Source organism: Niveispirillum lacus (assembly GCF_002251795.1).
Classification (GTDB): domain Bacteria; phylum Pseudomonadota; class Alphaproteobacteria; order Azospirillales; family Azospirillaceae; genus Niveispirillum; species Niveispirillum lacus.
On sequence record NZ_NOXU01000029.1, the window covers coordinates 57,672 to 113,010 of the forward strand.

The 55,339-nt window shown below is 62.4% G+C and carries 56 protein-coding genes, 1 tRNA gene and 1 other RNA gene (2 of these 58 only partly in view); 25 read left to right on the plus strand and 33 right to left on the minus strand.

What is annotated here, in order from left to right; all coding sequences use genetic code 11:
• The 5 genes from CHU95_RS11765 to CHU95_RS11785 form a co-directional block, all read right to left on the minus strand.
• On the minus strand, positions 1-573 hold the beginning of the coding sequence (locus tag CHU95_RS11765; RefSeq protein ID WP_165772132.1) for a heavy metal translocating P-type ATPase. The gene continues 1,803 nt to the left of window position 1, outside the view; 573 of the gene's 2,376 nt are visible here — the first part of the coding sequence; the start codon lies at positions 571-573; the stop codon falls past the left edge of the window.
• A 187-nt stretch (positions 574-760) separates the two neighbouring features.
• Positions 761-1,387, minus strand: coding sequence for an MOSC domain-containing protein (locus CHU95_RS11770; protein WP_165772133.1), 627 nt, complete (start codon positions 1,385-1,387; stop codon positions 761-763).
• A gap of 69 nt (positions 1,388-1,456) precedes the next feature.
• Positions 1,457-2,101, minus strand: a complete 645-nt coding sequence (locus CHU95_RS11775) for an ATP-dependent Clp protease proteolytic subunit (RefSeq protein WP_094456545.1) — start codon at positions 2,099-2,101, stop codon at positions 1,457-1,459.
• Positions 2,102-2,274: 173 nt separating this feature from the next.
• Positions 2,275-3,771 carry an aldehyde dehydrogenase gene (locus CHU95_RS11780; protein WP_094456546.1) on the minus strand — a complete coding sequence of 499 codons (1,497 nt, stop codon included), beginning with the start codon at positions 3,769-3,771 and terminating at the stop codon, positions 2,275-2,277.
• 97 nt (positions 3,772-3,868) lie between these two features.
• Positions 3,869-4,297 (minus strand): DUF1801 domain-containing protein, encoded by a 429-nt coding sequence (locus CHU95_RS11785; protein ID WP_094456547.1) that lies wholly within the window; start codon positions 4,295-4,297, stop codon positions 3,869-3,871.
• A gap of 152 nt (positions 4,298-4,449) precedes the next feature.
• On the opposite strand from CHU95_RS11785, the gene CHU95_RS11790 reads away from it, so the two are divergent.
• Complete coding sequence (locus tag CHU95_RS11790; RefSeq protein WP_094456548.1) at positions 4,450-5,325, plus strand: EamA family transporter; 876 nt, start codon at positions 4,450-4,452, stop codon at positions 5,323-5,325.
• Here the strand turns inward: CHU95_RS11790 and CHU95_RS11795 are convergent, their stop codons facing one another.
• The 5 genes from CHU95_RS11795 to CHU95_RS11815 form a co-directional block, all read right to left on the minus strand.
• Positions 5,326-5,667 carry a cupredoxin domain-containing protein gene (locus CHU95_RS11795; protein ID WP_094456549.1) on the minus strand — a complete coding sequence of 114 codons (342 nt, stop codon included), beginning with the start codon at positions 5,665-5,667 and terminating at the stop codon, positions 5,326-5,328.
• Positions 5,668-5,687: 20 nt separating this feature from the next.
• Entirely contained in the window at positions 5,688-6,473 is a 786-nt protein-coding gene (locus tag CHU95_RS11800; RefSeq protein ID WP_165772134.1) for a DUF4394 domain-containing protein, read from the minus strand.
• A 95-nt stretch (positions 6,474-6,568) separates the two neighbouring features.
• Entirely contained in the window at positions 6,569-6,976 is a 408-nt protein-coding gene (locus tag CHU95_RS11805; protein WP_094456551.1) for a response regulator, read from the minus strand.
• A 12-nt stretch (positions 6,977-6,988) separates the two neighbouring features.
• Positions 6,989-7,381, minus strand: coding sequence for a response regulator (locus tag CHU95_RS11810; protein WP_094456552.1), 393 nt, complete (start codon positions 7,379-7,381; stop codon positions 6,989-6,991).
• Positions 7,378-9,750 (minus strand): ATP-binding protein, encoded by a 2,373-nt coding sequence (locus tag CHU95_RS11815; protein ID WP_094456553.1) that lies wholly within the window; start codon positions 9,748-9,750, stop codon positions 7,378-7,380. Before CHU95_RS11815 ends, CHU95_RS11810 begins: the two co-directional genes overlap by 4 nt.
• Before the next feature lie 189 nt (positions 9,751-9,939).
• Between CHU95_RS11815 and CHU95_RS11820 the strand changes: the two genes are divergently transcribed.
• A complete protein-coding gene (locus CHU95_RS11820) occupies positions 9,940-11,310 on the plus strand; it encodes a glutamine synthetase family protein (protein ID WP_094456554.1) in 1,371 nt (456 codons plus the stop codon).
• A gap of 86 nt (positions 11,311-11,396) precedes the next feature.
• Here CHU95_RS11820 and spbR read toward each other — a convergent pair whose 3' ends face one another.
• The 8 genes from spbR to CHU95_RS11860 all read right to left on the minus strand — a co-directional run bounded on the left by spbR (position 11,397) and on the right by CHU95_RS11860 (position 18,998).
• Positions 11,397-12,503 (minus strand): SpbR family protein, encoded by a 1,107-nt coding sequence (gene spbR / locus CHU95_RS11825; RefSeq protein WP_094456555.1) that lies wholly within the window; start codon positions 12,501-12,503, stop codon positions 11,397-11,399.
• A 267-nt stretch (positions 12,504-12,770) separates the two neighbouring features.
• Entirely contained in the window at positions 12,771-13,754 is a 984-nt protein-coding gene (locus CHU95_RS11830) for a TAXI family TRAP transporter solute-binding subunit (protein WP_094456556.1), read from the minus strand.
• Between the two features lie 15 nt (positions 13,755-13,769).
• Complete coding sequence (locus CHU95_RS11835; RefSeq protein ID WP_094456557.1) at positions 13,770-14,462, minus strand: ABC-type transport auxiliary lipoprotein family protein; 693 nt, start codon at positions 14,460-14,462, stop codon at positions 13,770-13,772.
• Positions 14,459-15,397 carry an MlaD family protein gene (locus CHU95_RS11840; protein WP_094456558.1) on the minus strand — a complete coding sequence of 313 codons (939 nt, stop codon included), beginning with the start codon at positions 15,395-15,397 and terminating at the stop codon, positions 14,459-14,461. The genes CHU95_RS11835 and CHU95_RS11840 overlap by 4 nt, the downstream gene beginning before the upstream one ends.
• Before the next feature lie 3 nt (positions 15,398-15,400).
• Entirely contained in the window at positions 15,401-16,168 is a 768-nt protein-coding gene (locus CHU95_RS11845; protein ID WP_245838178.1) for an ABC transporter ATP-binding protein, read from the minus strand.
• 1 nt (position 16,169) lies between these two features.
• Positions 16,170-17,309 carry an ABC transporter permease gene (locus CHU95_RS11850; RefSeq protein ID WP_245838181.1) on the minus strand — a complete coding sequence of 380 codons (1,140 nt, stop codon included), beginning with the start codon at positions 17,307-17,309 and terminating at the stop codon, positions 16,170-16,172.
• Positions 17,310-17,463: 154 nt separating this feature from the next.
• On the minus strand, positions 17,464-18,243 hold the full coding sequence (locus CHU95_RS11855) for an ABC transporter permease (RefSeq protein WP_207762472.1): 780 nt from the start codon (positions 18,241-18,243) through the stop codon (positions 17,464-17,466).
• Positions 18,240-18,998 carry an ABC transporter ATP-binding protein gene (locus CHU95_RS11860; RefSeq protein WP_245838182.1) on the minus strand — a complete coding sequence of 253 codons (759 nt, stop codon included), beginning with the start codon at positions 18,996-18,998 and terminating at the stop codon, positions 18,240-18,242. Before CHU95_RS11860 ends, CHU95_RS11855 begins: the two co-directional genes overlap by 4 nt.
• Positions 18,999-19,107: 109 nt before the next feature.
• On the opposite strand from CHU95_RS11860, the gene CHU95_RS11865 reads away from it, so the two are divergent.
• From CHU95_RS11865 to lldD, 3 genes are all read left to right on the plus strand, one after another.
• Positions 19,108-19,464 carry a hypothetical protein gene (locus tag CHU95_RS11865; RefSeq protein WP_094456563.1) on the plus strand — a complete coding sequence of 119 codons (357 nt, stop codon included), beginning with the start codon at positions 19,108-19,110 and terminating at the stop codon, positions 19,462-19,464.
• A complete protein-coding gene (locus tag CHU95_RS11870; protein WP_094456564.1) occupies positions 19,464-20,222 on the plus strand; it encodes an SDR family oxidoreductase in 759 nt (252 codons plus the stop codon). Before CHU95_RS11865 ends, CHU95_RS11870 begins: the two co-directional genes overlap by 1 nt.
• A 95-nt stretch (positions 20,223-20,317) precedes the next feature.
• Positions 20,318-21,448: an FMN-dependent L-lactate dehydrogenase LldD gene (gene lldD, locus CHU95_RS11875; RefSeq protein ID WP_094456565.1), complete on the plus strand. Its 1,131-nt coding sequence runs from the start codon at positions 20,318-20,320 to the stop codon at positions 21,446-21,448.
• 34 nt (positions 21,449-21,482) lie between these two features.
• Here lldD and CHU95_RS11880 read toward each other — a convergent pair whose 3' ends face one another.
• Positions 21,483-23,387: a potassium transporter Kup gene (locus CHU95_RS11880; RefSeq protein WP_094456566.1), complete on the minus strand. Its 1,905-nt coding sequence runs from the start codon at positions 23,385-23,387 to the stop codon at positions 21,483-21,485.
• Between the two features lie 176 nt (positions 23,388-23,563).
• On the opposite strand from CHU95_RS11880, the gene CHU95_RS11885 reads away from it, so the two are divergent.
• Entirely contained in the window at positions 23,564-24,055 is a 492-nt protein-coding gene (locus tag CHU95_RS11885) for a lysozyme family protein (protein ID WP_165772135.1), read from the plus strand.
• Between the two features lie 14 nt (positions 24,056-24,069).
• Here CHU95_RS11885 and CHU95_RS11890 read toward each other — a convergent pair whose 3' ends face one another.
• On the minus strand, positions 24,070-24,663 hold the full coding sequence (locus CHU95_RS11890; protein WP_245838183.1) for an outer membrane protein assembly factor BamE: 594 nt from the start codon (positions 24,661-24,663) through the stop codon (positions 24,070-24,072).
• A 107-nt stretch (positions 24,664-24,770) separates the two neighbouring features.
• On the opposite strand from CHU95_RS11890, the gene CHU95_RS11895 reads away from it, so the two are divergent.
• The 7 genes from CHU95_RS11895 to CHU95_RS11925 all read left to right on the plus strand — a co-directional run bounded on the left by CHU95_RS11895 (position 24,771) and on the right by CHU95_RS11925 (position 29,312).
• The gene (locus CHU95_RS11895; protein ID WP_094456568.1) at positions 24,771-25,304 is read left to right on the plus strand and encodes a ubiquinol-cytochrome C chaperone family protein; all 534 of its coding nucleotides are present in this window, start codon (positions 24,771-24,773) and stop codon (positions 25,302-25,304) included.
• 60 nt (positions 25,305-25,364) lie between these two features.
• A complete protein-coding gene (locus tag CHU95_RS11900; RefSeq protein ID WP_094456569.1) occupies positions 25,365-25,949 on the plus strand; it encodes a YceD family protein in 585 nt (194 codons plus the stop codon).
• 98 nt (positions 25,950-26,047) lie between these two features.
• Positions 26,048-26,236: a 50S ribosomal protein L32 gene (rpmF, locus tag CHU95_RS11905; RefSeq protein WP_094456570.1), complete on the plus strand. Its 189-nt coding sequence runs from the start codon at positions 26,048-26,050 to the stop codon at positions 26,234-26,236.
• A gap of 86 nt (positions 26,237-26,322) precedes the next feature.
• Positions 26,323-27,372 carry a phosphate acyltransferase PlsX gene (plsX, locus tag CHU95_RS11910; RefSeq protein ID WP_094456747.1) on the plus strand — a complete coding sequence of 350 codons (1,050 nt, stop codon included), beginning with the start codon at positions 26,323-26,325 and terminating at the stop codon, positions 27,370-27,372.
• The gene (locus tag CHU95_RS11915; protein ID WP_094456571.1) at positions 27,372-28,346 is read left to right on the plus strand and encodes a beta-ketoacyl-ACP synthase III; all 975 of its coding nucleotides are present in this window, start codon (positions 27,372-27,374) and stop codon (positions 28,344-28,346) included. Before plsX ends, CHU95_RS11915 begins: the two co-directional genes overlap by 1 nt.
• A 118-nt stretch (positions 28,347-28,464) precedes the next feature.
• Positions 28,465-28,776 carry an integration host factor subunit alpha gene (locus CHU95_RS11920; RefSeq protein WP_094456572.1) on the plus strand — a complete coding sequence of 104 codons (312 nt, stop codon included), beginning with the start codon at positions 28,465-28,467 and terminating at the stop codon, positions 28,774-28,776.
• 8 nt (positions 28,777-28,784) lie between these two features.
• Positions 28,785-29,312, plus strand: coding sequence for a MerR family transcriptional regulator (locus CHU95_RS11925; protein WP_094456573.1), 528 nt, complete (start codon positions 28,785-28,787; stop codon positions 29,310-29,312).
• 69 nt (positions 29,313-29,381) lie between these two features.
• Here CHU95_RS11925 and msrQ read toward each other — a convergent pair whose 3' ends face one another.
• The 3 genes from msrQ to CHU95_RS11940 form a co-directional block, all read right to left on the minus strand.
• A complete protein-coding gene (gene msrQ / locus CHU95_RS11930) occupies positions 29,382-29,972 on the minus strand; it encodes a protein-methionine-sulfoxide reductase heme-binding subunit MsrQ (protein WP_094456574.1) in 591 nt (196 codons plus the stop codon).
• Positions 29,972-30,901: a protein-methionine-sulfoxide reductase catalytic subunit MsrP gene (msrP, locus tag CHU95_RS11935; RefSeq protein WP_094456575.1), complete on the minus strand. Its 930-nt coding sequence runs from the start codon at positions 30,899-30,901 to the stop codon at positions 29,972-29,974. Before msrP ends, msrQ begins: the two co-directional genes overlap by 1 nt.
• A 143-nt stretch (positions 30,902-31,044) precedes the next feature.
• Positions 31,045-31,890 carry an EamA family transporter gene (locus CHU95_RS11940; RefSeq protein WP_094456576.1) on the minus strand — a complete coding sequence of 282 codons (846 nt, stop codon included), beginning with the start codon at positions 31,888-31,890 and terminating at the stop codon, positions 31,045-31,047.
• Between the two features lie 149 nt (positions 31,891-32,039).
• Between CHU95_RS11940 and CHU95_RS11945 the strand changes: the two genes are divergently transcribed.
• Together CHU95_RS11945 and CHU95_RS11950 are read left to right on the plus strand one after the other, a co-directional pair.
• A tRNA-Thr gene (locus CHU95_RS11945) sits at positions 32,040-32,114 on the plus strand.
• 280 nt (positions 32,115-32,394) lie between these two features.
• Complete coding sequence (locus tag CHU95_RS11950; RefSeq protein ID WP_094456577.1) at positions 32,395-33,969, plus strand: aldehyde dehydrogenase (NADP(+)); 1,575 nt, start codon at positions 32,395-32,397, stop codon at positions 33,967-33,969.
• Positions 33,970-34,071: 102 nt separating this feature from the next.
• Here the strand turns inward: CHU95_RS11950 and CHU95_RS11955 are convergent, their stop codons facing one another.
• Together CHU95_RS11955 and CHU95_RS11960 are read right to left on the minus strand one after the other, a co-directional pair.
• The gene (locus CHU95_RS11955; RefSeq protein WP_094456578.1) at positions 34,072-34,374 is read right to left on the minus strand and encodes a hypothetical protein; all 303 of its coding nucleotides are present in this window, start codon (positions 34,372-34,374) and stop codon (positions 34,072-34,074) included.
• A 178-nt stretch (positions 34,375-34,552) separates the two neighbouring features.
• Entirely contained in the window at positions 34,553-35,749 is a 1,197-nt protein-coding gene (locus CHU95_RS11960) for a phosphoglycerate kinase (protein WP_094456579.1), read from the minus strand.
• A 220-nt stretch (positions 35,750-35,969) separates the two neighbouring features.
• Here CHU95_RS11960 and CHU95_RS11965 point away from each other — a divergent pair, with 220 nt between their 5' ends.
• Complete coding sequence (locus CHU95_RS11965; protein ID WP_094456580.1) at positions 35,970-37,547, plus strand: CYTH and CHAD domain-containing protein; 1,578 nt, start codon at positions 35,970-35,972, stop codon at positions 37,545-37,547.
• 27 nt (positions 37,548-37,574) lie between these two features.
• On the plus strand, positions 37,575-38,192 hold the full coding sequence (locus CHU95_RS11970) for a ParA family protein (RefSeq protein ID WP_094456581.1): 618 nt from the start codon (positions 37,575-37,577) through the stop codon (positions 38,190-38,192).
• On the opposite strand, the gene CHU95_RS11975 is transcribed toward CHU95_RS11970, so the two are convergent.
• The 4 genes from CHU95_RS11975 to CHU95_RS11990 form a co-directional block, all read right to left on the minus strand.
• The gene (locus CHU95_RS11975; RefSeq protein ID WP_094456582.1) at positions 38,193-39,737 is read right to left on the minus strand and encodes a malonate--CoA ligase; all 1,545 of its coding nucleotides are present in this window, start codon (positions 39,735-39,737) and stop codon (positions 38,193-38,195) included.
• Between the two features lies 1 nt (position 39,738).
• Positions 39,739-40,626 (minus strand): 3-hydroxyisobutyrate dehydrogenase, encoded by an 888-nt coding sequence (gene mmsB, locus CHU95_RS11980; protein ID WP_094456748.1) that lies wholly within the window; start codon positions 40,624-40,626, stop codon positions 39,739-39,741.
• 54 nt (positions 40,627-40,680) lie between these two features.
• Positions 40,681-42,024, minus strand: a complete 1,344-nt coding sequence (locus CHU95_RS11985; RefSeq protein ID WP_094456583.1) for an SEL1-like repeat protein — start codon at positions 42,022-42,024, stop codon at positions 40,681-40,683.
• 87 nt (positions 42,025-42,111) lie between these two features.
• Complete coding sequence (locus tag CHU95_RS11990; protein WP_094456584.1) at positions 42,112-43,161, minus strand: enoyl-CoA hydratase/isomerase family protein; 1,050 nt, start codon at positions 43,159-43,161, stop codon at positions 42,112-42,114.
• 163 nt (positions 43,162-43,324) lie between these two features.
• Here CHU95_RS11990 and CHU95_RS11995 point away from each other — a divergent pair, with 163 nt between their 5' ends.
• Complete coding sequence (locus CHU95_RS11995) at positions 43,325-44,224, plus strand: LysR family transcriptional regulator (protein ID WP_094456585.1); 900 nt, start codon at positions 43,325-43,327, stop codon at positions 44,222-44,224.
• A gap of 116 nt (positions 44,225-44,340) precedes the next feature.
• On the opposite strand, the gene CHU95_RS12000 is transcribed toward CHU95_RS11995, so the two are convergent.
• The 3 genes from CHU95_RS12000 to CHU95_RS12010 all read right to left on the minus strand — a co-directional run bounded on the left by CHU95_RS12000 (position 44,341) and on the right by CHU95_RS12010 (position 48,703).
• Positions 44,341-44,664, minus strand: coding sequence for a YbaB/EbfC family nucleoid-associated protein (locus CHU95_RS12000; protein WP_094456586.1), 324 nt, complete (start codon positions 44,662-44,664; stop codon positions 44,341-44,343).
• A gap of 3 nt (positions 44,665-44,667) precedes the next feature.
• Complete coding sequence (locus tag CHU95_RS12005; RefSeq protein ID WP_094456587.1) at positions 44,668-46,566, minus strand: DNA polymerase III subunit gamma/tau; 1,899 nt, start codon at positions 46,564-46,566, stop codon at positions 44,668-44,670.
• A 124-nt stretch (positions 46,567-46,690) separates the two neighbouring features.
• Positions 46,691-48,703: a tetratricopeptide repeat protein gene (locus tag CHU95_RS12010; protein WP_165772136.1), complete on the minus strand. Its 2,013-nt coding sequence runs from the start codon at positions 48,701-48,703 to the stop codon at positions 46,691-46,693.
• Positions 48,704-48,931: 228 nt separating this feature from the next.
• On the opposite strand from CHU95_RS12010, the gene CHU95_RS12015 reads away from it, so the two are divergent.
• Positions 48,932-49,360 carry a hypothetical protein gene (locus tag CHU95_RS12015; RefSeq protein WP_094456589.1) on the plus strand — a complete coding sequence of 143 codons (429 nt, stop codon included), beginning with the start codon at positions 48,932-48,934 and terminating at the stop codon, positions 49,358-49,360.
• 20 nt (positions 49,361-49,380) lie between these two features.
• Here CHU95_RS12015 and ffs read toward each other — a convergent pair.
• Positions 49,381-49,478: signal recognition particle sRNA small type (gene ffs / locus CHU95_RS12020), an RNA gene on the minus strand.
• A gap of 112 nt (positions 49,479-49,590) precedes the next feature.
• Here ffs and nudC point away from each other — a divergent pair.
• The 6 genes from nudC to CHU95_RS12050 form a co-directional block, all read left to right on the plus strand.
• Complete coding sequence (gene nudC, locus CHU95_RS12025) at positions 49,591-50,511, plus strand: NAD(+) diphosphatase (RefSeq protein WP_094456590.1); 921 nt, start codon at positions 49,591-49,593, stop codon at positions 50,509-50,511.
• 78 nt (positions 50,512-50,589) lie between these two features.
• Entirely contained in the window at positions 50,590-51,531 is a 942-nt protein-coding gene (prmB, locus tag CHU95_RS12030; RefSeq protein WP_094456591.1) for a 50S ribosomal protein L3 N(5)-glutamine methyltransferase, read from the plus strand.
• A 128-nt stretch (positions 51,532-51,659) separates the two neighbouring features.
• On the plus strand, positions 51,660-53,969 hold the full coding sequence (locus CHU95_RS12035) for a putative monovalent cation/H+ antiporter subunit A (protein ID WP_207762473.1): 2,310 nt from the start codon (positions 51,660-51,662) through the stop codon (positions 53,967-53,969).
• Positions 53,966-54,367, plus strand: a complete 402-nt coding sequence (locus CHU95_RS12040; RefSeq protein ID WP_245838184.1) for a Na+/H+ antiporter subunit B — start codon at positions 53,966-53,968, stop codon at positions 54,365-54,367. The genes CHU95_RS12035 and CHU95_RS12040 overlap by 4 nt, the downstream gene beginning before the upstream one ends.
• Positions 54,367-54,726: a Na+/H+ antiporter subunit C gene (locus tag CHU95_RS12045; RefSeq protein ID WP_094456592.1), complete on the plus strand. Its 360-nt coding sequence runs from the start codon at positions 54,367-54,369 to the stop codon at positions 54,724-54,726. The genes CHU95_RS12040 and CHU95_RS12045 overlap by 1 nt, the downstream gene beginning before the upstream one ends.
• Positions 54,723-55,339, plus strand: the 5' end (the start) of a protein-coding gene (locus CHU95_RS12050; RefSeq protein ID WP_094456593.1) for a proton-conducting transporter transmembrane domain-containing protein. Its footprint extends 940 nt past the window's final position; the window shows 617 of its 1,557 coding nt (coding positions 1-617); it begins with the start codon at positions 54,723-54,725; its stop codon lies beyond the right edge, outside the window. The genes CHU95_RS12045 and CHU95_RS12050 overlap by 4 nt, the downstream gene beginning before the upstream one ends.

Sequence of the window (55,339 nt, forward strand, 5' to 3'; positions counted from 1 at the left end):
CGCCCAGGCTGGAAGGGGCGGACCGCCCAGCATCGGCAGCACCAGCGGCATGGACAGGATCAGGGCAAGGGCCGCCCGTGTTCCTTCGCCCAGACCCGGTTCTGACCTGGCGGTAATGGCGGTCGGGATATCCGCAGAGGCTGTTGGCTCCGCCGCCGCCGCGACGCCATAGCCGGCATTATGCACAGCGGCGGTCAGGTCATCATCGCTGACCTCCGCCACATCAATCAGGGCGATACTGGTGGCCTGTGAGATTTTGACATCAATCACGCCGGGTACAGCCCGCAGCGCCTTTTCCGCCTTGCCGACACAGGCTGCACAACGCAGGCCGGTCAGCGTCAGGCGTTTGGCCTGCACCACTGGTTCAAACCCGGCATTGGTGATTGCAGTGACCACTGCCACCGGAAGTTTCGGGCCGGCAGCGTCGCCAGGCGTGACCAGAACGCGCTGCGACGACAAGTTGACACAGACCGACGCCACACCCGGCAGCGCGGCCACAGCCTTTTCAATCCGCCCCGCACAGGAGGCACAACGCATGCCCTGCACGGGCAAAGACAGGCTTGCAGACGACATTTCAAACCCCTTCCGGCTGCTGGCCGGTTACTGGAGGGCACGGTCAGCAAACAGGAAAATTCGGGTTCCGGGCATTGACCCACCGCAAACCCACCTGTTGCTTTCGTTCATGTCCACGCTGTGTGAACCTTCCCACAATGGGAAGGTCAAGGGGTATTTGTCCTGATCGGCTTGGCGCCACCGCCATTCAGGACGCCCGCAGTTCTTTTTTGAAGCGGTCCGCCAGGATTGGGTGGGCCAAGGCTGCGGCCACCACCGCCGGATCGGGATGTTTGTTGAGTAAAAGGGCATTCAGCCGCGCCACGGTCCAGGCTGCATCACCCCGTTGAACAAGGTCCACCGCATCCCCCGCCGCCACAATGCCTGCCCGCACCACCTGCATATACCAGCCAGGGGTGCCCGCCTTCATTGCCTGCGGGCCCAGCGCCTTGACCCCTGTCAAAACACCGGGCCAACCGCATCGGGGTACCGGTTGATTGACCATGACCAAAGCGGTCCCGATGGCCAGAACATCACCGATACGGGCATCGGCATCCCCATACCCGGCAAACAGCAGGTTCTCGCCAAAAGCCGGCCGTGGCAGGGCCTGGCCGAAGCGAGATTCCAGCGCAGCATAGGATTCCACGGCAAATCCGTGCAACGCTGTGTCGCCGATGTCACGGCTGCGGTAAGCGCTTTCATCCCCGTCCAGGCCGGCAGGGCCCACACCAACCGGCCCGGTCACTGGATGCTTGCCGATGCCGGTCGTCTCCTCCCGCCCTCGGGCGTTGGTGCGGGTTTGGACACGTCCGACATTCACCTGCAGAAGCCGCATCGCCCACCCGATAGGCAAAGGGCCGGTCACAATGGACCGGCCCTTACTGAACATCACACCGTGCGCCTGTTACTGGAACGCGTCGGCCGTTTCGATGATGTGGCTGACGATGCCATATTCCTTGGCCTCTTCCGCCGACATCCAGAAATTACGGTCGGTATCCACAGCGACGCGGTCATAGGGCTGGCCGGTTTCGCGGGCGATCTCTTCATTGATGCGTTTACGCATCTTGATGATTTCCTTCGCCTCAATGGCGATGTCAGTGGCCGGGCCGCCCACACCGCCCGCCGGCTGATGGATCATGAAACGGGTGTTGGGCAGGCAGAACCGGTCTTCCTTGGCAGCGCCCAGGAAGATATGGGCGCCGGCAGAGGCAACCCAGCCGGTCCCCAGCACCAGCACGCGCGGCTTTACGAAACGGATCATGTCGTGGATCGTGTCGCCGGATTCGACATGCCCGCCCGGCGAGTTGATGATCAGCTTGATCGGCTCATCATTCTCGGCGGCCAGACCCAGCAACTGTGCCGTCACGGCCTGGGCGACCTTCTGGTTGATCTCGCCGAACAGCAGGATGGTGCGGGCCTTGAACAGGTTCTGCGCGATGGAGGGCGGCGCCTTGGCCTTTTCCTCCTGGGCATCGGACTCCGGCTTTTCGTCCTCAAGACGGATCGGATTGACGAGCAAGGCGGCACTCCTGAATTTGGTATTCTGCATTCACTGACCTAGCGGGAAATGGGCTGCGGTTCAACCCATCATTGGATGGAGTTTCATACTTATGCCGACGGCCCAAAAATTTGACCGTCGGCACGGCGGCGACCGCCGACGCGCCGCCCATGCGGCGTAGCCAAGCCGCCGGAAGCAGCACCCGGCGATTGAGGGCACCGCTATTATGAGAGGTCGATCCAGACGCTTTTCAAGTCCGTGTATTTTTCAAGCGCATGCAGGCTCTTGTCGCGGCCGAACCCAGACTGTTTGAAGCCGCCGAACGGCGTGGTGATATCACCGGCATCGAAGCAGTTGATCCAGACCGACCCGGCTTTAATGGTCCGCGCCGCCTTCATCGCGGTGGAAATGTCGCGGGTCCAGATAGCCGAGGCCAGACCATAAATCGTGTCATTGGCGATCTTGAACGCCTCTTCCGTGGTCTTAAAGGTCAGGGTGGACAGGACGGGGCCAAAAATCTCCTCCCGTGCGATGGTCATGGAACTGTCGACACCATCGAACAGGGTCGGTTCGATGTAATAGCCACCGGTATCCGTGCGCGCCGCCGATCCGCCAAGCCGCAACGACGCCCCTTCTTCCTTGCCCTTGTCGATATAGGACAGGACACGTTCATGCTGTTTGGCATCGACCATGGCGCCCATGGTCGATGCCGGATCCAGCGGATCGCCGGGCGCCCAGCCCTTTGCATGGTGCATGACCCGCTCCAGGAACTCATCCTTGATGCTTTCATGCACCAGCAGGCGGGAGCCGGCGTTACAGACCTCCCCCTGATTGAAGAAGATGCCGCCGGCGGCATTGGCAGCGGCCTTATCCAGGTCGGCGGCGTCGGGCATAATGATGTGCGGGGTCTTGCCCCCACATTCCAGCGACACGCGCTTCAGGTTGCTTTCCCCTGAATAGCGCATGAAATATTTGCCAACCTCCGTGGAGCCGGTGAAGGCCAGCATGTCGACATCCATATGCCGACCAATGGCTTGGCCTGCCGTTTCCCCGAAACCAGGCACAACATTCAGCACGCCCGGCGGCACACCGGCTTCCACCGCCAGTTCACCCAGGCGGATTGCGGTCAGGGGCGATTGTTCTGCGGGTTTCAGCACCACGGAATTACCGGTGGCGAGCGCCGGCGCCACCTTCCACACCGCCATCATCAGCGGGAAGTTCCAGGGTACGACCACCCCGATGACACCCAGCGGTTCGCGCAGGATCAGCGACATGGCATCGGGGCCACTGGGTCCGACCTGATCATACAGCTTGTCGATGGCCTCCGCGTAATATTGGACGCAGCGCACCGACAGGGGGATGTCGATGGAGCGGCTGTCACGGATGGGCTTACCCATGTCCAGTGTTTCCAGCAGCGCCAATTCGTCGGCATGGTCCTCCATCAACCGCGCCAGCTTCAGCAGCACGGCCTTGCGCGCGCGGGGATGCTGATCACGCCACACACCGGATTCGAAGGTACGGCGCGCCGCAGCGACAGCCCTGTTCACATCCTCCGCGTCGCATTCAGCGACCTGGGTTAGCACCTTGCCGTCGCGCGGGCTGATATTGGCAAAGCTTTTGCCGCTGGCAGCCGGCACATAAGTACCGTCAATAAAGGCCTGGGTGCGGAATTGCAGCCGGGCGGCGCGGTCATGCCAGTTGGTGGCGGCGATGGCGTCCATTCTCGGTCTCTCTCCCGTTATGGCGGGCGTGCCCCGCCTGTCGGGTGAGAGAGTGCCCGCCCCCACGCGCGGCGGCAACCCCCGACATGGCAAAGACTTAAGGAACCCATCCCGGAAGGGCAGCCGCCTGACGTAGCCATTGCACCATGGTGGCCTCGTCCAGCCTATCATTTTCGTAGATGTCGATCCAACGTGCCTTCCCGCTGCGCGGGGTGCCACCCGGCGGCACAGGATCCAACGACAGACCATCAAAGAAAGTGACCTTCACGTACCGGGTGAGCACGTGGAAGGACAGGAACCAGCCTTTGCCTCCCATGCCATAGAACGGAGAGTTCCAGCGCACAGCCTTGCGCACGTCAGGCAGGGTAGCGACGATCAACGTGTCCAACTGGCGTCCCAGGCTGCTTTTCCAGCCCGGCATCGCGGCGATGTAGGCCTGAACGGGGGCATCGCAATCTGCCTTGGCGATCTGCGGATTGCCACCGGACAACAGCACGGTTCCCGTCTTCGGGTCCTTGGTCTGCATGGCTCTGTCCTTGTTTCCAGATCGGCACCAATGTAGCGGACAGACCCCCTCGCGGACAGGTCAATTGTCACGGGCACATCTTGGCAATTGCGTCAGCAATACTGACGTGTTCCGATGATGATCTCGATATCATCCGGCTGAATGTCCAATCAATGCGCCCCCTCCACATCGCCCTCGCCTTTCTGGTTGCCGTGATCTGGGGCGCCAATTTTGTCGTGATCAAGCTGGCGCTGACCGGCTTTCCGCCCATTCTGCTCACCGCGCTGCGCTTCACACTGGCCTGTCTGCCGGTCCTGTTCATTCCACGCCCGGCGGGGATCGGGTTCAAGCAACTGGTGCTTGTCTCCACCTTCCTGTTCACCGGGCATTACATCTTTCTGTTCGTGGGCATGGATCAGGGGATGGCGCCGGGGCTGGCTTCCATCGTGCTGCAATGTCAGGCTTTTTTGACCATGCTGTTTGCCGCTGGCATGCTGGGGGAGCGGCCCAAAGCACAGCAATTGGTGGGCGCCGGCGTGGCGGCATTGGGGCTGGTGGTGACAGGCAGCACGGTTGGTCTGGACGTAACCTGGATCGGCTTCATCCTGACACTGCTGGCGGCGGCCAGTTGGGCCATGGGTAATGTGCTGATGCGCCGGCTTCCACCCACGCCGACCCTGCCATTGATGGTCTGGCTGTCCACGGTGCCGCCCCTGCCCGTTCTTGCCCTGTCGCTGCTGGTGGAGGGGCCGGACAGGGTCTGGACGGCATTGACGGGCTTTGGCTGGACTGCCGGCCTGTCGCTGCTCTACATCGTCTGCCTGTCGACCCTGGTGGCGTTTGGCATCTGGGGCATGCTGCTGCGGGAGTATAAGGCCGGCGTGGTGGCGCCGTTTTCCCTGCTGGTGCCTGTGACCGGTACGCTTGCCGCCTACCTGGTTTTTGGTGAGACCTTCAGCCCTTTGCGCCTGCTGGGCATGGCACTGCTGTTCGCGGGCATCGTGATCACCATCCTGCCCCTGCGCAAGCGCCAGACGGTGACAGCCTGATCAGGGGACCACCGTCACCTTGGCGCGCATCTTTGGATGGATTCGGCACTGGATGGTGAATTCGCCGGGCACGGCAAATGTAACCGGCGTCTCCGTGCCGGGGTCCTGCAATCCGATATCAAAGATATTTTCCTGGGCCGGCGAATAGACATTGTGACCGAACGGGTCATCGTTACGAAAGATCACCTGTTCTCCCACTTTGATCGTCACGGCGCGGGGAACGAAGGAAATGTCACGCTGGGCGACAATCTTGGGCGATTGCGCCCCACCAGAGCCGGCCAACAGACCCAGCACCGCCATCGGCAAGGTTGCCCGCAACCATCGCCCCGGGTGTCGCGACATCCCTTCCCCCTTTTGGCTGTTCAGCGTTTATCCAGGATGGCGATATCGATAACGGCACTGCCATCGCCAATGCGGCCGATCTTCTTCATCGTCCCCCGCTGTACATCCAGATTGTACAGGGTTCCGCCGGCAACGGCGCGGCCATGATATTCGTCCTGGGCGTCGGTAAAGATGTCGACCCCTTCCACAATGGTCCCCGCGGGCACACCCAGCGGCCCAATGGTCCGCAGCACACCGTCATTTGGCGGGTCCTGTGACAGCCAGGCCCCGGTGCCGCTATCGACATTGAATAATTGTGTCTGCGTCGCGCCGGCAAAGGAGTTGATATAGGCACCAGCATAGACGGCGGGCGTTTTACCGGCATTCACCTTGTCGTTGGGATGATAGGCCAGCGGCTTGTCCACAGCGACCTGACCGGTATCAACATTGACGCGCAGATTCTGACCGTCCGAGCCCATGACGCGCAGCCGGTCGGCCTGCGGGTTAAAATCCACCACCACATGGTCAATGGCCGTCAGGGCAACCGACAATTTCGGACCGGCGGCGGCGGCGCCTGTTGCCAGATCAATGGTGTAAAGGCGGTTATCGGTCGCCAGACCATAGAGTTTCCCAGTGGCCGGGCGGACATCCAGGCCCAGCAACTTCCCCGTCACCCCGGTCACCGGCAGTACCGTAACCGTGCCCGGCGCGGTATCGGAGAATAGCAGCAATTCGTTGCGCTGGCTCAAGCCGGCGACGTCAAGCGCCAGGGCCGGGCCCGCCAGACCCAGCAAGGCCACAGCCATCAGTGCGGATTTTTTCTTCATCGCCCCCTCCCAACCGGCGGCAGCCCTTGCTGCCGTCGCGGTTAAACAGGTTAGGTCAATTCCCGACCCTGTCATTAGTCCTTTCGGACAGGCCACTATATCTTGATATTGAAGATGGCACAGATTTTCTGGCGCAACTGCATGGGTGAGAAGGGTTTGATGATGTAAGCATCGACCTTGTTGGCTCGCGCGGTTTGCACAAAATCCGCCGTCTGATTGCCGGTCAACATCAGAAACGGCATGTTCTCCCAGGTCTTGCGCACATGCTGGAGCAGTTCCAGACCCGTGACGTTGGGCATATTCCAGTCGGAAATGATCAGATCATACCGCAGTTCGCTCTCTTCCAGCGCATTGATGGCGGCCTGGCCGTCGGGCACGATATGGATATTCTGCACCCCCAGTTGCACAAGAACCTGCCGCGCCAGACGCTGCGCAAAGGCATTATCCTCCACCAGCAGGACATTCAGCTTCTCAAAACCTGGGATATGGTCACGTGTCAGCATGGGCGGGGCTTTTCAACGGGCGACAAGCAACGTGACCCGGTTGGCCAGATCACGCGGAGAGTAGGGTTTGACCAGATAGGCATCGACGGCATTCGCCTTCGCATTGGCCACGAAGTCAACACTGGCATGGGCCGTCAGCATCAGAAACGGCGTGTGGCGCCACACGGCACGCACATGGCGCAGCAGGTCCAGACCGGTGGCACCGGGCATGGTCCAGTCTGAAATGACCAGATCAAACGGTTTGCCATCGGGTTGCACGGCCGCTATCGCGTCGGTGCCATCGCGGTGGGCGGTAACGGTCCCGATACCCAGTTGCCGCAACACGCCTTGCACCAGTTTGGCCTCAAACGCATTATCTTCGGCCAGGAGCACCCTCAACCGGGCACCATCGCGCAACGCAATCATGGGCTCACCCCCGTCATCGCGGCATCATATAGGGCGCGTTGTTGTCGCAGCCACAGCACACCTTCATCAAGCTCCACCCGTAATTGGGGCAGCAGTATCGCCAATTGGGCTTCATCGCCCGCATGGCCCGCCGCCTCCACGGTAGCAGCGGTCCGGTAAACCTGGGCCAGTCCCAGGCTGCCCGCCGCTGATTTCAGGGAATGTGCCACTTCCCCCACCTGCTGCGGCACGGGTGGCGTGTCCGGCGGGAACAGGTCCGGCTCTACCTCCGGCAGAATGGAGAGGAATGTGTCGATCAGGTCCAGCGCCATGTCCGGACCCATACTGTCGGCCATCTCGACCAGCATTTCGGCCACAAAAGGTCCGGTACCGTTCAGCAGCGATCCAGCGGTGGCCCCCGCCTCCGCCATGTCCAGGTCAAGTTTGCCGTCCAGGCCACTGTCGGGGGCCGACGCCTTACCGTCGGGGAACAGGCGGTGTATGACCTTGAACAGGTTGGCCGGATCAATCGGCTTGGCGACATAGGCGTTCATGCCTGCATCCAGACAGCGCTGCACCCCATTGCCGCCGACGCTGGCCGTCGCCGCTACGATCATCACCTGGGCTGCCGGCCCTGGCAGCGCACGGATGGCACGGGTCGCGGTCATGCCGTCCATGCGCGGCATATGCACATCCATCAGGACCAGATCCAACGGGGGCTGCGCGTCGCGCACCACGGCGACTGCTGCTTCCCCATCCTCGGCGAACAGCACATCATGCCCATGTTCAGCCAAGGCACCGGCCAGCACCTTGCGATTGACCGCATTGTCGTCGGCAACCAGGACCCGCAGCGGGCGCACCGCGTGCTGACCATAATCAACGACCATCTCTGTCGTGACGGGACTGCCCTCCACCAGCGGGATTTCAAACCAGAAGGTGCTTCCCTGGCCCTGTGCGCTGTCGACACCGATGCTCCCGCCCATGGCTTCTACCAGCTTCTTGCAGATCGCCAGGCCCAGACCGGTGCCCCCAAAACGCCGGGTGATGGAACTGTCGGCTTGCACAAAGCTGCCAAACAGCTTGGCACGGGCCACCTCGGAAATCCCGATGCCGGTATCCGCCACCTCCACCCGCAGGCGGGTGCCATTGGCATAGGGCTTGGCGCGCAGGGTAACACCGCCGGTTTCTGTGAACTTGATGGCATTGCCCACCAGGTTCAGCATGATCTGCCGCAGGCGATTGGGATCTCCCTTCAAATAAGGGGGCAGGGCCGCATCCACCTCTTCGCGCAGCCAGAGATCCTTTTCCTCCGCTCTGTTGCGCATCAGCATGGTGGTGCCGGCCATCAGCGAGAGCAGTTCAAAATCCAGAATCTCGATATCGGCCTTCCCGGCCTCCAGTTTGGAGAAGTCCAGGATATCATTCAGGATGCGGAGCAGCGATTGGCCCGATTGCAGGACCGTGGTTGCCAGCTTGGCCTGTTCCTCGTTCAGGCCGGAGCGCAGCAGCAGCCGGGTCAGACCCAACACCCCGTTCATTGGGGTGCGGATCTCATGGCTCATCATGGCCAGGAATTCGGATTTGGCGCGGGTCGCGGCTTCGGCCTTTTCCTGCGCCTCCCGCACCACCGCCATCGCCCCCTTAAACACCCCCAGGGCGCCGGCTACGCTGCCGATTTCATCGCGGCGGGCGGTATGTGGCACCACCACATCCATATCACCGCCGGCCAGTTGGATGGTGGCACGGGTCAGGCGGTTCAGCGGCGTCACGATATTGCGGATCAGCGCGATGGTAATGCCGACCAACAGCGTGAACAGGACGGTGATCAGGATGGTTGTCTGGTCGGCGGCCGATTTGATCGTCTTCTCCGCCGCCAGTCGGAACCGGTAACCATCCTCGGCCGCCATCTGGGTGACAATTTCCAGATTGGTGATAATGCCGGCGCTCAGTTTCTCCATACCCGCCATGGCGGCCCCATGATCAGGTGAGTCTTCCTGCATGTCGGTCAGTTGCCGAACCGCCGACAGCCAGGCAGCATTCTGGTCCCGGATACGGGCGGTATAAGTACGGATTTCGGGGTTGATGCCGCGATCATCCACCACCGCCAGACTGGCCAGAAAATCCTCGTCATTGAGTTCAAGATCTTCGCGGAAATTTTCCGGCAGGCCATCTGGCGATTTTAAGGCCCGGTCCACCATCAGATCCAGCATGACAAAATTGGTCTGGGCCAGACGGGCATAGTTGATGGCCTGCAATGGCTGGTCATACATACGGATGACAAGGTCACCGGTGGAACGCACGACCAGGACGGCCACCAAACCAATGGTGACGGCTGCCAGCACGGCTACCGCAAACGCCGCCGCCAATTTGAAGCGGATGGTCCTGAACATGCCCTGCGGCCCCGTTGCAAAAACCTTTTGCCTTTATGCGCGCAAGCCCTGTGTCCGGGCAAGACAAGGTCACCGCGCCGGGTGGATACAATTGTTTCAAACCACCTCGGCGCCCACACGGCTTGACAGTATCGGCGCCCCCTGGTGCCATGCCCCCTCTCTTCAACCGCAATGGGAACGCCCCCCGGAATGACCAGCAACCCCGACCCACTCCACGAGATCGAGATTTTTCGGCAGCACTACCCCGCCGTCACGGCCGTGGATGTGTTGCTGCCCGATCTGTGCGGGGTGTTCCGGGGTAAACGGGTGCCGATTGATGAGGTGGCGAAAGTATGGAAGGAGGGTGTGGCCTTTCCCGGCTGTACCTTCGCTGTCGACATCACCGGCGACACGGTGGAAGAGACCGGCATGTCGGTGGAAAAGGGCGTGCCCGACCGGATCTGTCGACCGGTGGCAGGCACCCTTGCCCCGGTTCCCTGGGCGGCCAAGCCGCTGGGACAGGTGATGCTGTCGATGCGCGATGGCGACGGTTCCCCCTTCCCCTATGCGCCGCGCGCCCTGGTGGAGACCCTGGTCGCGGAACTGTCGCGGCGTGGACTGACGCCCATGGTCGCCATCGAACTGGAATTCTACCTGTTCAACCGTGACCGGGCCGCCGATGCGCCGCCGTCCCCCCCAGTATCGAAACGCAGCCGCCTGCCCCAGAACCGCACCCAGGTCTATGGCCTAACCGAACTGGAGGATTTCGAGGAGGTGCTGGACGAGATCACGGCCGCCGCGCAGGCGCAGGGTATCCCGGCCGGCACCGCCATTGCTGAATACGGCCCTGGTCAATACGAAATCACCCTGTCCCACCGGCCCGACGCCTTGCGCGCGGCCGACGATGCCGTGCTGTTTAAGCGGGCGGTGCGTGGTGTTGCGCACAAACACGGGTATGAGGCGAGCTTCATGGCCAAGCCCTATACCGATCAGGCCAGCAGTGGCATGCATATCCATATGAGCGTGCTGGATCAGGACGGACGCAACATTTTCGCGGACGCGTCGCCGGAAGGGTCCACTGCGCTGCGGCATGCCATTGGTGGTATGGCGGCCATCATGCCGGCCTGCATGGCGTTGGCCGCCCCCGGCGCCAATAGCTGGCGGCGGTTCCAGACAGGGTCCTATGCGCCCACGGTCATTGGCTGGGGGGTGAATAACCGCACTGCGCCGTTGCGCATCCCAGCGGGCGGGCCGGACAGTCGGCGGGTGGAGTACAGGATCGCTGGCGCCGACGCGAACCCCTACCTGGTGCTGGCTGGCATGCTGGCAGGCCTGCTGCACGGGTTGGACGGCAAGATAGATCCCGGCCCGGCCCTGGAGGGCAACGCCTATGAGGCTAAGGCCCCTCGTCTGCCCGATGAATGGGGAATGGCACTGGACCTGTTCCAGGGATCAGCGGAGCTGCGCCGCTGGCTGGGTGCCGCTTTTGTGGAGACCTATGCCATCACCAAACGCGCCGAACGGGCCAAGTTCAACCAACGGGTCACGCCGTTGGAATGGGAGTGGTACCTGCGGGGATGATGGGGCTGTCCGTGACCCTTCCTGACGCGTAAGGCCAAGGAGGGGTCACGGAAACATCCGGTCCGGATGACAAGCCACCCCCCAGATCAGGCCGCCGCAGTCAGGTCGCTGAGCTTGGTCAGCAGGTAATCCACATCGTCGCTGGCCAGTTCTTCAAACTGGGTCAAGATGCGTTCCAGCATGCGACGGCGGTGACGTTCAAGGTCATGATCAAGACCGTCGAAGTCTGTCTCGTTGGCGACATCCAGGGCGATACGCAGCGGCGGGTACAGTTTGGGGGGCAGACCCGTGCGGTCGAACAGGGATTTGAGGCCCAGACGGCCCGCATCATGGATCAGCAGCCGGGCATTGTTGATCGGCACCTGCCCCAACTGCGCCATGGCCATTTCAAAGAATGGCACATCGCCCATACACAAGGCCCGCAGCAGTAGAGAGGGGGTCAGGCGGTGGCTGCGGCGCAATTGCACCACCAGCTTTTCCAGATCCGCATCACCGGCCCCGCCGACCAGACCATAGGTCGCCTTTTCCCGCGTCTGAATCACGATGTCGGCGGCGACATCGTTGGGCAGTTCATGCTTGGCGACCAACCGTTCGCGCAACTGTTCAGAAACCAGCGCCACCAACCGCTCGGCCACAGTAACCGGCAGCTTGGCCCGGTTGATCATGGGACCGGCCACGGCTTCACTGTCCGGGAACCGGTCCAGCGCCTTGACCAGTGCCTGCTCGCCAACCGCCGCCGTCTCATTCGACATCAAGGTTGCGACAGCCTTTTCGCTGCCGCGTTCCACCAGGGCATCGGCCACGGATTCGGTCACGTTGGGGCGTTTGGCCACCGCCGTCTGCTTTTCCGACGAGCCTGAGCGGATAATCTCCACCAGATCGTCATCCGTCAGAACTGTCGACACCTCAATAAAAGGCAACGACACTTCTTCGACATCGCGCGCCATCGACATGGCGATATCGCGCGGAATGCCGGCGTTGGTTTTCAGACTTTCGGCCAGGGCAGCGCGCACACGGGTTGTCACGTCGCGCGCCATGATGCGCACGATGTCCTCTGCCAGCACCCTTTCCGACGCGGTGAGGTCCGTCGCGGAAAAATGCTGGGCAACCTTCCCGGCCATCTCGGCGCGGGTATTGGGCGAAGGATCGGTCAGCAGCCGCTGAACATCCTGTTGGGACAACTTGTCGGACATGGGGTGGACAAACCCTCCCTGAGACGACGGGGCGAAAACATGGCGGCATGACGCACAGCAGCCAAGCGTCGCTCCTGTTCCATTAACATTTAGTGCAAGGCGCTGCCAATTGCGAACGCCAAAAACAAGAACAAGCCGAAACAATCTACCCGTGGCACGCAGAGCGGACGGACACCATCATCCAGAAGGATAGGTGTTTTCCTCTCGGTGGCGGATGGCGGCGATCCATCGACGCGATCCACCGCTGATCCTTGCCGAATCGCCCGGTCAGCGTTGGATCGGCCCCGTAGCAGCAAAAGCAGCGGCGGCCGCGGGGTGCGGCGGGGCCGTCCGGGCACGGTCGGCCATGGTGTCCCTTGTCAGCCCATTAAAGACCGGATGTTGCTCCACCAGTTCCGACCGTTCCTCCAGCAACACCCGAACCACTTCGCGGATTGTCTCATCGGGCACATCGGCGCGGGTGACCAACGTCGCCGCCACCCCGATGCTGCTTACCGCCTCCTGCACACCGGGATAGAGGTTTGCGGGAATGTCGGCAGGGGTCAGGTCAGGGCGCTGTGACAGCAGCTTGTCGATGCCGGGGCCGGCAACTGCCAGCGGGACTGCACCGCACTGGACCGTGGCCTGCATGACACTGGCGTTCGGGTGGCCGACAGCAAAAAAGGCGGCATCGAGTTGCCCGGCGCACAGGGCGGCCAAGGCAACATCCGGCGCCATGTCGGCATCATCGGGCAAGCGTACCCCCGCCGCACCGATCACCAGATCGGACAGGTTGCGCAGCGCGGACCCGCGTGGACCCAGATTGACACGTTTGCCCTTCAGTTTCGACAGATCGTCGATCTCCGCCTCCGGACGGACCAGAAGGGTGATGGTTTCCGCATGCAGGGTGGCAACCGCCCGCAGTTCCTTGAACGGACCAGTGCCGCTGAACCGGCCTTCGCCCCGAACGGCCACAGCCTGCCAGTCAGACTGAATCAGGGCCAGATCAACATCACCCGACCGCAGCGCGGCCAGATTCTGTACCGGTCCGTCCGTCGCTTCCACCAGACACCGCAGACCATGGCGGGGGCGTTCCTGGTTCATCTGACGGCAGAGGGCGCCGGCCACAGGATAATAAAGCCCGGTTACCGTCCCGCTGGCGACAAGGACCGTTTTCGGCCCCGGCTGCGGCTGCTGGGCCATCGAGGGAACGGCGAGCAGCACCGAAAGGGTCAGGGCTGCGGCCAGGGATGGAAAGGCGTGAAAGGTCAAACGTTTGGTCCTCACTCAACGGCTGGAGGCCGGCTCGGCCGCCCATGCCAGCGGATAGGCATCCACATTGGTCACACCCTGCTGCAAGGTCCATTCGACGATCCGACGCAGCACGGCCCCTGTCGCCAGATCAAAGGCACGGATAATGTCCTCCAGCGCCGGACTGGCGGCGCGCACCGTCGCTTCAAATGTATCGCCGGCCACAATGTTACGGCGGGGCAGACGCACCAGCTTGGCATTGATCCGCACCATGGCCTCCGGTGCGGTCTCGCGCGAATCCTGGCCTTTATAATTGGCCTGAAAGTCACGCAGGTCGGCCTTCAGGATGAAGTCGGCGCGCAGACCCGACCGTTCCACCCCGACGGCCACGATGCGGCGGCTGTTCTCAAAACTCTCGACCAGCAGATTCTGCATCATCTCCGGGGCAGTGTCGGCCCAGGTTGCGCCCGAATAATAGGTCATGCGGTTGGAAGTTTCGCCCAGCATGATGCGTGGCGTGTCGATCGCAGCATTGGCCAGCGGCGTTTCAACCAGCAACTGCCAGGGTGCCCGTGCCAGACCGGCGGTGAATTCCCGAGCCGGGGTCAGCACGAAAATCTTCTGCGGCTTGCCCCCGGTCAGCAGGGTAGCCGGCGAACAGGCCGCCAGCGGCACGGCAGAGCCAAGGGCCAGCAGGTGGCGGCGGGTCAAAGACTTTGGCAAGGTCATTCCGCTTTCACTCCGCTATTGCCGCCGAACAGAAGATCGGTTGGATCGCGCTCCAGCCGGCGCGACACACGGCTGAGGTTATTGGTCAGGTCCTGCAAATGGATCAGCAATTGCGACAGGTCATAAAGACCCGTCGCGGTGAAATCGCGGATCGGTTCGCGGTTCTCTTCGATCATGCCGGCAAGTGAGGCCGACAATCTGTTGATTTCCTTACTGGTCTTGGCCAGTTCGGCTGTGATTACGGTCGTATCGCGCCCGACCTTGCCCACCGTATCATTGGCCGTGACCATCAGCACTTCCGCTTGTTTGCTCAATGTGTCGGCGTGTTGGCGCAGATCAACGATCAACAGATTGGCATTACGCATCGTGTCATTGGCATTGCCCGATGCCTGGGCCAGATTGGCCAGCAGGGTACCGATGGATTTCTGGTTATCATCATTCAGCAACAGGGTCAGGCGCTCAGAGATCTTCATCAGATTCTCCAGCACCTCCGGCGCCTTGGACAGAACGGCGGCAATGGAACTGGGGCGCGAGGGAATGACGGGAATCCCGCTCACCTTTTCGCGCAGCAGCGGCGCCTCCTTGCTGCCGCCGGCAATTTCCACATACACGCCGCCCGTCACGCCCACCGGTTCCAGAGAGGCAATGGCATCCGTCTTGATCGGCGTCTCTTCCGGCACCTCAATGGTCAACCGAACTTCTTCCACATTTTCCGGATTGATACGGATATCGGTAACGGTGCCGACATTGACGCCGCGATACCGCACCGGCCCGCCCTCCACCAACCCGGTCACGGTGCCGGTGACCATGATATGGTAGGGCTGGATCGCCTTATCGAACTGAACCTTGGCCAGCCAGATGATGAAGATGAACGCCGCCGCGGCCAGTGCCAGGACAAAGGCACCGACAGCCGTGTAATTGGCCCGTGTTTCCATGCCCTAACTCCCTTTCGCCGCATTGGCCGCCCGACCGCGGGGCCCATGGAAATAGTCGCGGATCCAGGGGTGATCCTGCCGCAACAGTTCGTCAATCGTACCGATCACCAGCTTCTTGTCCACCAGGACAGCGATGCGATCACAGATCGCATATAGACTGTCCAGGTCATGGGTGACCATGAAAACCGTCAGTCCCAGGCTTTTCTGCAACGACCCGATCAACTCATCAAAGGCCGCCGCCCCGATCGGGTCCAGCCCCGCCGTCGGTTCGTCCAGGAATAATATTTCCGGGTCCAGGGCCAGCGCGCGGGCCAGACCGGCGCGCTTGCGCATGCCGCCGGACAGTTGCGAAGGGTATTTGCTACCCGCATCCGGGGCCAATCCGACCATAGCCACCTTGACCTGCGCGATCTCATCGACCAGGTCAGGCGGCAGGGCGGTGTGTTCCTTGAGCGGGACCTTGATGTTTTCCAGCACCGTCAGCGAACTGAACAGTGCCCCATCCTGAAACAACATGCCCCAGCGGGCCTGCAGGGAAAGGCGCTCTCGCTCTGACAGGCGGGCCGTATCCTGGCCCAATACCTGAATGGTGCCGGCCGACGGGTCCATCAGGCCCACAATCTCGCGCAGAAGCACAGATTTGCCGGTGCCCGACCCACCAACCAGACCGATCACCTCGCCCTTCTGCACATCCAGATCGACACCATCATGTACGACCTGCGCACCGAAGCGTGTCTTCAGACCCCGGACCGAAATAACAGGCGCCGCCATGTCAGATCCCGATATAGGAGAAAAGAACGGAGAAGGCGGCATCCAGCACAATCACCAGGAAGATGGAAACAACCACCGACCGTGTGGTCAGAAGGCCCACGCTTTCGGCACTGCCGCTGACCCGCAGCCCTTGATAACAGCCCACCAGGGCGATGACAGCGGCGAAGATCGGCGCCTTGACCAGGCCAACAAACAGGGTGGTGGTACTCACGGCAACCTGCAGCTGCCGGGCAAACTGCACGAAATTGATGTCGAGATAGGCATAGGCCATGACGGCCCCACCAGCCAACGCCACGACATTGGCGAAAAACCCGACCAGCGGCAGGGCGATGATCAGCGCCAGCATACGTGGCAGCACCAGCATCTCCACCGGGTCCAGGCCCAGGGTCCGCATGGCATCGACTTCCTGATTGACCTTCATCGTCCCGATCTGGGCCGTAAACGCGGAACCGGAGCGGCCAGCCACAATGATCGATGTCATGAGGATACCGATTTCGCGCAGGACACCGATACCCAACAGGTTCACCACATAGATTTCGGCACCGAAACGACGAAGCTGATCCGCCCCCTGGTAGGCCAGAACAATACCGATCAGGAAAGAAAGCAGGCCGACAATGGGCAGGGAGTTCAACCCAACCTGCTCCAGATGAAAAAACAGGGGTTTCAGGCGGATACGCTGCGGCTCCCGTAACAGACGCAGGGCCGTCACCGTGACCAGACCCAGAAAGTTTAGCATCGACAGCATCTCATGCCAGATGCCGATCGTTGCGCGACCGATCTGGTCGGCCAGCGGGAAGGCCGGCCCCTTTTCGACCGTCACCTGGTGGCGCGAGGCCACGCCGGCGGCCGCCCGCTGCACATCCTTCAGCAAAGCGCACAGATCGGCGCGCGCACCGACCACGGCGACGACATGGCCCTGTTCCCGCAGGCGGCGGATCAACCGGTCCAACAGCAGGGCCCCGGCCGTGTCCAGCGCCGTCAGGCCCGAGAGGTCCAGACACACCGGCACTCCCTTACGATCGGGCCCCCGATTGCGCAACTGCGGCCCCAGCCGTTCAGCGGACGCGATATCCCAGCGACCGGCCGCAGCCAGGACAAACTGGTTTTCTTCCCATGCGGATGTGATGGTTCCGGTCTGCACGTTCCTGGTCCATGGTGCGCTGCATCGAAAGGGCGACGCACCCCGCCAATTGACATTAACCGTTATGGACGGTCAACAGCCGGCACGCGGCCTGCCGCGAAAGGATGGGTCGGCCATGGCCCGAATGTAGGGAGCACCCGCATCATACCCCTTGTTACCCAGCCCCACCGGGATGCCAATGGCGCAGCAGGCGTCGCTGTATCCCGGTCAGGACGGCAAAGATCAGAATACCCAGCACTGACAGCAACGTCAGCGCTGCGAAAAGCCGTGGCATGTTGAGGCGGTTTCCCGCCTCAATGACCCGCCAGGCCAGCCCGGTGGCGGTACCCGATCCCGCCACAAACTCTGCCACCACCGCCCCGATCAAGGCCAACCCGCCAGAAATACGGGCGCCGGCCAGAATGTAAGGTAAGGCCGACGGCAGTGCCAGCCGCCACAGCACCTGCCACCGGCTGGCCCCATACAGTCGAAACAGGTCCCGAAGGTTGGGGTCGACAGCCGACAGCCCCGCCGTACTGTTCGACAGGACGGGAAAGAACGCGACAATCCACGCCAGGATCAACAAGGCCAGATTGACCCGTTCATACCCAACCCAGATCACCACCAGCGGCGCGATTGCCACGATGGGGGTCACCTGCAGGATAACAGCGTAGGGATAGAGAGCAGCCTCCAACGCACGGGACTGTTTGAACAGCACTGCCAGCCCGACACCAGTGATCAGGGCCAGCAGGAAGGCCTGGACCGTGATGATCAGGGTGATCCAACTGGATTGCAGCAACAGGGGCGCATCATTCCACAGCGCCGTGGCAACGGCGCTCGGCGGCGGCAGCACAAACACAGGAACATCCCGCAGCCTGACCACCAGCTCCCAAGTCAGAAGAAACAGCAGCCCGACCAGCGGCGGCAGAAGACGACGCATCCAGAGCCTGTTCATATCAGCGCCCCCATGGCCCGGTGCAGCCGGTCGGAGACATCGCGGCACAGCGCACCATAGGCCGTACCAGTACGCACTGACAGGTCGCGCGGCCAAGGCAGCTCGACCGTAACCTGCTCCACCACGCGTCCGGGGCGCGGGCCCATGATGGCGATGCGCCCTGACAGATACACACTTTCAAACACGGAATGGGTGACAAAGATCGCTGTGAACCGCTCCCGCTCCCACAGGGCCAGAAGGTCGTCATTCAGCTTCAAGCGCGTGATCTCATCCAGCGCCGCGAAGGGTTCGTCCAGCAACAGCAGTCGCGGCGCCGTCACCAGGGCGCGGGCCAGGGCCGCCCGCATTTTCATGCCGCCCGACAGCTCGGCTGGAAATGCCCGCAGGAAATCACCCAGCCCGACCCGCGCCAGCCCGTCCTCGGCGCGCTCCTGGGCTTCGGCCCGTGGCACACCGGCCAGATCCAGCGGCAGCCGGACATTGTCGATGATCCGGGCCCAGGGCATCAGTGTTGGTTCCTGAAACACAAACCCCGTATCACCGCGTGTGATCGGCCGCACCCGCTCCACCCCCCCGGTCGTCGGCGCCAGCAGCCCGGCAACCAGCCGCAGGATGGTACTTTTGCCGCAACCGCTGGGCCCCAGCAGGGACAGAAACTCCCCCTCGCCCACCGCAAGATCGACATTGTCAAGCGCCCTGGTGCCGTTGGCATAGGTCAAGCCCAGGCCGCGCAGGCGCAGAAGGTCACCGCTCACGCCGGCATCCCGCTGTTTTGCCACCCTGACGCATCCGCTGTTCCCCTTCCAGTTCGAGCCTGATATTAGCCCGGCACGCGCTTTTGTCGAGCCGATGGACGAGAAACCCATGATCCCCTCCCCCCATTTCCAGATCCTGGTGCGTGAGGTGGCGGTGGCACTGCCGGTCGGCGGACGGACAACAGACCTGGATGTCCGCGTCAATCTGCGGCTGGGCACCAGCGTCACCGGACCTTTCACGGGCGACCCCGACGATATCAACCTGACGGTCGATTATTCGTGCATTGTTCGCCACATCCTGGGGCCATTCCGTGATGAGGGGCCGTTTGTCGATGCCGACACCCTTGCCCGAACGCTGGGCCGGTTCATCTTCGCCTTTGACGGCCGTATCCTGACCCAGAGGATCGGTATCCACAGCCCCGCCGACCCCGGCTTTACCTGTCAGATTGAACTGGAGCGCGATTGATGTCGCAAACGCATGCCGTTCTGGTCACCGGCGGCGCCCGCAGACTTGGGGCTGCCATGGCATTGGCCTGCGCCTCGGTTGGCATGGATGTGGCCATCCATTACCGCACCGAAGGTCCAGACGTGACCAGCATGCTGGCCAGCCTGCGTGACCTGGGCGTTCAAGCTGTCGCCATTGCCGCCGACCTGGCCGATCCGACCCAGGTGCCAGGTGTGGTGCCGGCAGCCGCCGCCGCGTTGGGCCGACCGCTGACCGCTCTGATCAACAGCGCCTCCATCTTTGAATGGGATGACATTGCCACCTTGTCCGCAGATCGGCTTCTGGCACATTTTCTGCCCAACAGCGTGGCCCCGGCCCTGCTGTCACAGGCCCTTCTGGCGCAACTGCCCGAAGGCGTGACCGGTGCCATCGTCAATATTCTGGATCAGAAACTGGCCAGCCCGCATGGTGACCATCTCAGTTATACCTTGTCCAAATATGCCCTGATGGGGTTGGGCGAAGTGCTGGCCCGGTCAGGCGCCCCCCGTGTGCGGGTCAACGCCATCGCCCCTGGCTATGTCCTGCCCGCCCCCGGACAGGCCCAGGCGGAGTTCGAACGGCTGCATGCACAGAACCCGCTGCGGATCGGACCCGGCGCCGATGATATCGCCAAGGCCTGCCTTTATCTTCTGCAAAGCACCGTGACCACCGGTCAGACCCTGTATGTCGATGCCGGGCTCCGCTTCGCCGGACTGGAAAAGGATATCAGCTTCTATTGATACGGGCGCCATCTGGTACTAAAATATAGAATGTCGTTTCACATTCTGAAGTTCGACCGGCGCGAACGCCGGTAGTGCTGGAGCCCTGAACCCTCATGATCATCTCCTCCACCACTGATTTCCGGGAGGCTGCCCGCCGCCGCCTGCCGCGCTTTCTGTTCGATTATGCTGATGGTGGGGCCTATGCCGAGGAGACGCTGCGCCGCAATGTCGATGATCTGTCGGGTATCGCCTTGCGCCAGCGGGTACTGCGTAATGTCGAGGGGATATCGCTGAAAAGCACCCTGTTCGGCCAGGAGATGGGTATGCCCGTCGCGCTTGGGCCCGTCGGCATTGCCGGCATGTATCATCGCCGCGGCGAGGTGCAGGCGGCGCGCGCCGCCAACAGGGCGGGCCTGCCCTTCTGCCTGTCCACCGTATCTCTGTGTCCGCTGGCCGAGGTCGCGGCCGGAACCGACGGGCCACTATGGTTCCAGCTTTACGTGATCCGTGACCGTGCCTTCATGCGCGACCTGCTGGCCACCGCCAAGCAGCAAGGGGCCAAGGCCCTGGTCTTCACCGTCGACATGCCCGTACCGGGCGCGCGTTATCGCGACGCGCGCTCGGGCATGTCCGGGCCCCACGCCCCGCTGCGCCGTGTGCTGCAGGCCATGGGAAAACCCGGCTGGGCCTGGGATGTCGGGGTCAATGGCCGCCCGCATACGCTCGGCAATCTCAAGCCGGTGCTGGGCGACAAAAGTGGCTTGAACGATTATATGGGCTGGCTGGGTGCCAATTTTGATCCATCCATCGGCTGGGCCGATCTGGACTGGATTCGCCAGGGGTGGGATGGGCCACTGATCATCAAGGGTATCCTGGACCCCGATGATGCGCGCGAGGCCGCCAGGATCGGCGCCGACGGCATCGTCGTCTCCAACCATGGCGGGCGGCAGTTGGACGGGGTACTGTCATCCGCCCGCGCCTTGCCGGCTATTGCAGACGCTGTGGGCGACCGGCTGACCGTGCTGGCCGATGGCGGCGTGCGGTCGGGACTGGACGTGGTGCGCATGCTGGCGCTGGGCGCGCAGGGTGTGCTGCTCGGCCGCGCCTGGCTCTATGCGCTGGCTGCCCGTGGTGAGGCCGGCGTGGCGCAACTCCTGGACCTGATGGCCAAGGAGATGCGTGTGGCCATGGCTTTGACCGGCGTGCGGGAAATCAAAGAGATCAATCGCTCGATTCTGGCTTGAACAGGCGTGCCGGGGGGCCAGAAACCGGCGGCGGTCAGATTTCGACATGGCCGCCCAGTTCGACCACCCGGTTCAGCGGCAGATGGAAAAAGTCGGCCGTGGTTGTGGCGCTGCGCATCAGAAAGGCGAACAATTCCTCCCGCCACGGCGCCATGCCCGGTTCCGCCGATGGCACAACTGTCTCCCGCGTCAGGAAATAGGAAATGCGCAGCGGTTCGTAATCGAACCCCAGATCCGTTCGCTTGGCATTGGCCAGCGCCTTGGGCACGTCCGGATCATCCATGAACCCACAGGACATGGTGACACGAAACACGTCGTCGCGCAGTTTCTCCGACACGATCCGCTCACCGATGGGCACGCGCGGCCGTTCCGTCACCTTGACAGTCATGAGAACGACCCGCTCATGCAGGACATGATTGTGCTTCAGGTTGTGCAGCATGGCCAGGGGCACGCCGTCCGGGTCGGTGGTCAGGAAAATGGCGGTACCCGGCACCCGTGTAATGCGCGCTGACAAGGTCTCCAGGAACTGTTGCAGCGGCAGGGCGCTGGCCCGCAGCTTTGCCTGCAACAGATTGCGACCCATCTTCCAGGTGGTCATCAGCGTAAAAGCCAGGACACCAGCGGCCAGCGGGAACCAGCCGCCATGGGTGATCTTGGTCGCCGTCGCCAGGAAATAGGCGGCATCCACCGCCAGCAGCACCACAAAGAAGCCGATGGCAAACTTGCCGTTCCAGCCCCAATGGTTAAACGCCAACAGCGCCACGAGCGTCGTGGTGATCAGCATGGTCCCGGTGACAGCCACACCATAGGCTGAGGCAAGGTTCGTCGAACTGCCGAAGCCAAGGACCAGCGCAACCACGGCCAGCATCAGGGCCCAGTTCACGAAGGGCATATAAATCTGACCCCTCTCCTTCTCGGAGGTATGGATAATGCTCATTCGCGGCAGGTAACCAAGCTGAATTGCCTGCCGGGTGACCGAAAAAGCACCAGAGATTACGGCCTGACTGGCGATAATGGTTGCCAAGGTCGCCAAGACCACCATGGGCATGGCCGACCAGGACGGCCCCAGGAAAAAGAACGGATTGACCGCTGCTTCCGGGTTGGACAGCAACAGGGCTCCCTGTCCGAAGTAATTCAGCATCAGGGCCGGCCAGACCAGCATGTACCAGGCCAGCCGGATCGGGGTCCGACCGAAATGCCCCATATCAGCGTAAAGCGCCTCCGCCCCCGTTACCGACAGAACCACCGATCCCAGTGCCAGAAAGCCGATCCAGCCGTCATGGGCCAGGAAGGCCAGGGCGTAATGGGGGGAAAGGGCGGCCAGCACGCCTGTTGCCCTACCAATATTGCTGATCCCCAGAACAGCCAGGACCACGAACCAGATCACCATGATGATCCCGAACACACTGCCCAGAGTGGCTGATCCCTTGGATTGTAGGGCAAACAGCGCCACCAGGATCACAATGGCGATGGGAACAGTCCAGGGCGCCAGATGCGGGGCGGCCACCTGCAACCCTTCCACTGCCGACAGCACGGAAATGGCCGGCGTGATAGCGCTGTCGCCATAGAACAGGGCGGCGGCAAAGACGCCCAAGGTGCCGGCCAGAACGGTCATGGCAGGGTTGCCGGCCAGAGCCTTTTGCAACAGGGCCAGAAGGGCAAAGGAACTGCCCTCCCCCTCATTATCGGCGCGCATGATGATGGCCACATATTTGACGGATACCACCAGCAATACGGTCCAGAAGATCAGCGACAGCACGCCCAGGACATGCATACGGTCCACCGGCAGCGGGTGCGGCCCGGCAAAGGCTTCTTTCATCGCGTAAAGCGGGCTGGTGCCGATATCGCCGAACACCACCCCGATCGCCGACAGGAGCAGCAGGCCAAAAGACGAACGCGGCGCACCATGCGCCACATTGGCGGACTGTGCCAAGAGCATCCCCCATCCCATGTTGCAGTGCGAACGCTACGCCCTTCGACCCAAACGCGCAAGAAAGCCAATGACGGTCTGGACGGGCGGTAGCGGCGGCGGTAAGACAGGCCATGGACACGGGCACGGCAACAAACGCGTTTCCCCGCCGCCGGTTTTTGACCCTGGCGGCAGCGGGACTTGCCATGTCTGCTGGCCCGGCCGACGCCTTATCCTTGGCGGGCACAATTTGGGAAGAAACCGGGCGGCTGGCCCGCCTTGATCCCTATCTGCTCTATGCCGTGTCTTATGTCGAAAGCCGGATGGACCGCCGCGGCCGTACAGGTCCGTGGCCCTATGCGGTGCGCACCGTGACCGACTCCTACTACCCGGCTGATTTCGGGGCAGCCATGGAATTGATCCATCGACTGCCGACGGAGGCCGTGAAGGACGCCGATCTAGGCTGGATGCAGGTCAATGTCCGCTGGCACGGGCACCGGGTGCCCGATATCAGCCACCTGCTGCACGCAGAGATCAATTTGCGGGTCGGCGCAGGCATTCTGCGGGAAGCCCTGGACAGCCTGCCGGATGACCCGGCCCTGGCCGTCGGCCGTTACCATACATGGATGGATGTGCCCCGCGCCCGGGCCTATGGCGCACGTGTTATCGCCTTGCGAGACCGGTTGCGGGCGACGTAAGGGCTGCCCTGACCTTATCGCTTCTTCTTCTTATCATCTTTCTTCTTGCGTGACGGCTTTGACAGGTTGCCCAACAACTGCTCGAAGAAGTTCAGGTCATGGCCGACGGTCGGCGTGACACGGGCGACCGGCTCGACATAGGCCGCCTCGGCGGCGCCGTTCAGCTCCATGATCTCCTGCACCGTGCCGCCTTCGTCAAACCGGACGCGGATGATGCGCTCGGCCGTCACTTCGGGGTCCAGAAAGGCCGTCTGTTCAGTACGCCGACCGATGTAATACCAGGTGGACCCATCGATCACGCCGGTGGAGGTGGGGGTGCCCAGCACATACTGGACCTGTTCCCGTGTGGTCTGACCAGTCTGAATCTGGGCCAGCCGGTTATCTTCCACCAGATTGCCACGTTGGGCGACGATGGGGCTGCATCCGGTCAGACCAAGCCCGAGAAGGCCGAAGGTCAGCAGGGCGGTTGCATGGGTCTTGCGCATCAACGTGACGTCTCTCGAACCTTGGGATGTGACCAATGACAGGGTGCCTGACAATGCACGGGGCAAACACTCCGACACCAGCGGCGATTTGTCGTCCAGACCGGCACAAGCCCGGATGGGCATGCGCCATGCCTTGACGGCGGGGCCGCCGCCCCCTATCTGGCCGGTGACATTGGCACCGGCTTTGGCGCAATGTCAATGTCCGCAGCCAGCAGCAGAGGGAGAAGGCCTTGTTCAGCCGCCTGTTTCAGCGTCCCCGGCGTGAACGCACTATCGCCGCCCTCTATGGCGCCATTGTGGCCCAAGCGCGCCTGCCACACTTTTTCGCCGAACTGGGCGTGCCCGACACGCTGGAAGGCCGGTTTGAAATGGTGTCGCTGCATGCCTGGCTGGTGATGCGGCGTCTGGCCATGGGCGGCAAACCCACCGCAGAGTTCAATCAGGGCCTGTTTGATTTCATGTTCGCCGATCTGGATTTTAACCTGCGGGAAATGGGAGCCGGCGACATGAAGGTGGGTGACAAGGTCAAGGATCTTGCCAGCCATTATTATGGCCGCGTCGGCGCCTATGATGCCGGCATTGCCGCCAAGGAAGACCCATCCGTGCTGGAATCGGCGCTGGACCGGAATCTGTACGGCTCCACCCTGCCGGACCCGGCCCATGTGACGGCCATGGCGCACTATGTGCGTCGGCAGTTGGCCCACCTGGAAACCTTCCCCATTGACCGGCTGCTCGCCGGCGAAGTGGCATTCGCGGCGGCCTGATCGCCCCTGTGTCGGTGTCCGCACCTTATTATAGTGTCCCAACCTGAAGGATTACCCGTTATGACCGCCGCCACCCCCGAACTGTCTCGTATTGTCATCGCCGAGAAGGTGACGACGGGCGGCGGGTACGAGGTCGTGAAGGCGACCGAGACTGAATGCGCCGCGCTGGCGGAACGATTCGACCTGATCTCCATAAGTGGGCTGGCCGCAAAACTGCGGCTGCGCCGGGTACGCTCGGACTTCATCAAGGTGACGGGCGAGCTGGAGGCCGACGTGGTGCAGCGCTGCGTGGTCACCCTTGAACCGGTGCCGGCCCATGTGAAGGAGGATTTCTCCGCCCTTTTCGCCCCCGACCATCTGATTCCCAAGGAGGAAGCGGATGACGAAAGCGACCATTTTCAGTTCCTCGGCAATGATGAGGATTTTCCCGAGCCTATGCCGGGTGGGCGTATCGACATCGGCGAACTCGTTGCCCAAAATCTGTCACTGGCCCTGGACCCCTATCCGCGCAAGGATGGGGTGGAATTCACCCCGATTCTAGAGGATGTTGGGCCGGATACTTTGTCCCTGACGGAGGATTCCCCCCCGGAACCGCCCCGCCAGAACCCTTTTGCGGCCCTGTCCCGCTTAAAGAAGCCCTCTTGACTGGGTTTCGCACTTGCCCTCGCAAACCATATCCAGTATTCAAGCGCCTCTGTCCGGGCGGCCCTAGCGGTCGCCTTAAAACATTGTGAGTTACGATCATGGCCGTTCCTAAGAAGAAGACCTCCAAGTCGAAGCGCAACATGCGCCGTGCGCACGATGGCTTGACCGCCGCCGCCTATAACGAGTGCGGCAATTGCGGTGAGCTGAAGCGTCCCCATCACGTCTGCGGCTCCTGCGGCCATTATGACAGCCGTGAAGTGACCGCGTCCGCCCCGGCCGCCGCCTGATTGTGCCGGTTCCGGTCCAGGTTTTCGCGGTTTAGGGACGTCGAACGCAAGTGACGACAACGCGCCTGCGCATCGCCTTGGACGCCATGGGTGGCGACCATGCACCTGACATGGTCGTCGCTGGCGCCGACCTTGCCAGGGAACGCTGCCCGAATGCCGATTTCCTGTTCGTCGGCGACGAAGCACGCATTAACGCCCTGCTAGAGCGCCATCCGGCCTTGAAGCCCATTTCCACGGTCAGGCATACGCCTGACTTTGTGGCCATGGATGCCAAGCCGTCGGTGGCGCTTCGTGCTGGCCGGAATTCCAGTATGCGGCTGGCGATTGACGCTGTCGCGTCTGGTGATGCCGCCTGCGTGGTTTCCGCCGGCAACACCGGCGCTCTGATGGCCATTGCCAAATTTGTGCTGAAGACCCTGCCTGGGATCGACCGGCCGGCGATTGCTTCCATCCTGCCCACCCAGCGCGGTGAAACCGTAATGCTGGACCTTGGGGCCAATCTGGAATGCGATGCCGATAATTTGGTGCAGTTTGCCGTGATGGGCACCGTGTTCAGCCGGACCGTGCTGGGCCTGTTGAACCCGACCGTTGGCCTGCTCAATGTCGGGTCGGAGGAGCAGAAGGGGCACGAGCAGATCCGTGAGGCCGCCGCGGCCTTGCGGCAGACCCCTTTGGCGCCGTATTTCCACGGCTTTATCGAAGGCAATGATCTGGCGCTGGGCACCGTGGATGTGGTGGTTACCGACGGCTTCACGGGCAATGTCGCCTTGAAGACGGCGGAAGGCACCGCCAAACTCTATGCGGAATTTCTGCGTCGGACCTTCAGGTCCTCGCTCCTGGCCAAGCTGGGATATCTGCTGGCCAAAGGGGCGTTCAATAAACTGCGCCAACGCATGGACCCGCGCCGCTATAACGGGGCGATGTTCCTGGGCCTGCGTGGTATCTGCGTAAAAAGCCATGGCGGCACCGATGCTGTGGGCTTTTCCAACGCCATCGCCGTGGCCTTCAACATGGCCAGTCATGGCTTCAATGATAAGATCCGTGACCAGTTGGCGGTGTTGCAGGCAGCCCTTGCCGCCGCCGCCGATAAGGCCCGGGACGAAAGCGCAACAGGCAGCGAAACGGCGGTGCAGTAATGGCCATCCGGTCTGTGATCCTGGGGTGCGGGTCATACCTGCCCGCAAAGGTGGTGACGAACGCCGATCTGGCGCAAATCGTCGACACATCGGACGAATGGATCACGGAACGGACTGGCATCAAGTCGCGTCACATTGCGGCCGACGGTGAACTGACATCCGATCTCGCTTACCATGCTGCCGTCGCCGCCATGGAACATGCCGGTATCACGGCGAACGATCTGGACCTGATTGTCCTGGCGACTGCCACGCCTGACAATACATTCCCCGCGACCGCTGTGAAGGTGCAGGCCCGCCTGGGCATGACCCGCGGCGCAGCGTTTGACCTGCAGGCCGTCTGCTCCGGTTTTGTCTATGCCCTGTCGGTGGCCGATAACTTTATCAAGGCCGGTCAGGCGAAGACAGTGCTGGTGATCGGTGCGGAAACCTTTTCGCGCATCCTTGACTGGAACGACCGCACCACCTGCGTGCTGTTCGGCGACGGCGCCGGGGCCGTTGTCCTGCGCGCGACAGAGGGGGCCGGCACCGCGGATGATCAGGGTATCCTCTCGACCCATCTGCATTCCGACGGCAACCATCATGACCTGCTTTATGTCGATGGTGGCCCGTCCAGCACGCAGACCGTGGGCCATGTCCGCATGCGCGGGCAGGAAGTGTTCAAACACGCGGTTGTCAACCTGGCCGAAGTGGTCAAGGAAGCGCTGGCCACCCACCATCTCAGCGCCGATGCCATTGACTGGCTGGTCCCGCATCAGGCCAACCGTCGTATCATCGAAGGCACCGGGCGTAAGCTGAAACTGCCGGCCGAACGTGTCGTTGTCACGGTCGACCATCATGGCAATACCTCTGCCGCCAGCATCCCGCTGGCGCTGGCCGAGGCGGTGAATGATGGCCGCATTAAGCGGGGCGATCTGCTGCTGCTGGAGGCGATGGGCGGTGGCTTCACCTGGGGCGGGGCGCTGGTACGGTTCTGAGTCCAGGCGCGACCGGCATTTCTGCCGCATGAGATCAGCAAATCCCGCCAACCATCTGAATTGACGGATTTCTCCGGTCAAAGTACCGTCTTCCCAAGATAACCGGGGAGGACGAACAATGACCGAGACTGTCACCCGCGCGCAGTTGAGCGAAGCCGTGTACCAGGAGGTTGGCCTCTCCCGTAACGAATCTGCCGATCTGGTGGAAAGTGTGCTGGATGAGATCGCCGACGCGCTGGCCAGCGGCGATATGGTCAAAATCTCTTCCTTCGGCAGCTTTGCCGTGCGGTCCAAGGGAGAACGCATTGGCCGCAACCCCAAGACCGGTGAGGAAGTGCCGATTCTGCCCCGCAAGGTCCTGGTCTTCCGCGCCTCCCATGTCCTGAAAAGCCGCATCAACGAGCGGTTTGAAAACGGCGCGAAAGGCTGAACCCGTCAATGATCGAAGAAACCAGCGATGGGGCGCGGGCCAAGGCAGGGGCGTCCAAATCTGCCTCCGCCTTCCGCACCATCAGCGAGGTTTCCGTCGATCTGGAGGTGCCGCAGCATGTGCTGCGCTTCTGGGAGACAAAATTTCCGCAGATCAAACCGCTGAAGCGGGGCGGGGGCCGGCGTTACTATCGGCCCGATGATGTGGAACTGTTGCGGCGTATCCAGTCCTTGCTCTACCAGGACGGCTACACGATCAAGGGCGTTCAAAAACTCCTGCGCGAGTCGCGGGGCCTGGCTGGTCTGCCGCCGCCCGGCACCCGCATGCCCAGCCTGTTTGATGAGGATGAGGCGGGTGACGATAATTCCGCCGAGGAGCTGGCTCTGCTGGCCGCTGAAGGGGACGAGGTCGATGAACCAGCCCCGGCCAGGAAGCCCCCGGCCCGCCGCCGCAAACAGTCATTAACGCCGGACGTCCGGGAAGCCCTGTCCGAAATCCTGATGGATCTGACAGCACTGCGCCGGTTGCTGGATTGATGGGCGGTACCGTGTCTCGGTGATCGTCACCGGTCACGGGGCGACGGTCGGCGATACCGGGAACTGGCATTAAGCCCGGCGCCACACCCGCCAGCCCAGCAGCATCAATACGATCCCCAGATAGACCAGCGGCTCCAGCGGCCAGCTTTTTACCAGCAGCACATAATGCACGGCCCCGGCCAGCACAGCCGGATAGACCAACTTATGCAGCCGGTTCCAGTTGCGGCCACCAATCCAGCGGATGGCGGCGTTGAAGCTGGTGCCAGCCAAAGGCAGCAGCAGCAGGAAACCGGCCATACCGATGGTGATATAGGGCCGCTTGATAATGTCGGCCCAGATGGCCGCCCAATCCAGTCCCTGATCCAGCAGCAGATACACCAGCAGGTGCAGCACAACATACAGAAACGCGGTCAGCCCCACCGCGCGCCGGTATTTCAACAGACTGATACCAAACTCCCGGCGCAGCGGCGTAATGGCCAGCCCCAGGATCAGGAAGCGCAGAGCCCACTCACCCATGGCATGTTCCAGGGTCTTGACCGGGTCCGCCCCCAGATCGCCATGGAAGATCTGGTAGACATACCACAAGGCCGGAAGCAGCCCCGCCAGATAGACTGGCCAGGTGGCAAGCCGCGGCTGGAAACGCAGGTTGGCGATGGCCATTAATAAAATTTCCGCAAATCCATGCCGGTGTAAAGACCGGCAACCTGATCGGCATAACCGTTGAACGGCAAAGTCGGGCGACGCTTGGCGAACAGGCCGCCCGTATCGCCGATGCGCCGTTCTGTCGCCTGACTCCAGCGTGGGTGATCGACGGCCGGGTTCACATTGGAATAAAAGCCATATTCCTGTGGCGCCTGGATGTTCCAGCTTGTCCGCGGTTCCTTGTCGGTCAGGCTGATACGGACGATGGACTTGATGCCCTTGAACCCATATTTCCAGGGCACAACCAATCGCAGCGGCGCGCCATTCTGGTTCGGCAGGTTCTCGCCATACAGACCCGTGGCCAGCAGGGTCAGCGGATGCATCGCTTCATCGAGGCGCAAACCCTCGACATACGGCCAGTCCAAGATCTTGAACAAGCCGGCTTGGCCCGGCATTTCCGACGGGCGCACAAGAGTTTCAAACGCCACATATTTAGCACCCGACAATGGCTCCACCCGCGTCAACAGGCTGGCCAGCGGGAATCCGTTCCAGGGGATGACCATGGACCACCCTTCGACACAGCGCATCCGATAGATACGCTCTTCGATGGTCATGCCCTTCAGAATATCATCCAGGTCATAGTCACCCGGCTTGCCCACCATGCCGTCAATCTTCACCTTCCACGGCTTCACCGTGAGGCGGCCGGCATTGCGGGCCGGGTCGGACTTGTCGGTACCGAACTCATAGAAGTTGTTGTAGCTGGTGATGTCCTTCAGGCTGGTGGGCGTCTCTTGCGTACTGAACGGGCTTTTGACCGCCGCCTGGACATTGCCGGCCCCTGCTATCATCAAGCCACCAAACCCCGCCAATATCTGGCGGCGATTGACATAGAGATCACGCGGCGTCACCTCACGCTCGCTCAGATCCGGGGCATGGCGCAGCAGCATGGGGCGTTTCCTCTGTCCAGGTCGTACCAGTATTTACATAGGCTGATTGACCGGTCCTGACCAGGGGACCTGTCTGGTGTGAGACAGCCGACGGTCGATACCGCGCAACAGGCAACCAAAGGCCACTATTCCGCCGCCGGTCCTTAGGCGAGCCGCAGGGCCGCAATGCCCGCCAGCACCAGCAGGGCCGAAGCTGTGCGCCAGCGTCCAACCGGCTCCTTCAACCACAGTTTGGCAATCAACAGAGCGAAAATCACGCTGGTTTCACGCAGAGCGGCAACCAGCGCGATGGGCGCGTGGGTCATGGCCCATATGGCAATGCCATAGCCTGACAGCGCCATGAACCCGCCCACAAGATCACGCCGCCAGCCGGTCCGCATGGCCTGCCACAAACCCTTGCCACCACGCCGCCACCAGGCCAGCACCACCATGGGCGGTGCGTTCAGAATAAAAAGCCAGACAGTGTAGGCTACCGAGTCCCCGCTGGCACGGGCCCCCAGACCATCCACCGTGGTGTAACCCGCAATGAAGGCCGCCGTGACCAGCGCCATCATCACCGGTCGCGGGTCGTGTCGTATCGCCCCCCCCCCGCGCAGCGCCAGGGCCGCAATACCACCAGCAATCAGCAGAATGGACAGCAGTTCCGGCAGCCGCAGCGCGTCGGTACCCAGCGCCAGTCCGACCAGCGCCACCAGAGGTGGGGCCGCCCCCCGCGCCACCGGGTAGACCTGTGACAGATCCCCCAGCCGGTAGGTACGGACCAGAAACAACTGGTAAGCCAGATGGAACAGCAGCGAAGCGGCCAGATAGGGCCATGCCGCCGGCGGCAGGGGACCCGCAAAGGGCAGAACCACCAGCCCCGCCACGCCGCACCAGACATTCAGCATGGTGATGCCGACCAACCGGTCACCACCGCCCTTCAGCAGACTGTTCCAGCCCGCATGCATCACTGCCGCCAGTAAAACCAGCGGTACCACCCAGCCATCCATCACACCGTCCCAACCGGTTCATTCCCTGAACAATAGGCGCATTGGTGCCATGCGGGGCCTTGACGATGATAATCAGCAGAGAAGGCGAAAATCGCTGTTGCCAAGCCCAGAGGCCTTGGCTATAACCCCGCCCACTTCACCGCGACGGCGCCCCGATAGCTCAGCGGTAGAGCAACCGCTTCGTAAGCGGTAGGCCGTTGGTTCAAATCCGACTCGGGGCACCATCCTCTCCCATTGTTTACTGGGGGATTTTTCAGTGGCGCTGGTGACGACTTCCAGATTTTCTGTCCGGCGACTTGTATTGGCTGCTGCCTGTGGTCGTGACACTGAGTGGGCTTTTTTTAAATCCCATCGACAAGCCGCGCCCGGACACCCCTCGCGAGCCCCTTCTCTGTTATCCCCGTATCGGTGCTTGTCATCGGTCAATGGTTAGCGGTAACAATAGCCCCCGACAGCCCCGGACGAACCGGCGGCAGGAGGAAGCAGCAAAGCGGGAGTGTTGAGATGTCTCTCCATGGGAAACTGTTGATCGGCCGCAGCCGTATCGCCACCGAAGCCGGGTTCAGGGCCGTCGATCCCGCAGCCGATACGCAGATTGAACCCGCCTTTGCCCAGGCGACACCCGCGCATGTCGATCAGGCCTGCGCCCTGGCTTGGTCCGCATTTGACGGGTTCCGGGAAGCAACAGCCGAGGATCGCGCTCGGTTGCTGGAGACGATTGCCGAAAACATCATGGCCATCGGCGATGCGCTGCTGGACCGGGCCGGGGCTGAAACCGGCCTGCCGCGCGCCCGCCTGGAAGGTGAACGCGGCCGGACATGTAATCAGTTGCGCCTGTTCGCTGCCGTGCTGCGCAATGGCGACTGGCTGGGGGCTCGCATCGATCCAGCCCAACCGGACCGCAAGCCCCTGCCCCGCGCAGATCTGCGCCTGCGCAATATCCCGGTTGGTCCCGTCGCTGTTTTTGGTGCATCGAACTTCCCGTTAGCGTTTTCCGTGGCCGGTGGCGACACGGCGTCCGCACTGGCCGCCGGCTGCCCTGTGGTGGTGAAGGTTCATTCCGCCCACCCCGGCACATCGGAACTGGTAGGCGAAGCAATTGCCGCTGCTGTTGCTGACCTGGGCTTCCATGAGGGCGTGTTCTCAATGCTGTCAGGCACTCAGCGGGAGTTTGGTCAGGCCCTGGTCGCTGATTGGCGCATCAAGGCGGTGGGTTTCACCGGATCGCGCGCCGGTGGTCAGGCGCTGATGCGCATCGCCCAGGCGCGCCCCGAACCCATCCCTGTCTATGCAGAGATGAGCAGCATCAACCCCGTGGTCCTGCTACCGGGTGCCTTGTCGGCCCGCGCCGAAGCCCTGGGGGCCGGCTTTGTCGGCTCGCTCACCATGGGGGCGGGGCAGTTTTGTACCAATCCTGGCCTGATCCTGGCCGTGGATGGGCCAGACCTGGATCGGTTCATCGCTTCTGCATCGGCTGCCCTGCTGAACGTTGCCCCGATCACCATGCTGACCCCCGGCATCTGCCAGGCCTATCGAACCGGTGTTGCGGCCCTGGCCGGGCATGAAAAAGTCACGACGGTTGCGCGCGTGGCGGAGGTGGGTGGCAACAAGGGGGCCGGCGCCTTGTTCGCTGTCACAGCCGCCGACTTCCTGGCCGATCATGCACTGGGGGCAGAGGTATTCGGTTCCTCGTCCGTCATCATTCGCTGCCCGGACCTGGACGTGCTGAAGGATGTGCTGGAACATCTGGAAGGTCAGTTGACCGCCACGGTGCATCTGGAAGAGGCCGATCACGCCGCAGCGGCTGCGCTGCTTCCGACCCTGGAACGCCGCGCCGGCCGCATTCTGGCGAATGGCTGGCCCACAGGTGTGGAAGTGTGCCACGCCATGGTGCATGGTGGCCCCTTCCCCGCCACCAGCGATCCGCGCAGCACCTCCGTCGGTTCGCTGGCTATTGACCGTTTCCTGCGTCCGGTCTGCTATCAAGACATCCCCGATGCCCTGCTGCCAGCGGCGCTGAAGCGCGACAACCCGCTGGGGCTGAACCGGCGTGTGGATGGCATCGTGCAGAAGGCTTGATGCCGTCCTCCATCACGGGTGACGTGCATCACGGTGTTGGTGATTGAGAGGCGGGGAAGGCTGGTCCGCGGTCAGCATTTTCCGCCTCTCGCCCAGAAGCGCTCACCGGCGGCGGCGATGCACCGGCACGGGGATCGGTACCAGACGGGCCCCGTGCCCGCCCTTGGGGTCATCATGTTCGTCATCACGGCCTTGCAGCATCACGGCGAAGCCGATCTGCAAGGACCCGATGGTCAACCCCATCAGAAAGCAGAAGATACTCAAGCCAAGCCAGCCCATCGGCGTGGCCACTGCCAGACTGCGCAGATTGAGTGCATCGGTAGCAACGATGATCGCCGCACCAACAACTCCCAGGACAAAACCAAGGGCGGCGTGGCGCAGCATAAAACGAACCAGGGGCGGCATGATCAGCCCTCCAGGGGTGAGGTGACAGCACATTGTCACCAACCCGGCCAAAGGCCAATCGGACACATGGAAGCAGAAGGATAGGGTGCGAGCACGACGCTTGTCACACGACCCCTACCCCACCAAACCCGGTGCGGACTTGGCGGGGCACAGGAAAGGTCATACAAACTGGGCTGCGTCAGGCATGCTTTTCCAGCGCCGCCACGCCGGGTAGCTCCTTACCTTCCAGCCATTCCAGGAAGGCGCCACCAGCGGTCGAGACATAGGAGAAGCGGGCCGCCACGCCAGCATGTTCCAAGGCAGCCACCGTGTCCCCCCCGCCGGCCACCGACAGGAGTTTGCTCTGCGCCGTCAGGTTGGCGGCAATGGCGGCAACGGCGTTGGTGGCGCTGTCGAAAGGCACCAGTTCAAAGGCGCCGAACGGGCCGTTCCAGACCAGGGTCTTGGCCCCTTCGAGCTTGCGGCCTACCAGCTCCACGGTCGCCGGACCGGCATCCAGCATCATTTCGCCATCCTGGATATCAGTGACGGCAGCCACCCGGTGCTCGGCATTGGCCTTGAACTCCCGCGACATCAGACCATCGACGGGCAGGACGATCTCGCACCCGCCGGCCGCCGCCTTTTCCATGATGGCACGGGCCTGATCGGCCATGTCGCGTTCACACAGGGACGAACCGACCCGCACGCCCTTGGCAAACAGGAATGTGTTGGCCATGCCGCCGCCCAGGATCAGGATATCGACCTTCGATACCATGTTCAGCAGAAGGTCTAGTTTGGTGGAAATCTTGGCACCGCCAACCACCGCGGCCACCGGCCGTTCCGGGGCGGCCAGCGCCTTACCCAGGGCTTCCAGTTCTGCCTGCATTAGGCGCCCGGCGGCCGAGGGCAGCAGATGCGCGATACCTTCCGTGGAGGCGTGCGCACGGTGGGCGGAGGAAAAGGCATCATTCACATAGATGTCGCCCAGAGCCGCCAGACCCTTGGCCAGATCGGGGTCGTTCTTTTCCTCACCCGCATGAAAACGGGTATTTTCCAGGATCAGCACACCACCAGCCGGCAGGGCGGCAATGGCGGCCGCAGCCTTTTCCCCCACACAATCCTCTGCAAAGGCCACGGGGGCACCCAGGGCCTTTTCCACCGCCGGAACGACCTGGCGCAGACTGTTCTTCGTGTCGGGACCATTCTTGGGACGGCCAAAATGTGACATGACAACGACCTTGGCCCCTTTGGCCGCGATCTCCGTCAATGTGGGGACCAGACGGTCAATGCGGGTCGTATCGGTGACCTGCCCATCGGCAACGGGCACGTTCAAGTCGGCGCGGACAAGTACCGTCTTACCGGCGACGTCGATAGTGTCGAGGGTCTGGAAACGCATGGAAGAAGTCCCCGTCAGAATGGTTGGGCATGGCAAGCCGAGGGCGAGCAAACACCATTGTCTGCCGGCTTTCAACCGCCAGCCAAGGCGGGGACCTGTGCAAAAAAATCGCCGCCTGCGATAGACAGGGTTTCATGAAATTGTCATCGTTGACCCGAAACGGCTGAAATCCGGGGCGAATCAGCCCGCCAGCCGCGATTTGTCACGTTTATGGTGCCCTATGTCCGCGTTGGAGATTGAGCTTAAACTGGCGGTGGCGCCGTCCGAAATGGACCGGCTGCGTGGGCTTGCCTGCTTGGCCGACACAATCGCGAAGCCGAAGGTCAAATCGCTCGACAGCATCTATTTTGACACCGACGACCGCCGCTTCCTGGCCAATGGCCTATCGCTGCGGGTGCGTCGTATGGGGCGCAAACTGGTCCAGACCCTGAAATCCGCACCACAACCGGGGGCGGGTGCCCTGGTGCGGGGGGAATGGGAGGTGGAGATCAGTCATCCAAGGCCTGATCTGTCACTGCTGCCGGAGGCAACGGTGCTGCAAGCGGTGGGGACGATCACCAACGATGATCTTGTGCCCGTATTTGAAACCCGCATCCGCCGGCAGGTCCGCCATCTATCGCCGCGCCCCGGCATCACCATCGAGGTGGCCTTGGACCAAGGGGAAATCGTCGCTCCCGGCGGCGTGTCCCTGGCCGTGCATGAAGCAGAACTGGAACTCACCGAAGGCACCGACACCGCCGCCTTGTACGATCTGGCCCGCGCCATCCATGCCGAAGTACCGGTGCGCTTGGAGATGCTGACCAAATCGGCACGCGGGTACGCCCTGTCATCGGGCGCGAGCCCCGTCAGTGTAAAGGCCGCCAAACTCTCCTTGGACCCCGAGGCGACGGTGGAGGAGGCGCTTTCGACCATTGTGCGGCACTGCCTGGGCCACATGATGGCGAACGAGCCGGTCACACGGCTGGGCCAGGACCCGGAAGGCGTGCATCAGATGCGCGTGGCGCTGCGCCGCCTGCGCTCCGCCTTGCAGATTTTTCGCCCGTTCATCCCTTCCGACCAGATGGACAGTCTGGGGCCTCGGGTCAAGGCGCTGGCCGATGCGCTGGGACCGGCGCGGGAATGGGATGTGTTCCTGGGCGAACTGCTGCCGCCCCTGGTGAAGGCGCTGCCGGGCCATGACGGTCTGGTCGCCTTGGAAAGGGCAGCACGGGCGGCCCGTGATGGCGGTTACGCCCTCGTTCACGCCACCCTGGCCGATCCGGCCCATACCGCCCTGCTGCTGGACCTGGCGGCGTGGGTCGATGGGCGGCAATGGCGCAACCAGCCGGTCAGCGAACAATCGACCCTGCTGCTCTCCCCCGTGACCGAGATGGCGGGCGCCCTGCTGGGCAAACGCCACAGACAGGCGCGTAAACGCGGCCGTGGCTTTGCCAAGCTGGCTGCCGCGCCACGCCACGAACTCCGTATCTCTTTGAAAAAACTACGTTACGCCGCTGATTTTTTCCGCTCGCTGTATGAGAGCAAAGCCCTGCGCCGGTTCCTGGAGGAGTTGGCCACATTACAAGACCATCTGGGGCATTTGCAGGATGTGGCCACGGTGGACAAGCTCGTGGCAGATCTGGAACGGTCCGCCGGGGCCAGCCTGCCGTCGGAGTGGCGGTTGGGGGCTGGCCTCGTGGCCGGTTGGCATGCGCGCGGCCTGTTTGATCTGGAAGATCAGATCGTCACCGACTGGCACCGGTTTGCCGATGCCAAACCCTTCTGGCAGGAAGCGGACGAGGTGGCGGAGGATCGCTGATCCGCCGCCCAACGCAAAGGATCCCCCATGCGCACCATCCTGGTCTCCAACATCAAAGGCGGCGTCGGCAAGACCACCATCGCCACGCATCTGGCTGCATTTTTCGCCAGCCACGGCCACAAGACTGCGTTGGCCGATCTGGACCGACAGAAATCATCGCTGGGCTGGCTGAAAACCCGACCGGAGACAGCGGCACCGATCCAGGGGCTGGATTGGGTGAAGGAAATCGGCAAGCCGCCCGCTGGTACCGGCCGTCTGGTGATTGATGCGCCCGCCGCCATGCGGCCCAAGGATGTGGAGGAACTGATCCGCCTGTCCGATATTGTCGTGCTGCCCGTCCTGCCTGGCGCCTTTGACGAAGCGGCGACGGCGCGGTTCCTGGACAAGCTGGAAGAGGTCAAGGCCATCGCCAAGGCGAAGGTTCCCGTGGCCATTGTCGGTAACCGCCTGCGCGCCCGAACCAAGGCCGCCGACCGGCTGGATGTTTTTCTGGCGGGGGTCGGGCATCAGGTGGTGGCCCGTCTGCGCGACAGTCAGATGTATACTGACCTGGCATCTGACGGGCTGACCCTGTTCGACCAGAAGGCCAAGCGCGCGGCGGATCTGCGGGCCGACTGGGAACCGCTGCTGACCTTTGTGGGGTGATCAGCCGGCAAAGGCGCCCTTGTGCTGTTCGCGCAGGGCCGCCTTCTGCACCTTGCCCATCTGGTTGCGCGGCAACTCATCCACAAACCAGACCCGCTTGGGCACCTTGAAGTTCGCCAGTTCGCCTTTCACATGGGCGATGATCGACGCCTCCGTCACGTCGTCGCGGCCCGGCTTCTTCTGAATCACGGCAGCCACCGCCTCACCAAAATCTGGGTGCGGCAGGCCGATGACAGCACTTTCCACAACGCCGTCAATGGCATCCAGCACCGTCTCTATCTCCTTCGGATAGACATTGAACCCGCCGCAGATCACCAGATCCTTGGCCCGGCCCACAATATGGACATATCCGCGCGCGTCCACCTTCCCCACATCGCCCGTGATGAAAAAGCCATCGGCGCGCATATCCTCCGCCGTCTTTTCCGGCTTGTTCCAATAGCCTTTGAACAGGTTGGGACCTTTGATCTCGATCTGCCCGATCGTGTCCGTGCCCAGCAATGCCCCCTTCTCGTCCGCAATGCGCAGTGACACGCCCGGCAGGGGGAAACCCACCGTCCCGGGCACGCGATCACCGTTCAGCGGGTTCGACGTGATCATCCCTGCCTCTGTCATCCCATACCGCTCCAGAATGGCGTGACCGGTCCGGGCGAAGAATTCCGTATGCGTGTCGGCCAGCAACGGGGCGGACCCGCTGATGAACAACCGCATATGGGCCACCAGATCGCGGGTGAAGCCGGGATGGGACAGCAGTCGGGTATAAAAGGTGGGCACGCCCATCAGGACACTGGCCTGTGGCAGCAGTTCCACCACCCGATCCGCATCGAATTTCGACAGGAACAGCATATGCCCGCCATTCAGCAGGGTGGTGTTGGTGGCAACAAACAACCCATGCACATGGAAAATCGGCAAGGCGTGCAGCAGCACATCCCCCGGCACAAAACCCCAGAGCTGATGCAGCGTCAGGGCGTTGCTGGCCAGATTGCCATGGCTGGTCATCGCCCCTTTCGACCGGCCCGTGGTGCCGGAGGTGTAGAGGATGGCCGCCAGCTCATCCTCGCCCAGTGCCACCGTTTCGAAATCATGGGGAAGGTCGATGGTCATATCGGCCAAGCTGCCATCCGCCGCAATGCCCAAGGTCGCCACCGCCGGCACCCCGCACTGTACCGCCAACGCCTTCATGCCTGCCTCATCCTCCGGCCGGCAGACAAACAGGGTGGGGGCGGCATCTTCCAGGAAGTAACTGACCTCCCCCTTCTGATAGGCGGTATTCAGCGGCAGATAGACAGCGCCCATCCGCAGGGTGGCAAGGTAGAGGAACAGGTTCTCCGCACTCTTCTCCACCTGTACCGCCACGCGGTCACCGCGTTTGACGCCCAGGGCCATCATGGCATGGGCAAAGCGGGCGGAAATGGAGGCCATGTCGGCGTAGTTATACCAGACGCCCTGGCGCGGCCCATCCATCAGGGTGAGGAAACGGGCCGCAGGGTCGGCGGGAAAGCGGCTTTCAAACAGATGGTAAAGATTGCCGCTCTTCCCAGCGCTCATGTCATTTCCCCTGCAACATCTTCACGATGGCGGAGAAATCGAGACCGCCATTCCCCGCTGCGGAGAATAGCTGATACAGCGCCGCGGCCTGCGCGCCAAGGGGGGTGCTGGCCCCGCTGCTGGCGGCTGCCTGCTGCGCCAGCTTCAGGTCCTTCAGCATCATGTCCACCGCAAAACCCGGCGCATAGTCGCGGTTGGCGGGCGATGTCGGCACCGGCCCTGGCACCGGGCAGTAACTGGTGAGTGACCAGCACTGGCCCGACGACGTGCTGGCAATATCAAACAGCTTCTGCCGCTCCAGACCCAGCTTGTCGGCCAGCGCGAACGCCTCCGACACGGCGATCATGGAAATGCCCAGCACCATATTGTTGCAGATCTTGGCCGCCTGCCCCGTACCCGGCCCGCCGGCATGCACGATGTTCTTGCCCATCAGGGAAAGGTACGGCTTGGCCGCAGCGAACGCTGCCTCGGCTCCGCCCACCATGAAGGTCAAGGTCCCCGCCGCCGCCCCACCGGTGCCGCCCGACACGGGCGCATCCACCATCAGATGTCCGGCCTTTTCCGCCTGCGCGATGACGGCACGCGCACTGTCCACATCGATGGTGGAACTGTCGATGAACAAGGTGCCGGGCCGCGCCCGCTCAATCACCCCGCCGTCATTGCCATAGACAGCGCGCACATGGCCGCCGGCAGGCAGCATGGAGACGACAATATCGGCCACCGCCGCCGCATCCCCCGCCGCCTTCGACGTATCGATCCCGGCCTCATTGGCCGCCGCTATATTGGCGGGCGCCAGATCGACACCCAGCACAGTATGCCCGCCCTTCAGAAGGTTCTTGGCCATGGGCAGCCCCATATTGCCCAGCCCGATGAACGCAATGGTCGCCATGGTCATTTCCTCCGCAAGTTATTGTTGTGTCCCTGCGCTGAAAAATCATGCCCCTCAGTCACAGGCCGGTGTCCTACGTTTCGCGCAGAACAATTTCAAATTCTCCGCAGCCCTTAAGCTGCCCAGGACCGTTGCCCTCTTCAGTAACTGCATCCCGTATGCCTGCTGCTCCGCGTTCGGGCTGTTACCCAACAAGACACCGGCACCGTTCAGGCCCTCCGGGTCATTCGCCTTGATGGACTTGCGGTACCAGTGCCAGGATTGCTGCAGGTCTCTTTCAACACCCTTGCCCTCTGCGTACTGCCAGCCAAGGGCGGAGAATGCCCTTACATGCCCAAGCTCCGCCGCCTTGACGAAGTAGGTATGGGCAATCCCTTGATCTTGATCAACGCGGGTCGGTCCGTTTCCCAGGCCCGTTAAATACAGAAGCCCGGCGGTGTAGCTGCCCATCGGATCACCCAAATCGGCAGCAGCCCGATATTGCGCCAACGCTTCCTGTTCATTGCGTTCGACACCGCGTCCGATCGCATACATCGACCCAAGCAATATCATGGCGTCAGTATTCCCGAGCTTGGCAGCACCTTCTACAAGCTGGAACGCCTTCGCATCATCACGCGGCTTAGCAATCGCTGCGAGATAATGAAGGGCGATGCCGATTTGCGCCTGAAGATTTCCTTGCCGCGCATATTCGCTCAGAACCTCGAACGAATTGTCATTCAGCGTTAGAGCCGGCTCTCTGAGGTACAAACCAATCAGGTGGTGCATTGCCCTTGCATCACCGAGGTTAGCCGCGTCTTTGAACAACATCTCCGCTTTGAAGACGTCCTTTGTAACGCCGAAACCCCGCGCATAACTCTGCGCAAGATCGGTTTTCGCAACTGCATCTCCCAACGATACTGCCTTTTCGAGTAACTCGATGTATTTGGTAGAGGAACCGCCTTGGTATTTCGGTTCAAGATTCAATTTTGCTAAGCCGTATAGTGCAAAGCTGTTACCTGTTGCGGCAACTTTATTAAGAAGAGCTTCGGCTTGTTGGTACTCTCCAGCTGCCAACTGAACACGCGCCAAGACATTCTCAATATCGGGATCGTCAGGAGCCACCTTCAACGCCGCCTGACAGGCTTGAGTAGCGACAGGAGCATCGAGTTGCTCAAGATCTACCCCCGGCCCAACCCGCGCTGCGTGCAGGCGGCTGGCGTGCCGCAGGCATCCCGCGACCGTTACGTCCATTCCCTCCGGCGCTGGTCGAGCAACCCGGTACTCCGCTGGGCCCGAGGTGGAATAGAGCAACCCTTGAAGGCGCTCGGCGACAATGGCTTCCGCCGCCAGCGTAGGGGAGGCGAGCAACAAAACCATGAAAAAGCTGGCGTACCAGCTGACCTTGGATTGACGTCCCATGTCGCCCCGCTCGGATGCCGTTCATTCCAAACAGGAATGGCGACGCCCAATTTTAACCATCAGTACTGGATACACTAAGCCCGGACCCTAAAACACCAGTTCCCCACCCGCCGGCACCGCGAAGTACCGTGCGACTTCCGCTGCCGACACATCGGACAGCTTGGCCGGGTTCCATTTCGGGCTCTTATCCTTGTCCACCAGCACAGCGCGGATACCTTCGAAGAAGTCGTTGCCGTCCATCACCGCCTGGGTCATGCGGAATTCCAGGCGCATGCAATCGTCAAATTCCAGCTCCGCCCCGCGCCGCAACTGCTCAAACGTGACTTTCAGGCTGGTGGGCGACAGGGACAGGATCGTCTCCGCCACCTTGTCGGCCCAGGCGGTTCCCTGAGAGATCAGGTGCGCCACGATCCCTTCGACATCCTCGGCCGCAAACGCGGCATCAATCGCCTCACGCACCGCCGCCAGCGGCGGGGCACCCACCGGCGCGGCATATGCTGTCAGCACCGCGTCCACATTCTGCCCCTCGGCCAGCGCCGCCTCGATGGCATCCAGCGACGATGAGGTCACATGATGCGTACCGATCCCGGTATAGATCAGGTCTGCTGCCTGCACCCTGGCCCCCGTCAATCCCAGATAAAGGCCCAGCTTGCCCGGCACACGCGGCAGAAACCAGGTCCCGCCCACATCCGGGAACAGGCCGATGCCCGTTTCCGGCATGGCCAGAAGGGTCTTTTCCGTCACCACCCGGTGGCTGCCATGCACCGACAGGCCGACGCCGCCGCCCATGGTGATGCCATCCATCAGCGCGACATAGGGTTTTGGAAAGCGCTTGATCTGCCGGTTCAGGCGGTATTCCCCGCCGAAGAAGGCGGCGGTCAGGGCACCGGTGCCCTCTCCGCGCTTACGTTCCCACCCGGCGTCCCAGACGGCGCGGACATCACCCCCGGCACAAAAGGCCCGGTCACCGGCCCCCCGAATCACCACGGCCTTAATGGCGGGATCCAAGCCCCAAGCATCCAGCGCCGGCGCGATCACCTCCACCATGCCCAGTGTCAGGGCGTTCAAGGCCTTGGGCCGGTTCAACAGGATATGGCCGATGGCACCTTTCACGGTGCAGATCACGTCCTCGCTCAAAACCCATCCTCCCTTTCAATCGCCCTGGCCGGGGCCTTTAGACCGCCCCTTATACAGTGCCACAGCGACGAATTCCGCAATTCAACCAGTAACATTGCGGCCAGACGCACATCCATGCGAAGTTGTTCGCTGTTGATGTGCGTAAATTCGCATGCGGGGTCACATGGCCAACCGGTTCGACTGGGACGATCTGCAATCCTTCCTGGCGGTGGCGCGGTCAGGGCGGCTGACCCTGGCGGCCAAGCGCATGGGGGTGGACCATACCACCCTGGGACGGCGCCTGACGGGCCTGGAACAGGCGCTGGGCACCACCCTGTTTGAACGCCACGCCACGGGATACAGCCTGACCCAGGCGGGGGAGACCCTGCTGCAAAGTGCTGAGGTGATGGAGGGCATGGCGCTCACCATCCAGGAGGAACTGTCGGGTGCCGGGGCCAAGCTGTCGGGGGCAGTCCGGATTGGCACGCCGGACGGCTTCGGCAGCTTTTTCCTGGCGCCGCGCATTGGCCGCTTAGGCGCCCTGCATCCCGACCTGGAGGTGCAGTTGGTGGCCATGCCGCGCCTGTTCAGCCTGTCGAAGCGCGAGGCAGACATCGCGGTCACCCTGGCCCAGCCAGAGGCGGGCCGCCTGCATGCGCGCAAACTCACCGATTACGAACTGGGCCTTTATGCCGCGCGCTCCTATCTGGAGACGGCCCCGCCGATTGGCGGGCCGGGTGACCTCGCGGCCCACCGCTTCATCTCTTACATTGATGATCTGCTCTACACGCCGGAGCTGGATTATGTGCCCCAGGTGTCCCGCGATATCCGCCCCTATCTGAAAAGCGCCAGTCTGGTGGCGCAGTTCCGGGCGGTACAGGCCGGAAGCGGTATCGCCATTCTGCCTTGCTTCATGGCGGCGGGGGAAAAGGATCTGGTCCGGCTGCTGCCGGGCGAGGTAAAACTGATCCGCAGCTTCTGGCTGGTGATCCATTCCGACGTCCGCCATCTCTCCCGCATCCGCGTTGCCGCAGAATTCATCGCGGAAGAGGTCAAGCGCAACGCACGGCTGTTCCAGGGATAGCAACCGACGGTCTTTTTATACCCGTCGGAGGCCGGCGATTGCCGGCCCACCGCACATGCAGCGCAGGCCAAGGACGCGGATGCGCCCGCCCGGCGCCTGAGGGTATCAGAAAAACTTCAGAACGGCATTTTGAAACCCGGCGGCAGCTTCAGACCACCCATCATGGCGTTGGTCTGTTCCGCCGTGAAGGCTTCGATCTTGGACTTGGCGTCGTTGTAGGCGGCGGTGATCAGGTCCTCCAGGACCTCGACATCCTCGGGATCGACGATGGACTTGTCGATCTTCAGGCCACGAAGGTCGCCCTTGCCGTTCAAGGTCAGCTTGACCATGCCGCCGCCCGAGACACCGGTGGCCTCATGTTCCTGCATCTTGGCCTGCATCTCAGCCATCTTGGACTGCATCTGCTGGGCCTGCTTCATCATCTGGCCGATATTTTTCATGGCTCAGAAGTCTCCTTCATAATCGCCCTCATCAAGGGGCGGTGGTGCATCGAAATAGGGGCTGTCGGCCATCTCGTCACCCCCAAAAATGTCCATTGCCTCGGGAATTTCGGTTTCGGCCATGGGCGGCGGTGCCAGGGTCACGTGGCTCTGGTCGATGATCTTGTCAATCCTGGCGCCTGGAAAAGCTTCCAGCACGGCCTTAACCAGCGGATGGTCGGCGGCTTCAGCCCGCTGCCGCTGTTCAGCCGCGCGGTCCTGTTCGGCAATTGTCGGTTCCCCTGCGGCACCGGAGACAGACACAACCCACCGCTTGCCTGTCCACTCGGTCAGCAACTGCCCAACCTTGCCGGGCAGGTTCTGCGGGCAGGCGGGGAGCAACCGCAACTCAATCATTCCGGGCTCAAAACGCACCATATGGACCGAGGCGCGCAGCATACCGGCCAGCACCCCTTCCCGCTTATCCAGGAAAAGGTCCGCGACGGCACGGAAACTGGTTGGCTCCGCAACCGGTTCGATCTTGCTGACGGGCTGTGGCGCCACCAACGGCGCCGGTGCCAGGGCACCGGCAATGGCCCTGCCGCCCGCCACCATGGCCATGGGTGCGCCCTGGGTGGGTGCTGCATGCACCATCGGGCCGGTGCCACCGCCACCGGCGAACCCGCCACCCCCGCCAGCATTGCCGCTGTGCAGGGCGCGCGCCGCCGCCTCCACGCCCCCGGCCTCGTTGATCTTCCGGATCAGGTCGGCAGGGCTGGGCAGGTCAGACGCATAGGACAGGCGGATCAGCACCATTTCCAGGGCCTGCATCGGCACCGGTGCATGCTGAATCTCGCCCAGCCCCTTCAACAGGATTTGCCAGGCCCGCGACAGGGCCGCCATGCCCAACTTCTGAGCCAGCGCCACGCCACGCGTACGCTCATCCTCCTGGATGGACACATCGTCGGCCGTGCCGGGAATGACGCGCGCACGGGTCAGGAAATGTGTGAAATCCAGAAGGTCCTGGGTGATGACAATCGGATCGGCACCGCAACGATGCAGGTCAGTCAGGATGTCCAGCGCGTCTGCCGGCTTGGCCGTCATGGTCGCTTCAAACAGGTCGATGACCCGGGTCCGGTCGGCCAGACCCAGCATGTCGCGCACCTGCGCCAGGGTGACGCTGCCGCCGCCCAACGCCATGGCCTGATCCAGCAGCGACAGCCCATCACGCACAGATCCATCGGCGGCCCGCGCGATCTGGGCGATGGCGTCGGCCTCTACGGCCACACCTTCCTTGCCCGCTACCCGCGTGAAATGGCCCACCAGGGTCGGGTGATCGACACGGCGCAGGTCGAATCGCTGGCACCGCGACAGCACCGTCACCGGCACCTTCCTGATCTCGGTGGTGGCGAACACGAATTTCACATGCGGTGGCGGCTCTTCCAGCGTCTTCAGCAGGGCGTTGAAGGCGCTTTTCGACAGCATGTGCACTTCGTCGATGATGTAGAGCTTGTAGCGCGCGGCCGACGGCGCATAGCGCACACCCTCAATGATCTCGCGCACATTATCGACGCCGGTATTGCTCGCCGCGTCCATCTCAATGACATCGACATTGCGGTCGGCGGCGATGGAAACGCACATTTCGCAGACGCCACAGGGGCTGATGGTCGGCCCGCCCTGCCCGTCTGGGCCAATGCAGTTCAGGGCGCGCGCGATAATACGCGCCGTCGTGGTCTTGCCCACCCCGCGCACACCGGTCAGCATATAGGCCTGATGAATGCGCCCCGACTGGATGGCGTTGCGCAAGGTCCGCACCAGCGCATCCTGCCCCACCAGCTCGTCAAAATTCTGCGGCCGGTATTTGCGCGCCAGCACACGATAGGCGGCCCCGGCGGCGGAATGGCTGTTCGTCTCGTCGGTCACAGGGCGTCTCGGGTCTACGGCAACGACACGGCAGTTTAGAGGGATGGGGGGCGGGATGCCAGAAGTTAGTATTTATCCACCCGCCGCCCCCGTCAGCGACCACAGGGCATGCCGTCGCAGCCGCTCACGGTGTGGCCTTGCGCAACCGGGCCAGTTCCGCCTCCAGGAAATCCACCCGCGCTTGATGCACGGCTGGATATTGCGCCGCCAGCTCACGAAAGATCGCCAGCGCCTCCTTATACGCCCCCTCCGCCTGTGGAAGGCGGTTCGGAGCAGTGTACAGAATGCCAATATTGTTCAAAATCATTGCCAGATCAGGCCGATAGGCATCGGGGTCGCGGGCGGCCAATTCACGACAGATCGCCAGCGCCTCTCGATACGCCCCCTCCGCTTGGGGACGGCGGCTCGTGACAGTATACAGATTACCCAAGTTGTTCAACGTGCGCGCCAGATCGGGGCGATAGGCAGCGGAGTCGCGGGCGGCCAGTTCCCGATAGATCGCCAGCGCCTCCTCATACGCCCCCTCCGCCTGGGGAAGGCGGTTCGTGTCACGGTACAGAATACCCAAATTGTTCAAAGTCATTGCCAGATCGGGGCGATAGGCAGCGGGGTCGCGGGCGGCCAGTTCCCGACGGATCGCCAGCGCCTCCTCATACGCCCCCTCCGCCTGGGGAAGGCGGTTCGTGTCACGGTACAGAATACCCAAATTGTTCAAAGTCATTGCCAGATCGGGGCGATAGGCAGCGGGGTCGCGGGCGGCCAGTTCCCGACGGATCGCCAGCGCCTCCTCATACGCCCCCTCCGCCTGGGGAAGGCGGTTCGTGTCACGGTACAGAATACCCAAATTGTTCAAAGTCATTGCCAGATCGGGGCGATAGGCAGCGGGGTCGCGGGCGGCCAGTTCCCGACGGATCGCCAGCGCCTCCTCATACGCCCCCTCCGCCTGGGGAAGGCGGTTCGTGTCACTGTACAGAACACCCAAATTGTTCAAAGCCATTGCCAGACTGGGGCGATAGGCAGCGGGGTCGCGGGCGGCCAGTTCCCGATAGATCGCCAGCGCCTCCTCATACGCCCCCTCCGCCTGGGGAAGGCGGTTCGTGTCACGGTACAGAATACCCAAATTGTTCAAAGTCGATGCCAGATTAGGGCGATAGGCAGCGGGGTCGCGGGCGGCCAGTTCCCGACGGATCGCCAACGCCTCCTCATACGCTCCCTCCGCCTGGGGAAGGCGGTTCGTGTCACTGTACAGAACACCCAAATTGTTCAAAGCCATTGCCAGACTGGGGCGATAGGCAGCGGGGTCGCGGGCGGCCAGTTCCCGATAGATCGCCAGCGCCTCCTCATACGCCCCCTCCGCCTGGGGAAGGCGGTTCGTGTCACGGTACAGAACGCCTAAATTGTTCAAAGTCGATGGCAGATCAGGGCGATAGGCAGCGGGGTCGCGGGCGGCCAGTTCCCGACGGATCGCCAGCGCCTCCTCATACGCCCCCTCCGCCTGGGGAAGGCGGTTCGTGTCACCGTACAGAACGCCTAAATTGTTCAAAGTCATTGCCAGAACAGGTCGATAGGCAGCGGGGTCGCGGGCGGCCCGGTCACGATAGATCGCCAGCAGATCGGTCCATACCGCCTCAGCCGCGCCATAGTCGCGGGCGCGGTAGGCCGTCGCGGCATAAGCCTCTGCATAGTTGGTGTTGGTCGGGTCCAATTGATGGGCCCGTCGGTAATGCGGCAGGGCCTTGGATATGGCGAAGCGCAGCATCTCCACCTGACCCTGGCTATATTTTGTGGCGGCGGCGCGGCGGATATCCGCATCTTGCCGTTCCGCCAGCGTGCCCAGGATTCGGGCAGCGCCGTCCAGGTCACCCTTTTCAATCAAGGTGCGGGCCTGGGCAGTCTGATCATCCGTCGACAATTGCGCCAACAGATCATGATATCGTTGTGCCCATCCCTCCGCCTCGGCCCGCAGCCGGTCAATCAGGTCATTCTGATTGCGCAGGAGCCGCGCATCGGCCTTGGCCTCTGCCATTTCCCGGCGTATGGCGCTGATTTGCTCAGCTAACCGGGATTGTAGAAAATTCAGGGCCTCTTTCGAGATGCCGGGGCAATTGATGGTCACCGTCCCGCTGTTATTGACCATGGGGGGGCTGCACGCAGCCGTTGAGCGCTGATCAACCCGTGATGGCTCTGCCGACTGGGCCGCCCCCACACATAGCAGCAGTAAGCACCCCAGCAGGAACCGCATACGCACCCCCAACACACCCACGAGCAAGCAGAGCGGGTAACATCGTATTCGGGGTATGATAGATTGCTATTGCGCCTATTCGCAATCATTATGGATAGATAATTACATCTGAATGGGTGATCCGTGACCACGAATGATGCTACTGTGGCGGGTTCTGCATCGGAGCGTCTGGCGGCACTTGCTGCCGGTTTCCTGATACTGGCGACGGTGCTGTTCCTGCTGGTCCGCAACCAGCCGATCACCGATCCGGCCCTGTTTCTCGCCCTGCGCCTGTTGTTGAGTCTGTGCGCTGCAATTCTGGGGGCGACGCTGCCGGGGTTTCTGCGGCTGGACTGGAAGGGCAAGGGTTTTGCCATACGGGCGGGCGGGGCGCTGGCGCTGTTCGTGTTGAGTTATGTTTACACGCCGGCATTACCGGGGGCGGCACCGCAAGTGGTCAATCAATCATCAACGGGTGACGGGAGCCCGCCGCTATACAACAATTCCGGGACGGTCACGGTCAACATGCCGACGCAATCCACCCAAGGCGAAAAGCCGGGGTCGGAGCCCTGATCGGAATTTTAAGCAGAGAGGTGGGAGGCTGGACGAACGACCCGAGCCGAAACTCGTTACGGCTGCTTCCTTCCGGACCTGACCGGGTTGGCGAGGGACCCGCCCGTTGCCAACCTCCCGACGCCTATATCGGCGAGTGTTGTGGGAAAGACAAGGGAGAAATCTACAAGGGCCGCTCTGATGCTTGCGCATTGGCGACATGACGCCCGCCATGTCACCGTCGACAAACCATGATGAGACTGAATTTCTATGCTGGTTCCGGCCTGGATCGGGCCGCCCACCGGCGCAAGGATGCGGACTGGCTTGCCGCCCGTCTGCGCCACCCCCAGGCTACCCGCATCATCCCCTGGTGGCGGGGCCGTCATCTGGTGACGGGAACAGAGGATGCGCCACGGCCAGCCTATCTGCCCGTCACGGCTGACTGGTGGGGCTGGCACCTGTCCATGCCGCCGGTTTATCTAGGCGATGAGGATGAGTTTTCCTATTTTGCCGTCGATCTCTCCTCCCTGGAAGATGTCGACAGCCATCCGGAGCTGGCACAACTGGGCCGGTTTGTCGAACTGCGCTCGCTGGGCACCCGCATCGGCCAACAGGCCGGTGGCCTTTATGCCTATGTGCGAGCCCTCATGCTATGGCATGGCAAGCATAAATTCTGCGGGTCCTGCGGCGCGCCAACGGTGGCAGCAGAGGGCGGGCACAGCCGGCGCTGCACCAATCCCGATTGCGCTGCGCAGCATTTCCCCCGCCACGACCCGGCGGTGATCATGTTGGTCCATGATGGCGGTGATCGCTGCCTGCTGGGTCGGCAATCGCGCTTCCCGCCCGGCATGTACTCCACACTGGCCGGATTCGTCGAACCGGGCGAGAGCCTGGAAGAAACCGTGGCCCGCGAATGTTTTGAAGAGGCCGGCGTGCGCGTCACCGACGTGAAATATCATTCCAGCCAGCCCTGGCCGTTCCCGTCTTCCCTGATGTTGGGCTTTCACGCCCGCGCCACGACCCTGGACGTGAAAGCCGACGAGGATGAGTTGGAGGATGTCCGATGGTTCAGCCGCGACTTTGTCTTGCAGAACCAAAATGGCGAGAATTTCCGCCTACCGCCCTTTGACAGTATTTCCAGACAGTTGATAGATGCGTGGCTTCGCGGATAAACGGGCGAACCTTGCCCGTTGATCTCTGCGCTGCCATTCTGCCCACCCGAACCCGTTCCAGCCGGAGTGTTCCCCCAAATGTCCGACCTGTCCCTGCCCGCCACCAATATTGTGGCGGCGGAACTGTCCACGGTGCGCGATTTTATTCGCTATGCCGTCAGCCGCTTCAACCGCGCCGGGCTGGTGCATGGGCACGGTGCCGTTACCGCCTATGACGAGGCGGCCTTTATCGTGCTGGAAACGCTCAAGCTGCCGGTGGATCAACTGGAGCCCTATTTCGATGCCAAATTGATCGCCAGCGAACGGCTGGCCCTGGCAGAGATCATCCATCAACGGGTCACCACCCGCAAACCCGCCGCCTATCTGACCAAGCGCACCTATATCCAGGGCGTTCCCTTCTATGTCGATGACCGCGTCATCGTCCCGCGCTCTTTTATTGGTGAACTGCTGTTCGGCGAGCTGTTCGGGGGTGAACAGGATTTCACCCTGGTCGATGATGTGACAGAGGTGGAAAAGGTGCTGGATCTGTGTACCGGTTCCGGCTGCCTGGCCATTTTGGCCGCCAGCATCTTTCCGCTGGCCGATGTCGATGCTGTGGACCTGTCGCCTGACGCGCTGGAAGTGGCAAAGATCAACGTCGCTGACCATGGGCTGGAAGAGCGGGTGAAGCTGTTCCAGGGTGACCTGTTCAAGCCGCTGAAGGGCAAAAAATACGACCTGATCATCTCCAACCCCCCCTATGTCGATGCCGAGGCTATGGACAATCTGCCGCCGGAATATCAGGCGGAACCGCGCATAGCCCTGGTTGGCGGCGACGAGGATGGAATGGCCATTGTCCACCGTATCCTGAAGGAAGCGCCGAAATATCTGAATGCCGGCGGCGGCCTGCTGGTTGAGGTGGGGACGGGACGGGCAGCACTGGAACAGACCTATCCGGATGCTGAATTCCTGTGGCTGGAAACCGAACATTCCTTCGGCGAGGTGTTCTGGATCACCCGTGAACAGCTTCTTGAACTGTAAATTCTGCTGTTCCCGGCACCTTTGATCTTTCGTGCCATTGGTGCCGGATTTCGGACCGGTTCTGGTTGAACAGCCCCCGCTAATCCTTATATTGCCCAGCATCATCAAGGCGGAAGGGCGGACAGCGCGTGATATTGACAGCCATCCTTGCCATCATTCTGGCGGCGGCGGTCGCCCCTACCCTTAACCGGTTGCTGCCGGCCCTGTCGCATTGGGTGTTGGCCCTGGTGCCACTATCCGCCGCGCTGTGGTTCGCCTTACAGGTGCCGGGCGTCGTGGCGGGTGTTCCGGTTCTGGAAACCGCAAGCTGGGCGCCCTCGCTGGGGGTTGCCCTTTCCTTCCGGCTGGACGGGTTGTCGCTGCTCTTCGCCTTGCTGATCTGCGGGATCGGCGCTTTTGTGGTGATCTATTCGGGCGGTTATCTGCGCGGCCATCCACGGGAGGGACGGTTTCACCTGTTCATCCTGTCCTTCATGGCCGCGATGCTGGGACTGGTCACGGCGGATGATCTGATCAGCCTGTTTGTGTTCTGGGAACTGACCAGTATCACCAGCTTCATGCTGATCGGGTTCAACCATGAAGATGCGCGGTCGCGCCGCTCTGCCATCCAGGCATTGCTGGTCACGGGTGGTGGTGGCATGGCACTGCTGGCGGGCCTGGTGCTGATGGGCATGGCGTCTGGCCACTGGACGCTGTCGGCCATCGCCGCTTCGGGTGCAGACCTGCGCGCCCATGTGCTGTATCCGGCCATGCTGGTTCTCCTGCTGTTGGCTGCTTTCACCAAGTCGGCGCAGGTCCCGTTCCATTTCTGGTTACCCAACGCGATGGACGCGCCGACACCCGTCAGCGCGTATCTGCATTCTGCCACCATGGTAAAGGCTGGCGTCTATTTGCTGGCCCGGCTCAACCCCACACTCGGGGGTACGGAACCCTGGTTCTGGGCCCTGACGCTTGCCGGTGGTGTCACGGCCCTGTGGGGGTCGGCCATGGCCCTGCGGTCGACCGATCTGAAAAAGATCCTGGCTTACACAACCCTGATGGCGCTGGGGGTGCTGGTGCTGCTGATCGGCATTGGCAGCGACGGGGCGTTGGTGGCCTTTGCAGGCTTCCTTCTGGCCCATTCGCTGTACAAGGGCGCCCTGTTCATGGCCGCCGGATCGGTTGATCATGGCAGCGGCACCCGCGAACTGGGGGAACTGGGCGGCCTCTGGTCCAAGATGCCCGCCACGGGCCTGTTCATTGCCATTGCCGCCCTGTCCATGGCGGGTCTGCCGCCCCTGTTGGGATTTGTCGCCAAGGAACTGATCTACGAGGATGTTTTCCGCAATGGTCACATGGTGGCACTCGCCGTGCTGCTGCTGGCCAATGCTGCCATGGTTGCCACGGCTGCAACCTTGTTCTTGAAACCATTCCTGGGCGCTCCCACCAAGGCGGCCGGTCATGCCCATGAAAGCGGGCCGGCGCTGCTGGCCGGTCCTGCGGTGCTGGCGGGTCTATCGCTGCTGTTCGGCCTGTGGATTGCCCTGCCGCAAGGGCTGCTGGGGGCAACGGCCGATGCGGTTCGCGGCGGGGCGCCACAAAGCCTGAACTTGCATCTCTGGCATGGGTTGACACCGGCGCTGGGTCTGTCCGGCCTGACCCTGGCCCTGGGTATGGCACTCTATTTTGGCTTATCGCCGGTGAAAAACAGTCTGGCTGCCATTCAGCGCCTCACCCGGATCGATCATGACCGGGCCTGGGATTGCCTTTTGTCGCTTCTGCAAGGCACGGCCAACCGGATCACGTCGGCGTTGCAGGATGGGGTGTTGCAGCGATATCTGGCCTGGATCTTCGCGGGCATCCTGCTGCTGCTGGGGGCCACCCTTGTGATGCGCGGCGGCTTCACCTGGCCCGGCATCCGCCTTGATGGGGATGATGGGCTGGGCATCGTACTGGCTCTGCTGATGCTGGGCGGCACGGCTGGTGCCATCCGTGCCAGGTCCCGTATGGAAGCCGTCCTGTCGCTGGCGATCACCGGCATGTCGGTTGCCCTGTTTTTCCTGCTGTCCGGCGCGCCCGATGTGGGCATCACCCAGTTGATGGTCGAAACCCTGTCGACGATCATCCTGGTACTGGTCATGGCAAAACTGCCGATGCTGCCACCGGGGCCGGATCGCTCACGCCCGGCGAAACTCTTCCATTCTGTCCTGGCACTGGGGATCGGGGGTGTGGTCACTGTCATCCTGCTGGCCGTGCTGGATCAGCCGCTGGCGATGGACCTGTCGCGCTTCTTTGGCGACACTTCCCTGGTGGAGGCATATGGCCGCAACGTCGTCAACGTGATCCTGGTGGATTTCCGCGGTTTCGACACATTGGGGGAAATCACTGTGGTGGCCTGCGCCGGCCTGGGTGTGTTCGCCCTGCTGCGGGCCCGCATGGGCAAGGGGGGTCAACCATGATGGACAGCCTGATCCTGCGCACGGGCGTGCGTCTGCTGTTGCCCCTGATGCTGCTGTTCAGCATTTTTATCCTGTGGCGCGGCCATAATGAACCCGGCGGCGGCTTTGTCGGCGGCCTGATCTGTGCCGTCGGCTTTGCCTTGCACGCGCTGGCCTTCGGGGTAAGGGCGATGCGCCTCCTGTTGAAGGTTGATCCGCGCACCGTTCTGGGCGCGGGTTTGCTGGTCGGTATTCTTCCCGGCTTTGTCGGCGGCCTGTTATCGGGTGCGCCTTACATGACCTCGCAATGGCTGGGGGCGGTGGGAACACCGCTGCTCTTTGATATCGGGGTCTATCTGGTGGTGGTCGGCGCCATTTTGACCATGGTCGAGACCCTCATGGAAGAGGGAGAGGACTGATGGAAGTGATCATGGCCCTGGCTGTGGGCGGCATGGTTGCCGGCGCAGTCTATCTGATCTTGTCGCGGCAATATCTGCGGGTGATGTTCGGCGTCATCCTGCTGTCGAACGCCGTAAATGTCGCCATCCTCACCGTGGGGCGCCTGACGACTGGCAATCCGCCTCTGATCGCGCAGGGCACGGAAGTGATGGATCACGCGGCAGCCAACCCCTTGCCCCAGGCCTTGGTCCTGACCGCAATCGTCATCGGTTTCAGCCTTCTGGCCTTTGCCCTGGTTCTGGGATATCGCGCCTATCAGGAAATGGGAACACTGGACACCAGCGCCATGCGGGTGGCGGAACCGGAGGAAAAGCCATGAATGCCTGGCTGACCGCGGCCCCGATTCTGATCCCGATGCTGACGGCCGCCCTGTGCATGGTGGCCTGGAAACATCCGGTGGTGCAGCGTGGTTTATCGCTGCTGGGCAGCATAGCCCTGGTGGCTGCCGGCGGCGCATTGCTGTCGATCGTGCTGAACCAGGGCATCCAGGTGGTGCAGATGGGGGCCTGGGCGGCCCCGTTCGGCATCACCCTGGTGGCCGATCCACTGTCTGCCCTGATGGTCCTGATCGCTGCCGTGATGGGGTTCTGCGTGGCCCTGCACGCGCTGGGCGATATTGACCCGGTGCGCGAAAAAGGCGGACATCACGCGGTTTTTCAGATCCTGATGACCGGTGTCTGCGGCGCCTTTGTCACCGGCGACCTGTTTAATCTGTATGTCTGGTTCGAAGTGATGCTGATCAGCAGCTTTGTCCTGCTGTCGCTGGGGGGCCTGCGGGAACAGATCGACGCGGCCATTAAATATGTTGCCATCAATATGGTGGCGACGGCGTGCCTGCTGTTGGCGGTGGCGTTGCTCTACGGCGTGACGGGCACCCTGAACATGGCCGACCTGTCGATTCGGGTACCCGAGGTGCCGAACCAGCCGGTGAT

What these genes read in the sequence shown, in the direction of transcription:
- rpmF (WP_094456570.1), top strand. Translation starts at nt 26,048, where the DNA reads ATGGCCGTTCCTAAGAAGAAGACCTCCAAGTCGAAGCGCAACATGCGC.
- CHU95_RS11795 (WP_094456549.1), bottom strand. Translation starts at nt 5,667, where the DNA reads ATGTCGCGACACCCGGGGCGATGGTTGCGGGCAACCTTGCCGATGGCG.
- CHU95_RS11785 (WP_094456547.1), bottom strand. Translation starts at nt 4,297, where the DNA reads ATGCAGACCAAGGACCCGAAGACGGGAACCGTGCTGTTGTCCGGTGGC.
- CHU95_RS11815 (WP_094456553.1), bottom strand. Translation starts at nt 9,750, where the DNA reads ATGTTCAGGACCATCCGCTTCAAATTGGCGGCGGCGTTTGCGGTAGCC.
- CHU95_RS12000 (WP_094456586.1), bottom strand. Translation starts at nt 44,664, where the DNA reads ATGAAAAATATCGGCCAGATGATGAAGCAGGCCCAGCAGATGCAGTCC.
- spbR (WP_094456555.1), bottom strand. Translation starts at nt 12,503, where the DNA reads ATGTCCGACAAGTTGTCCCAACAGGATGTTCAGCGGCTGCTGACCGAT.
- CHU95_RS11790 (WP_094456548.1), top strand. Translation starts at nt 4,450, where the DNA reads ATGCGCCCCCTCCACATCGCCCTCGCCTTTCTGGTTGCCGTGATCTGG.
- nudC (WP_094456590.1), top strand. Translation starts at nt 49,591, where the DNA reads ATGATGAGACTGAATTTCTATGCTGGTTCCGGCCTGGATCGGGCCGCC.
- CHU95_RS11940 (WP_094456576.1), bottom strand. Translation starts at nt 31,890, where the DNA reads ATGGATGGCTGGGTGGTACCGCTGGTTTTACTGGCGGCAGTGATGCAT.
- CHU95_RS11890 (WP_245838183.1), bottom strand. Translation starts at nt 24,663, where the DNA reads ATGCCCATCCGGGCTTGTGCCGGTCTGGACGACAAATCGCCGCTGGTG.
- CHU95_RS11880 (WP_094456566.1), bottom strand. Translation starts at nt 23,387, where the DNA reads ATGCTCTTGGCACAGTCCGCCAATGTGGCGCATGGTGCGCCGCGTTCG.
- CHU95_RS11770 (WP_165772133.1), bottom strand. Translation starts at nt 1,387, where the DNA reads ATGCGGCTTCTGCAGGTGAATGTCGGACGTGTCCAAACCCGCACCAAC.
- plsX (WP_094456747.1), top strand. Translation starts at nt 26,323, where the DNA reads ATGGGTGGCGACCATGCACCTGACATGGTCGTCGCTGGCGCCGACCTT.
- CHU95_RS11870 (WP_094456564.1), top strand. Translation starts at nt 19,464, where the DNA reads ATGTCGCAAACGCATGCCGTTCTGGTCACCGGCGGCGCCCGCAGACTT.
- CHU95_RS11885 (WP_165772135.1), top strand. Translation starts at nt 23,564, where the DNA reads ATGTCTGCTGGCCCGGCCGACGCCTTATCCTTGGCGGGCACAATTTGG.
- CHU95_RS11970 (WP_094456581.1), top strand. Translation starts at nt 37,575, where the DNA reads ATGCGCACCATCCTGGTCTCCAACATCAAAGGCGGCGTCGGCAAGACC.
- prmB (WP_094456591.1), top strand. Translation starts at nt 50,590, where the DNA reads ATGTCCGACCTGTCCCTGCCCGCCACCAATATTGTGGCGGCGGAACTG.
- CHU95_RS12010 (WP_165772136.1), bottom strand. Translation starts at nt 48,703, where the DNA reads ATGGTCAATAACAGCGGGACGGTGACCATCAATTGCCCCGGCATCTCG.
- CHU95_RS11810 (WP_094456552.1), bottom strand. Translation starts at nt 7,381, where the DNA reads ATGATTGCGTTGCGCGATGGTGCCCGGTTGAGGGTGCTCCTGGCCGAA.
- CHU95_RS11820 (WP_094456554.1), top strand. Translation starts at nt 9,940, where the DNA reads ATGACCAGCAACCCCGACCCACTCCACGAGATCGAGATTTTTCGGCAG.
- CHU95_RS11840 (WP_094456558.1), bottom strand. Translation starts at nt 15,397, where the DNA reads ATGGAAACACGGGCCAATTACACGGCTGTCGGTGCCTTTGTCCTGGCA.
- CHU95_RS11835 (WP_094456557.1), bottom strand. Translation starts at nt 14,462, where the DNA reads ATGACCTTGCCAAAGTCTTTGACCCGCCGCCACCTGCTGGCCCTTGGC.
- mmsB (WP_094456748.1), bottom strand. Translation starts at nt 40,626, where the DNA reads ATGGCGACCATTGCGTTCATCGGGCTGGGCAATATGGGGCTGCCCATG.
- CHU95_RS11900 (WP_094456569.1), top strand. Translation starts at nt 25,365, where the DNA reads ATGACCGCCGCCACCCCCGAACTGTCTCGTATTGTCATCGCCGAGAAG.
- CHU95_RS11805 (WP_094456551.1), bottom strand. Translation starts at nt 6,976, where the DNA reads ATGCTGACACGTGACCATATCCCAGGTTTTGAGAAGCTGAATGTCCTG.
- lldD (WP_094456565.1), top strand. Translation starts at nt 20,318, where the DNA reads ATGATCATCTCCTCCACCACTGATTTCCGGGAGGCTGCCCGCCGCCGC.
- CHU95_RS11950 (WP_094456577.1), top strand. Translation starts at nt 32,395, where the DNA reads ATGTCTCTCCATGGGAAACTGTTGATCGGCCGCAGCCGTATCGCCACC.
- CHU95_RS11995 (WP_094456585.1), top strand. Translation starts at nt 43,325, where the DNA reads ATGGCCAACCGGTTCGACTGGGACGATCTGCAATCCTTCCTGGCGGTG.
- CHU95_RS11865 (WP_094456563.1), top strand. Translation starts at nt 19,108, where the DNA reads ATGATCCCCTCCCCCCATTTCCAGATCCTGGTGCGTGAGGTGGCGGTG.
- CHU95_RS11975 (WP_094456582.1), bottom strand. Translation starts at nt 39,737, where the DNA reads ATGAGCGCTGGGAAGAGCGGCAATCTTTACCATCTGTTTGAAAGCCGC.
- CHU95_RS11845 (WP_245838178.1), bottom strand. Translation starts at nt 16,168, where the DNA reads ATGGCGGCGCCTGTTATTTCGGTCCGGGGTCTGAAGACACGCTTCGGT.
- CHU95_RS11855 (WP_207762472.1), bottom strand. Translation starts at nt 18,243, where the DNA reads ATGAACAGGCTCTGGATGCGTCGTCTTCTGCCGCCGCTGGTCGGGCTG.
- msrP (WP_094456575.1), bottom strand. Translation starts at nt 30,901, where the DNA reads ATGCTGCTGCGCCATGCCCCGGATCTGAGCGAGCGTGAGGTGACGCCG.
- CHU95_RS11925 (WP_094456573.1), top strand. Translation starts at nt 28,785, where the DNA reads ATGATCGAAGAAACCAGCGATGGGGCGCGGGCCAAGGCAGGGGCGTCC.
- CHU95_RS11920 (WP_094456572.1), top strand. Translation starts at nt 28,465, where the DNA reads ATGACCGAGACTGTCACCCGCGCGCAGTTGAGCGAAGCCGTGTACCAG.
- CHU95_RS12040 (WP_245838184.1), top strand. Translation starts at nt 53,966, where the DNA reads ATGATGGACAGCCTGATCCTGCGCACGGGCGTGCGTCTGCTGTTGCCC.
- CHU95_RS11800 (WP_165772134.1), bottom strand. Translation starts at nt 6,473, where the DNA reads ATGAAGAAAAAATCCGCACTGATGGCTGTGGCCTTGCTGGGTCTGGCG.
- CHU95_RS11780 (WP_094456546.1), bottom strand. Translation starts at nt 3,771, where the DNA reads ATGGACGCCATCGCCGCCACCAACTGGCATGACCGCGCCGCCCGGCTG.
- CHU95_RS11985 (WP_094456583.1), bottom strand. Translation starts at nt 42,024, where the DNA reads ATGGGACGTCAATCCAAGGTCAGCTGGTACGCCAGCTTTTTCATGGTT.
- CHU95_RS12045 (WP_094456592.1), top strand. Translation starts at nt 54,367, where the DNA reads ATGGAAGTGATCATGGCCCTGGCTGTGGGCGGCATGGTTGCCGGCGCA.
- CHU95_RS11915 (WP_094456571.1), top strand. Translation starts at nt 27,372, where the DNA reads ATGGCCATCCGGTCTGTGATCCTGGGGTGCGGGTCATACCTGCCCGCA.
- msrQ (WP_094456574.1), bottom strand. Translation starts at nt 29,972, where the DNA reads ATGGCCATCGCCAACCTGCGTTTCCAGCCGCGGCTTGCCACCTGGCCA.
- CHU95_RS11955 (WP_094456578.1), bottom strand. Translation starts at nt 34,374, where the DNA reads ATGCCGCCCCTGGTTCGTTTTATGCTGCGCCACGCCGCCCTTGGTTTT.
- CHU95_RS11960 (WP_094456579.1), bottom strand. Translation starts at nt 35,749, where the DNA reads ATGCGTTTCCAGACCCTCGACACTATCGACGTCGCCGGTAAGACGGTA.
- CHU95_RS11775 (WP_094456545.1), bottom strand. Translation starts at nt 2,101, where the DNA reads ATGCAGAATACCAAATTCAGGAGTGCCGCCTTGCTCGTCAATCCGATC.
- CHU95_RS11965 (WP_094456580.1), top strand. Translation starts at nt 35,970, where the DNA reads ATGTCCGCGTTGGAGATTGAGCTTAAACTGGCGGTGGCGCCGTCCGAA.